Origin of the sequence: Methylocystis sp., from assembly GCF_051061285.1 — a bacterium.
GTDB lineage: Bacteria > Pseudomonadota > Alphaproteobacteria > Rhizobiales > Beijerinckiaceae > Methylocystis.
In genome coordinates, this window is record NZ_JBPFEA010000012.1 from 169,309 (window position 1) to 220,807 (window position 51,499).

Genomic DNA, 51,499 nt, shown 5'->3' on the forward strand with positions numbered 1-51,499 from the left:
GCCTTCGTCGTCACCGCCGGCGCGGAAGAAGAAAAGATCGCCGCCCGCTACGCCCGCGCCAATGACGACTATGGCTCGATCATGGTCAAGGCGCTCGCCGATCGTATCGCGGAAGCTTTCGCTGAGCGCATGCATGAGCGCGTGCGCAAGGAGTTCTGGGGCTATGCGCGTGAAGAGAATTTCGCGCCCGAAGCGCTGCACGCCGAGCCTTACGCCGGCATTCGCCCGGCGCCCGGCTATCCGGCGCAGCCCGATCACACAGAAAAGGCGACGATCTTCGATCTGCTCAATGTCGAAAAGCGCACCGGCGTGAAGCTGACCGAAAGTTACGCCATGACGCCGGCCGCTTCCGTCAGCGGGCTCTATCTGGCGCATCCGAGCGCGCATTATTTCGGCGTCGCCAAGATCGAGCGCGATCAGGTCGAGGATTACGCCCGCCGCAAGGGCCTGGAGGCGCGCGAGGTTGAACGCTGGCTCGCGCCCATTCTCAACTACGCGCCCGTCGCCGCGGAAGCGGCGGAGTGACGCGCGCGAGCGATGATCCATATGGTCTGGAGCGTTTCCTCGCGGCGCAGGAGCCTGCTTACGAAAAAATTCGGGAGGAATTGCAAGAAGGCAGCAAGCGCAGCCACTGGATGTGGTTCGTTTTTCCGCAGCTCGAAGGGCTGGGCGCGAGCGCCATGGCGCAGCGCTACGCCATCCGCTCGCTCGCCGAGGCGCACGCCTATCTCGCGCATCCTCTTTTGGGTGCGCGGCTCAGGGAGTGCGTCGAACTCGTTAACGAGGTCGAGGGACGCAGCGCGCATGAAATCTTCGGCTCTCCCGACGATTTGAAGTTCCATTCGTCGATGACCTTGTTTGCGGCGGCGGCGCCGCATGAGCCGCTCTTCGGCGAGGCACTGCACAAATATTTCGCCGATCGCCGCGATCCCTTGACCCTCGCAAAATTATAAGTTTCGTTGAAATCGATGCGCCGAGAGGGCGCTATTCGGAGTTCTAATGTCGATCATCAACATCGCCGACAGCCGTCAGACGTTGAAGCTGTTTCCCTGGGCGCTCGTGTTCGCCCTCGTGCTGTTCTCGCTTTACACGCTCGCGGTCTCGCGCGGCGAAAACGTCAACGCCATGTGGCTCGTCACGGCGGCGATCGGAACCTACGCCATTGGCTATCGCTTCTATTCGCGTTTCATCGCCGAGCGGGTGCTGGGGCTCGATGCGCGCCGCCGCACCCCCGCGCTTCGCCGCAATGACGGGCTCGATTATGTGCCGACCGACAAATGGGTGCTGTTTGGCCACCATTTCGCGGCCATCGCCGGCGCCGGTCCGCTCGTCGGCCCCGTGCTCGCGGCGCAGATGGGCTATCTGCCGGGAACATTGTGGCTCTTAACCGGCGTCATCTTCGCCGGCGCTGTGCAGGATTTTCTCGTCCTGTTCATCTCGACGCGGCGCGACGGCCGCTCACTCGGCGATCTCATCAAGACCGAGATGGGCCGCGTGCCCGGCGTCATCGCCATGGTCGGCATTCTCACGATCATGATCATCCTGCTGGCGGTGCTGGCGCTCGTCGTCGTCAAGGCGCTCGCCGACAGCCCTTGGGGCGCGTTCACAGTCTTCGCGACGCTGCCGATCGCCGTCTTCATGGGCGTCTACGGTCGCTATCTGCGCCCCGGGCGCATCGGCGAAATGTCTGCGATCGGCTTTGTGCTGCTGCTCTTGAGCATCGCCTTCGGCCGCACGGTGTCGGAGAGCGCGCTGCTCGCGCCGCTCTTCTCCTTCAAGGCCGAAACCCTCGCCTTCATGCTCATCGGCTATGGCTTCGTCGCTTCAGTTTTGCCGGTGTGGCTGTTGCTCGCGCCGCGCGACTATCTGTCGACCTTCCTGAAGATTGGCACGATCCTATCGCTCGCGATCGGCATTTTCATCGTCTGGCCGGACCTGCAGATGCCGGCGGTCAGCCGCTTCATCGACGGCACCGGACCGGTCTTCGCCGGCAGCGTCTTCCCGTTTCTGTTCATCACCATCGCCTGCGGCGCGGTGTCGGGCTTTCATGCGCTTGTGTCCTCCGGCACGACGCCGAAGATGATTGGCGACGAGACGCAGACCCGCTTCATCGGCTACGGCGCGATGCTGATGGAATCCTTCGTCGCGGTCATGGCGCTGATCGCCGCGAGCGTGCTGGAGCCCGGCGTCTATTTCGCGATGAACAGCGCGCCCGCATTGATCGGCGCGACGCCGGACTCCGCCGCGGCGGCGATCTCCTCATGGGGCTTCGCGGTCACGCCGGAGACGCTGTCAGGCGTCGCCGCCGAGGTCGGCGAGAAGACGATTCTGTCGCGCACCGGCGGCGCGCCGACGCTCGCCGTCGGCATGGCGCATATTCTCTCTTCCGCCGTCGGCGGCTCGGCGGCGAAAGCGTTCTGGTATCATTTCGCCATTCTTTTCGAAGCGCTGTTCATCCTCACCACGATCGACGCCGGCACGCGCGTCGCGCGATTCATGATCCAGGATCTCTTCGGCGCCTTCTTCCCCGCCTTCGGCAATACGCGCGCCTGGGCGCCGAACCTTGCCGCCACCGCCATCGCCGTGAGCGGATGGGGCTATTTCCTCTATCAGGGGGTGATCGATCCGCTCGGCGGCATCAACACGCTGTGGCCGTTGTTCGGCATCGCCAATCAGATGCTCGCGGCGATCGCGCTGACGCTATGCGTCGTCGTGCTCTATCGGATGAAGCGCCAGCGTTACGCCTTCGTCGCCATCGCGCCGACGGCGTGGCTCTATATCTGCACGGTGACGGCGGCCTTCGAGAAAATCTTCCATGACGATCCGCGTATCGGCTTTCTGGCGCACGCCAGAAAATTCGCAGCGGCCGCCGATAAGGATCAGCTGCTGGCGCCGGCGAAGACGCTCGCCGAGATGCAGCGCGTCATCTTCAACGACTATGTCGACGCCACGCTTTGCGCGATTTACGTGACGCTGGTTCTGGCCATGCTCGGCTTCGCCATCCGCGCCATTCGCGCCGCGCGCGCCGCTGAGCATGTCACCACGCGGGAGACCGAAGATGAATTGCACGATCTGCAGCCTGCCCAGGCTTGATCTCAATCGGCTCGCGCGCAAGCTCCGCGCCGGCGCGAAGCTGATGGTCGGCCAGGGCGATTACGACGCCTATGTCGCGCATGTCCGCGCGCGCCACGAAGACGCGCCGATCATGACGCGCGACGAATTTTTTCGGGCGCGCGAGAATGCGCGTTTCGGCGCCGGCGGCGCGCGCGCGTTTCGCTGCTGTTGAATCTCGTCGCGCCGATTCACGCCGCCGCGTCGTCGCACAATAAATCAGCGACGAGGCGGATGTCTTCCGGCGTAAAGGGTTTCTCTATGATTGGACAGCCCGAACGCGCGATGAAGCGATCTGCGCCGGGACCCAAGACGTCGCCGGTGACGAAGGCGATGCGGTTGGTCATCTGCGGATGTTCGACGCTGAGCCAGTCGTAGAAAGCCGGGCCGTCGCCATTGGGCATGCGGATGTCGCAAAGAATGAGGTCCGCCGGCCGCGCGGCGATCGCTTGTTTCGCGTGGTCGCCGCTCGTCGCGATTTCACAGTCGAAGCCTAGCCGTCGCAAAATTTCGCCGAGTAGGCTTGCGATTTCGACTTCGTCGTCAACGATCAGCGCACGCCTCTGCTTGATCGTCCGCTGCGTCCCCGTCGCCGCATTTTCGTCAACGACGGCGTTTTCGATGCCCAATGCGTCGATGGGCAGCCTGATCGCGAAAACAGCGCCCGCGCCCGGCTGCGGCGGCTCCAGAGTAAGCGAACCTGCGTGCGACTCGATGAGACCGCGCGAAACGGCAAGTCCGATTCCGGTTCCCACCCCCTGCGGCTTCGTCGTGAAGAAAGGATCGAAAATCCGGCTGCGGATAGCATCTGGAACGCCCGGCCCATTGTCGGAAATGTGGATATCGAGCTTCTGGGCCGCTTGATCGGCGCGCGCGACGATCGAAATCCGCCGTGGCGCCGGCTGCGCTTCGAGCGCCTGCTTGGCGTTCACCACAAGATTGAGCAGCACCTGATGCAACTGGTCGCTGTCGGCCAAAAGCGGCGGCAGGTCCGCAGGGACGTCTTTGGTCACCTCGATGCCGGCCGTCCGCAGTCCATACGAAAGCAGTTCGAGCACGCGCTCGACGAGATCGGGAATCTCCACCCTTCCGCGTTCCGCCTCGCGCTGACGGGCCATGGCCAGGAAAACCTTGACGATTCGCGCGCAGCGGTTGGCGGCTGTCTCGATTTTCGCGCCGCGTTCCGCAAAGTCCTCAAAATGTTTGTCGAAATTCGCATGCGACTGAGCCGCCTCGCGCAGCATGAGCGCCTGTCCGATGACGATGGAGAGCGGATTGTTGAGTTCATGCGCCACACCGGCGAGGAGCGACCCAAGGGCCGCGAGCTTTTCGTTTTGGTAGAGCGCTTCTCTTTGACCTTCGATTTGCGCCTGCGCTTCTCGCGCCGGACGGAGGTCGCGAAGATGCGCAGTGAAGAGAGCGCTTGGGCCCGAACCAACCGCCGTGATCGCTAATTCGACGGGAATGCGCGAACCGTCGGCGCGCATCGCCTCCAATTCGACGCGCCGCCCGATAACGGAGGCCGGCCCGCCCGCTCGGAAGCGCTCAAGCCCGCTGTTGTGATGATCGCGCATTTCCATGGGGACGATCAGTTCGGCGACGGTCCTGCCGATCGCGTGCTCGCGCGAATAGCCGAATGTCGTCGAAGCCGCAGGGTTGAACTCGACGACACGGCCTTGCGCGTCGATGACGACGATACAGTCCAGAGCGGAATCGACCACCGCCGCATGAATCGCCTCCCGCGTCCTGTGCGATTCAAGCAATTCCAGCCGATCGCTTTCGCACTGCTGCTCGGCGTCGGCCAGCGGACGCGCGACGCAGACGACGCCCTGCATGACCCCGCCCGGCGTGAACGGCCTGAGCTCCTCTTCGATCCAACGAGGGGCGCCGTCCGCGTCGTCAACGAAACGGCGCAGGCGTTGCGGTTCGTTCGCCGAAAGATTTTGCATCGCTGCTTTGTAAAGAGTGGCCGCCTGGGCGCCCAAAACGTCATCGACGAACTTCCCGATGACGCAATCCTCTGTCGCTCCGAGCGCCAAGAGAAACTCGCGATTGACGTAGCGATAACGTAGCTCCACATCGAGAAAGGCGGCGCGGCCTGGCATAGCGTCGAACAATGCCCGCAGCAGCGCGCCGCCGGTCACCGACGCTTGCGTCGCCCCTTGCTGGATATTCATTTGAGGCGCTCTCTCAATTTGATGCGCGCTCATTGAGCGCCGCGCTGGAGGTCTCGTGCAGCCACAACTGCATCGGCTCGGCGATGTTTTTGAGCGCGTGCCGTCGCGCCACGAAGTCCTTGCGAATATTTCCGCGCGTCATCGCGTGCGCCACATCCGAAATCATCACCGAACCGGCCGGCGCGGCTTCCTGTATGCGCGCGGCGAGCGCCACGACTTCGCCGAAGCGGTCGCCGTTCCGAACGACCACGTCGCCAACCGCCACGCCGATGCGCAACTGCAGCGTTTGCGCGTGCCCATGCGCCGTCGCATAAGCGCGCGTTTCCGTCTGGCATTCTACGGCCCATTCGATCGCGTTGTGCACGCTGGCGAAATCGATCAGCGCGCCGTCGCCGAGCATCTTGAATAAGCTTCCGGAGCGGCGAGGAAGCGATTGCGTGACGACGTCGCGAAAGAACCGGTCGATGAGCGCCAATCCGTTATGCTCGTCGTATTGAATCAAGCGCGTGTAGCCGACGATGTCGATCGACGTGATCGCCGCCAGCCTTTTGCCGGCTAGGGCGGCGCGCGCCATCTTTCTCCGCCGCAGCAGGCCGCGGATACGGGCCAGCATTTCACGCATGTGATAAGGCTTGGTGACATAGTCGTCGGCGCCCGATTCGAGCCCGACGATGCGGTCGATCGCCGAATTGACCGCTGTTGCGAAGATGATGCCCGTGGAGCCGCGCGCATTCAGCCATCTCGCGAGCGACAGCCCGTCTTCGCCCGGCATGTTGATGTCAAGAATGGCGAGATCGATCGCCTCGAATTCCACCATGGCGCGGAATTCCGCGGCGCTCGGCGCCGCGAGAACGCGATAGCCGTTCGTCGATAGGAACTCGGCGAGCAGCTCGCGCAAGTCCTGTTCGTCTTCGGCAATCGCGACGGTCTCGAGCATCGGCCGATCTGTCTCATCGAGAGAGAGCTTTGATTTGACGCAATATAGATTGCGCGTATCGCCGCCGCAAAATGTGCGGCTGCACACCGCTTCGGTTGATCTCGCGCCAGCTTCGTTTAGTCTCAATGTCATGCGCGCCGACCTTCCGGAAAATGCTAACGCCCTCATGGCCTTGCTCGACTGGTATGTTCAAAGCGGCGTCGATCTCGCGCTCGACGAAGCGCCGCACGACCGCTACGCGGAAAGCGCGCGCGCGGTCGCGGCGTCGCTGACCGAGCCAGCCGAATCGATGGCGATGCTTCGAACCTTGCCGCAGCCGACGGCCGCCGAACGCCCGCGCCGCGCCGCGGCGCCGATCGCCGCGCCGGATGAAGCCATTCGCGCCGCGGAGCAGGAGGCGTCCAGCGCGCGCGATCTCGATGATCTCGCCGCGCGTCTCGCCGATTTTCCGCACGCGCCGTTTCGCGACATGGCGCAGCATTTTCTATTCGGCGCCGGCGCGCCTGCAGCGCGACTCATCGCCTTCGACGCCGCGCCGGGCGTGACGGAAGAAACAAGCGGCGAGGCGTTCAGCGGGCTTTCGGCGAAGCTCCTCGACAATATGCTGGCGGCGATCGGCCTCGATCGCACCAGCGCTGCTCTCGCCTATGTCTCGCCCTGGCGCCCGCCTGGCGATCGCGCGCTGAGCCCGCATGAAGCGGCGATCTTCGCGCCATTCGCGCGACGCCGGGTCGAATTGGCGCGGCCTGAAGTTCTTTTGATTTTTGGCGAAGCGCCGGCGCGGATCATGCTGACGACCAACGAGCCGGTCGGAAAGCTGCGCGGCAAGGCGTTTGAAGCGCGCTGCGGCGCGCATGTCGCGCGCGCCTTCGTCCTTTCGAGTCTCGAGGCGATGCTGAAAAGCGCGGCGCTGAAGCCCGCCGCCTGGCGCGATCTGCGAAGGGCCGCGGAGGCGCTGGAATCGGCGTCAAACGGCGCGGAGCTTTGACATTTCGCGCGTCATGCCCGCGCTCGTCGCGGGCATCCACGTCGTCATCGCGCTTCTTTGCGTGGATGGCCGGGACAAGCCCGGGCATGACGCGCGCGACAGACGACGGCGGTCCCTACTCCGCCGCTTCGCCCTTCGCGCCGCCGCCAAAGCGGCGCACGATGTAATCGTCGACGATGCGGGTGAATTCCTCGGCGATGCCCTCGCCGCGCAAGGTCATCGCCTTCTTGCCGTCGATGAAGACGGGCGCGGCCGGAGTCTCCCCCGTGCCGGGCAGCGAAATGCCGATGTCGGCGTGTTTCGACTCGCCGGGACCGTTCACGATACAGCCCATCACCGCCACATTGAGCGTCTCGACGCCTGGATATTGCGCGCGCCAGGCCGCCATCCGCTCGCGGATATGCGCCTGGATGTCACGCGCGAGTTCCTGAAACACGGTCGAGGTCGTGCGCCCGCACCCGGGGCAGGCCGCGACGAGCGGCACGAAGGTGCGAAAGCCCATGGTCTGCAGAATTTCCTGGGCGACGCGCACTTCGAGCGCGCGGTCGCCGCCAGGTTCCGGCGTCAGCGACACGCGGATCGTATCGCCGATGCCGTCCTGCAGCAGCACGCCGAGCGCGGCCGAGGAGGCGACGACGCCCTTCGATCCCATGCCGGCCTCGGTGAGGCCGAGATGCAGCGCATAGTCGCTGCGCTGCGCCAGCATCCGGTAGCAGGCGATGAGATCCTGCACCGCCGAGACCTTCGCCGAAATGACGATGCGGTCCTTCGCGAGGCCGATCTCCTCGGCGCGCTTCGCCGACATCAGCGCCGAACGGGTCAGCGCCTCGCGCATCACGGCGCGCGCGTCGAGCGGCCTGTCGGAAGCGGCGTTGACGTCCATCAGATAGGTGAGCAGCTCCTGATCGAGCGAGCCCCAATTGGCGCCGATCCGCACCGCCTTGCCATGCTTGGCGGCAAGTTCGACGATTGAGGCGAACTGCTTGTCCTTCTTTTCCTTGAAGCCGACATTGCCCGGATTGATGCGGTATTTGGCGAGCGCCTCGCCGCAGGCGGGATGATCGGCGAGCAGCTTGTGGCCGATGTAGTGGAAATCGCCGACGAGCGGGACGTGGCATCCCTTCTGCGCGAGCTTCTCGAAAATATACGGCACGGCGGCCGCCGCCTCGTCGCGATCGACGGTGATGCGCACCAGCTCCGAGCCCTGCTGCGCCAGCGCGAGAACCTGCGTGACGGTCGCTTCGACGTCCGCCGTATCGGTGTTGGTCATCGACTGCACGACGACCGGCGCGCCGCCGCCGAGGATCACCGCGCCGGGGCCCGCGCCAACAGCCACCGCGCATGTGCGGTGGCGGGGCGCCGGTTCGGCGGCGACCGGGTCGGGCAGACGGGTCTCTGATGCGACTTCGTTCATGGGGGTCGTTTCGGCGGTCGTTGCGGACGCCGATAGGTCGCCCGTAACGGCCGCAAGGTCAAGCGCTCCGGAAAGAGACGACGGCGGCGATGACGACAACCAAGGCAATCGTAAAGGTCAGCGCGCCGATGGCGTAGAGCCCTTCGGCGGCGCCTTCGAAATCGCCGAGTCGGATGAAAAGTCGATCGGAAAAAGGTGACATGAGGCGCTCTTTTGCAGGACGATTCGTTTGAGAGCCCACCATAACGCCGACCGCGTTTGCGGCTTGTGACGCGTAATGACATCATCGTTACTGCGTGCTAAAAGTAAGAGAATTGCTGGAGAAAACCGTCATGGCGGCCAACCGGACCACCTCAAAACGCGAGACGCTCAATCTTCGAGTGAAGCCGGAGGACCGCGAACTCATCGCGCGCGCAGCGACGCTTCTCGGCAAGACGCGCACGGATTTTCTGCTCGACGCCGGCCGCCGCGCCGCCCAGGACGCGTTGTTGGACCGCACGCTGTTCAAGGTCAGCTCGGAAGATTATGCGCGCTTCGTCGAACGCCTCGATGCGGCGCCCGCGGCGAACGAGAAATTGCGGCGCATGATGACGACCAAAGCGCCGTGGGAGTGAAGCCCAGTCCACCCCGCCCGATATCCGACGCCGACGAACTCTCCGCTTTCGACTGCGGCGTTTCCGCTCTCGACGATTGGCTCAAACGCCGCGCCCGCGCCAATCAGGCGAGCGGCGCGTCCCGAACATACGTCGTCTGCGATGGTTCTCGCGTTGTCGCCTATTACGCGCTCGCCTCCGGAGCGGTCGCAGTTATCGCGGCGTCGCCAAGGCTTCGGCGCAATATGCCCGATCCTGTTCCGGTGGCGGTGCTTGGCCGATTGGCGATCGATCGCTCGCGCCAGAACCAGGGTCTTGGTCGCGCGCTCATCCGCGACGCCGCCCAGCGCGTTATCCACGCAGCCGAGGCGATCGGAATCCGAGGCGTATTGGTTCACGCCATATCCGCTGAGGCCGCCGCCTTCTATCTCGCGGTGGGCTTCGAGCCTTCGCCATTCGAACCCTTGACGCTCATGGCGACGCTTTCTGATCTGCGCGCGGCGAGCGTGCGGTAGCCGGCGATGAGGTTCTGTACGGCCGAGACCTTCCGCCTAGGCGCTCGGCGGCTTCGGCGTCATCCAGGCCACGAAGGCGCCCCCCGGCTGTTGCAGCACGGCCATGCGGCCGACGCCGGGGATTTCGAAGGCGTCCTTGCAGATCGTGGCGCCGGCGGCCTTGGCCTTCGCCAGGCGCGCATCCACGTCATCGACGCCGATATAGGTCAGCCAGTGTTCTGGAACGCTCGCCAGTTCCGGGCCTTTCATCTCGAACATGCCGCCGACCCGCGCGCCCTGCGAACTGATGATCCAGTATGTGACGCCGTCCATGGGCATTCCCTCGAAGCTCCAGCCGAGAGTTTGGCTGTAAAACGTCTTCGCCCGCTCGACATCGTGGACATTAAGTTCGTTCCAGCAGACCGCGCCATGTTTCGCCGGCGCGCCACTGTCATTGGCGTTTGACATAGCCTCTCCTCTTTCAGCTCAACATCGTTGCGGACGATCGGAAGGATCCGTCCCAGGACGGTCGCCTATTTCGGCAGCAGCCCGAGCCGGCGCGCCGTCAGCCAGTCGACGAGTCGCGCCGGCAATAGGCCGCGCAGCGTGTACCCCGTAAAGCGATTCCTGACGACCGGGATACGGACGGGCGGGCGCGTGGCGGTCAGCGCCCGCAACACGGCGCGCGCGACGACCTCGGGGCCGGGCGCGCGGCGGCCTGCCTCGACAAGCCATTTCAGCATCCTCCGGGCTGGCGCGGCATAGGCCGTGCCCTCGAACATCGCGAGATCGGTCTCTTCGGCCTTGTCCCAGATCGGCGTCGCGATCATCCCCGGCTCGATCAGGACGACGTCGACGCCATAGACCATCAGCTCGCGCCGCAGCGCGTCCGACATGCCCTCTAACCCGAATTTCGAGGCGGCGTAGGCGCCGAGAAAAGGCGTGGCGAAGCGACCGGCGACCGAACTCATATTGACGATGCGGCCGGGCGCGCCGCGTCGCTGCGCGCCAGCGCCGAGCAGGGGCGCAAAGGCCTGGATGACCTGAAGCTGCGCAATGAGATTGATCTCGATCTGGCGGCGAAAGTCGTCGATCGGCAGATGCAGCAGCGGTCCGGGGACGGCGACGCCGGCGTTGTTGACCAGCCCGGCGAGCGTTTCGTCGCCGAGCCGGGTTTCGACGTCGCGCGCGGTGGCCGCGATGGATTCGGCGTCGGTCACGTCGAAGAGGAGCGGAATGACGGACGCGCCATGTCGAGCCGTGAGCGCGGCCGCGTCGGAGTCCTTGCGGACCGACGCGAAAACCAGAAACCCTTTCTCAACTAACAGGTCTACGCAGGCCGCGCCGATCCCGGTCGAGGCGCCCGTCACGACCACGGCCTTCATACGCGTTCCCCGAATGTCGCGAGGAGGCTCGCGAGCGCCACGCGCGTTTCGCCGTCTGCGCGGCCGTCGATTTGGGTGCGGCGGAAGTGGCGCTGAAACGCCTCGACCGCCTGGACCGTCTGCGCGTCATAGACGCCGGTTTGCTCCACGCGATAGCCGTAAGCCGCGAGGTCGCGCTGTAGCGAGGCGACCTTGGCGCCTGCGTCGCCGAGCGAGACCGTCGTCGCGCCCAGAACCGGGTTTTGCTCGATAACCCGTCCGACGCCGCGGCGTGCGAGCTCCTCCCAGGGGAAGAATTCGCCGGGGTCCCGCTTGCGCCCAGGCGCGACGTCGGAATGCGCCAGCACGCGTTCGGGCGGTATCGCGCAGCGCCGGCAAATATCCTTGGCGAGCGCGGCCGTCGCCTCGATTTGCGCCGCCGGATAGGGACGCGGGTCGTCGTGGCCGGGATGAACGATTTCGACTCCTATTGAAGCGGAGTTCATGTCCGTCTCGCCGGCCCAGCAGCTTATCCCGGCATGCCAGGCGCGCCGCGACTCGGGCACGAGCTGCAGCACGCGCCCGTCCTCCTCGACGACATAATGCGCCGAGACCTCCGAGCGTGGATTGCAGAGCAGGGCGAGCGCCGCCTCCCCGGTTTGCATCCCCGTGTAGTGAAGCACGAGCGACGAGACCGGCCGCAGCCGGGCGCCGTGATTGGGGGAGGGGCAGACGCGCGCGCCGGCGTGGTCCGGCTCGAAAAAACCCTCGCGCTCACGCCAGGGTTGCGTCGCGGAGAGCCATTCCCGCGCGCGCGCCTCAGGTTCGGCGTTGCGCAAAATGTCGGTGACGACGCAGGCGCTGTCGGCGCCCGCGGCAAGCGCGGCGATCGCGCGCTCCGGGGTCAGTCCGCCGATCGCGACGAGAGGCGTCGCGCCGATCTGCGCCTTCCAGGCCCCGAGCCGGGCGAGGCCCCGCGGCGCAAAGGCCATTTGTTTCAGCAGCGTGGGATAGATCGGCCCCAGCGCGACATAGTCCGCGGCGACAGACAGCGCCCGGCCAAGTTCGGCTTCGTCATGCGTCGAAACGCCGATCCTGACGCCGGCGCGTCGCAATGCCGGAACATCCGCCGCGTCGAGATCGCCCTGGCCGAGGTGGACAAAGTCGCAGCCTTCATCGATCGCGAGCCGCCAGTAGTCGTTGACCACGAGCTGCGCGCCATGTCGCGCGCACATCTCCCGCGCCGTCACGATCTGCGCGTGCAGATCTGGCTCTGCGCGATCCTTCACCCGCAGCTGCACGAGCTTAACGCCCTGCGGCAGCAGTCGGGAAAGCCAATCGGCGTCGTCGACGATGAGATAGAAGGGATCGAGCCTCAGCGCCGCCACCTGCCGTTTTCCTATGCCAGTCTGTCGAAGGGACGGCCAATGAGGGGCGTCGAAGGTTCCGCCATGTCACGCGGCGTCATCGGCTGCGCGCGGAAGCCGGCGCGGCCCGCTTCAATCGCGAGGGCGAAGGCGCGCGCCATCAAAACGGGGTCGCCGGCGCGCGAAACGGCGGTGTTGAGCAACACGGCGTCATAGCCCATCTCCATAACGAGCGCCGCGTGAGACGGCGCGCCAAGCCCCGCGTCGACAATGAGGGGCGTGTCGGGAAAATGCGCGCGCAGCGCCCGCAAGGCGAAAGCGTCGTTAACGCCGCGCCCCGAACCGATCGGCGCCGCCCAGGGCATCAGCACGCGGCAGCCGGCGTCGAGCAGCTTTTCCGCCACCACCAGATCGTCGGTCGTGTAGGGAAAGACTTTGAAGCCGTCGTCCGCGAGCGCGCGCGCCGCTTCGACCAGCCCGAAGACGTCAGGCTGTAGCGTGTCCTCTTCGCCGATCACTTCCAGCTTGATCCAGTCGGTCGCGAAGACTTCCCGCGCCATTTGCGCGGTCGCGATCGCCTCCTTGGCGGTGCGACAGCCGGCGGTATTGGGGAGCACGCGCACGCCGACGTCGCGGATGAGGCTCCAGAAGGCCTCGCCCGCGCGCGCCCCGCCGGCTTCGCGCCGGAGCGAGACCGTCACGATCTCGCAGCCCGACGCGCGAATCGCGTCGGCCAGGATCGCCGGCGAGGAATAGCGGGCGGTGCCGAGCAGCAGTCGCGAGGACAGCGCGCCGTCGTAAAGCCTCACCGCGTCATTCATGCCAAACTCGCTCACCCGCCCTGTCTCGGCGTCACGATCTCGACGGCGTCGCCTTCGCGAAGCCGCGTCTCGGCGCGGTCCCTGGCGCGCACGAATTCCTGGTTCAAAGCGGTGCCGACGGTCTTTTCATCATATCCCAGCTCGTCCAGCAGCATTTGCAATGTCGTCGCGTTCACATCCTGCGGCCGCCCGTTGATTTGAATCAGCATCCATCACCTCTGGGAAATGCCCGTCGTTTACAATGACCTCGGCCGCGCGGCGCGCCAGCGCCGGCGCAAGCAGGAACCCGTGGCGGTAGAGCCCATTGATATAGAGAGTGCGACCCCGCTTCAAAAGACGTGGCAGATTGTCGGCGAAGGCGGGTCGGAGGTCCGAGCCGGTCTCGACAATTTCGGCTTCGGCGAAGGCCGGGTGGACCGCAAAGGCGGAGTTGACGAGTTCGACGACCGACCGCGCGGTGACCCGCGCGCGCTCCTCATTCTCGATCATCGTCGCGCCGACCATGAACAGCCCCTCGCCGCGCGGCACGACATAAACCGGCCGGCGCGGATGCAGCATGCGCACCGGACGCGCCAGGGAAATCTCCTCGCTGCGCAGAATCAGCATTTCGCCCTTCACGCCGCGCAGCCCGGCAAGCGCGTCGCGCGCCGCAAAGCCGCGGCAGTCGATTATCCAATCCGGGATCGTCTCCCGTCCTGCGGCGTCCTGCTGAAAATGCAGCGTCACATTCGGCGTTTGTGCGAGGCGCTCGGTCAGCGCGATGAGCGCCGCCCGGGGATCGAGGTGCGCTTCTTGTCGAAAAAACAACGCGGCGTCGAAGCGCCCGGCGAGATCTGGCTCGAGCGCTGCGATCTCCTTTGCGTCCAGCGAGTCGAAATTGCGCGTGCGCCGGGCGAAATCGGCGAGTTCGGCGCGCTCCCGAGCCGGCGTCACGACAAGACTGCCGGCGACCGTCGCGACGCCGAGCTCGCGCGACCAGAAGTCGAGCGCTTCTTCGCCGAGCGTCGCGACCAGGGGCTCGGCGCTTTCCAGTTCGCACCAGGGCGCGATCATGCCGCCGGCGAAGCGCGAGCAGCCAAGGCCCGGCGCAGACTCGCGCTCGACGATCTCCACGTCCACGCCCTTCCTGGCGAGCGCATAGGCGGCGCAGAGTCCGGCGACGCCGGCGCCAATCACGCGCGCGAGCATGAGCGCCGCCTTTCAGGAAATTTCGCTGACACCATCCCTCCGCCAGTTTCAACTGGATCAGGTTCGAAGGGTCGCCGCCCCCCGCGTTTTCGCGCGTCCTGCGGCCTCTCAGCCCCGTGGCGGCGTCGTTGGCGCGCCGCCGGGCGGGCTCCCCCGGCAGAGGCAGGCTGGCGCGAAGCGCTGAGGCAGTCAAGCGCTGCGCACGACTCCTTTAGGTCGCCGCGCCGCGCCGGCACTTGCCAGACGTCAAACGATGGCTCAGTTTGCGCAAAGAAAAGCGCGCTAAAAAAGCGCAGCATACCGGGAGAAACTCATGAGCTTCATCAGCAAAACGGCCAGCGTCCGCAGGACGTTGGCCGGCGCCGTCCTCTATGGACTGCTCGCCTGCGCGATTTCTGCGGCGCCGGCCGGGGCCGCGCAGCTTGGCGAATATTTTCCCATTCCGAATTCGCTGAGCCTCAGTGGGGTTCCGCGCGCCTCGCTCCTCAATATCCAGTCGAAATGGCTGCAGAACGGCCTCGACAATCTCAAGAAGGCGCGCGCTGAAGCCGAAACGGCGCTCGAAAAGGCCAAGGCCGACGCTCCGGACCAGGTCGCGGCGGCGGAAGAGAAGGTCAAGAAGCTCGATGCGATGATCGCCGAAACTCAGGAAGAACTCGCGCTGTCGGAGAACAGTGATTCGTCGCATGACATTCAGCAAGCGCGCAAACGCAACTTGCTGCTCGCGCTCAATCAGTGGATCAATGAACTCAATCGCCTCGCCACAGAGCAGATGAAGATCGCGATTATGAAGGACGGCGCCGAGGCCATGGCGGCGCAAAACCGAAATTACCAATTGTCGGAACAGGCGGACAATCTCGAAAAAGCCAAGCGCGACCCGAGTTTCGAAGATTGGGGCGTGACGAAGTAATCTTAAGCGGGCAATCCGGGGTCATGACTCATTGACCGAGTGCCGCCGATGAGTTGAGCAGAGTGGCGGCTGTCCGGCGAGATTTCCAATGACCCCCACCATTACCGCCTTTGAACGGTCGCCCGATGGCGGCAAGGGACTGGCGCGGGACATGCGCGTGCGCTGGGCGCTCGAAGAAGTGGGCCAACCCTACGACGTTCGTCTTCTTTCATTCAAAGCGATGAAGGAGCCCGCGCATCTCGCGCTTCATCCTTTCGGGCAGATCCCGACCTATGAAGAAGGCGATCTCGCCCTATTCGAGTCGGGGGCGATCGTGTTCCATATCGCGGAGCGCCATGCTGGCCTGCTGCCAGACGATGCGAACGCCCGGGCGCGCGCGATCACATGGATGTTTGCAGCGCTCAGCACGATGGAGCCGCCAATCGTTGATCTTGCATTCGCCAGGCTTCTGGAGCGCGACGAGGCCTGGTACGAGCAGCGTCTGCCTGTCGTCGAGGACCGCGTCCGTAACCGGCTGGGCCAACTTTCCCTTCGCCTTGGCGACGCCGACTGGCTCGATGGTCCGTTCAGCGCCGGCGACCTGATGATGGCGTCGGTGTTGCTCAGGGTGAAAGCGACGGGTCTACTGGACCAATATCCGAACCTCTCCGCCTATGTCGCGCGCGGCGAAGCGCGGCCCGCATACAAGCGTGCTTTCGAGGCTCAACTGGCGGTTTTCACCGCCGCATCCTGGGCCTAGAGACCATCGTCGGGCGACGCGGCGGGCGGCGACAGTTCGCCATTGAGCTTCACGATCCGGCGCGTCGCGTCGCCAAGCGCCTTGGCGGCGCGCGCCGACGCGGCGTCGCTCGCCCTGCGTTCGGCGTCGAGCTCGGCGCGCAGCGCAGCGATCTCGGTTTCCGTCGCCTGCGCTTTGGCGCGTGCGTCCGTCGCCTCGTCGGCGATTGCGAGCGCGGCCATCACGATGATGCGCTGCTCGCCGATCTCGCCGAAGCTCTCGCGCATCGACTGGATCTTGCTTTCCACGTCACGCGCGAGCTCTTCGATGCGCTGCTCCTCGCCCGCCTCGCAGGACATGCGATAGGTACGACCGGCGATGGCGACGACGACGGCGGCCATGTCAATCCTCTTGGGTCGAGGCGACGCCCGCCGCGCCGAGCGCCGCAGCGACGCCTTCGCTCGCGGCTTCAAGCCTTCGCAGCACCTCGTCGCGGCTCTTCTCCAGGGCGTTCTGCCGCGCCAGCGCGGCGTCGAGATCGAGGGCGAGACGCGACCGATCGTCCTGCATGATGGCGAGTTCTTCTTCGAGTTCGGCGCTGGACAGCTCGTCTTCGAGCTTTGCGGCGACAGTGCGCTCCAGCTGAGCGAGCGCCGTCTGCAGCTCGGCGACGGCGGCCTCGAGCCTCTTGGCGTTTTCGTCGTCGCGCTTATCTGAATGGGTCATCGCCGGTCGCGGAATGTGCATGGCTTTGCGGCGCGGCGAACGCGCCGAACGATTCGCTTGCCAGCCTGTTCCTAGCATGAATCGCGCAAATCGAAACCGCGCCAATTGGCGCGACCTTGGCGCGTTGACAGGGGGGCGCGAGGTGCTATCACACGCTCGCCTCCAGAGCCCACAGGCTCGATGGCGAGGGCCGCGGAGTTCCGGCGGCGCAAGGAGATTTTCCAAATGACCGTGAGAGTGGCGATCAACGGATTCGGGCGCATCGGCCGCAACATCCTGCGCTATATCATCGAGACCGGACGCACGGACCTCGAAGTCGTCGCCATCAACGATCTCGGCCCGGTCGAGACCAATGCGCATCTGTTGCGATATGATTCCGTGCACGGCCGCTTCCCGCATGAGGTGAAAGTCGCCGGAGACACGATCGACGTCGGCCGCGGCCCGATCCAGGTGACCGCCATCAAGAATCCGGCCGAGCTTCCCTACAAGGACCTCAAGATCGACATCGCGCTGGAATGCACCGGGCTTTTCACCGCGCGCGACAAGGCGAAATTGCTGCTCGACGCGGGCGCGAAGCGCGTGCTGGTTTCAGCGCCCGCCGAAGGCGCCGACATAACGGTCGTCTATGGCGTCAATCACGATAAGATCACCAAGGATCATCTCGTGGTCTCCAACGCGTCCTGCACGACGAACTGTCTCGCGCCGGTCGCCAAGGTGCTGCATGAAGCGATCGGCATCGACAAGGGGATCATGACGACGATCCACGCCTATACGGGCGATCAGCCGACGCTCGACACGATGCACAAGGATCTCTACCGCGCCCGCGCGGCGGCGCTGTCGATGATTCCGACCTCAACCGGCGCGGCGAAGGCCGTCGGACTGGTGCTGCCCGAACTCAACGGCAGGCTCGACGGCTACGCCATTCGCGTGCCGACGCCCAACGTCTCGGCGGTCGATCTGAAGTTCCTCGCCAAGCGCTCGACGACGAAGGACGAGGTGCACGCCGCGATCAAGGCCGCCGCCGACGGACCGCTCAAAGGGGTGCTCGGCTATACGAGCGAGAAGCTGGTGTCGATCGACTTCAACCACAATCCGCTCTCGTCCTGCTTCCATCTCGACCAGACCAAGGTCATGGACGGTAATCTCGTGTCGATCCTGTCCTGGTACGACAATGAATGGGGCTTCTCGGGCCGCATGACGGATGTGGCGAGCGTGATCGGCAAGCTTCTGTAAGCATTGTTCCACCACGTCGGCGCGGACTTTCGGGTCCGCGTTTGCCTTTCAAGCCGCGATTGGACGCCCGACATGACCGCTTTCCACACTCTCGACGACGTCGACGTCAAAGGAAAGCGCGTGCTGCTGCGCGTCGATCTCAATGTGCCGATGGAGGACGGCCGCGTCACCGACGCGACGCGCATCGAGCGCGCGCTGCCGACGATCAACGAGATCGTGGAAAAAGGCGGCAGGGTCATTCTGCTTTCGCATTTCGGCCGACCAAAGGGCCAACGCGTCGATGCGGATTCGCTGCGCCAGGTCATCCCGACGCTCGAACATTTGCTCAAACGCAAGATCGCCTTCGCCGACGACTGCGTCGGCGACGCTGCGGCGAAGATCGTCGACGGGCTCAAGGACGGCGACGTCGCCTTGCTCGAGAACACGCGTTTCCACAAGGGCGAAGAAAAGAACGCCGCCGACTTCGTCGATGCGCTCGCCAAGAATGGCGATCTCTTCGTCAGCGACGCTTTTTCGGCGGCGCACCGCGCGCACGCCTCGACCGAAGGAATAGCCCACAGACTGCCCGCCTATGCCGGCCGCGCCATGCAGGCGGAGCTCGAAGCGTTGCAATCCGCGCTCGCCAATCCGCAGCGGCCGGTCATGGCGATCGTCGGCGGCGCGAAAGTGTCGACGAAGCTCGAACTCCTGGGCAATATCGTCGAGAAGGTCGATTATCTCGTCATCGGCGGCGGCATGGCCAACACTTTCCTGGCGGCGCAAGGCAAGCCCGTCGGCAAGTCGCTGTGCGAACATGATCTCGCCGAGGCCGCGCGGGAAATCCTCGTCAAAGCAGAGAAAGCCGGCTGCGACGTCATTCTGCCGATCGACGCCACGGTGGCGCAAAAATTCGAGGCGCATGCGCCGTCGCAAATCGTCTCGGTCGATCATGTCGGCGAAAACGACATGATCCTCGACGTCGGGCCGAAATCGATCGCCCATATCGAGTCGCTGCTCGCTGCGTGCAAGACGCTGGTGTGGAACGGTCCCTTCGGGGCGTTCGAACTGCCGCCCTTCGACGAAGGCACCAACGCCGTCGCGCAGACCGCGGCGCGGCTCACCGTCGAGGGCAAGCTGCTCTCGATCGCCGGCGGCGGCGACACCGTGGCGGCGCTCAACCAGGCGCATGTCGCGCAGGAATTTTCCTATGTGTCGACGGCCGGCGGCGCCTTTCTCGAATGGCTCGAAGGAAAGACGCTGCCGGGCGTCGCGGCGCTGATGCAATCTTCACAGCGCTGAAATCGCGGCCGCTTGGTCCGCGTTTCTTGGGAAGGGGCGCCTAGAGATGGGCGAGCGTGGCTTCGGCGGTCGAGACCGTCGCTTCGCTCGAATTCTCCTCGACATTGATCCATTTCACGACGCCGTCGTCGACGAGCGCCGAATAGCGCTTGCCGCGCACGCCAAGCCCCGCGTCGGTCAGATCGAGTTCGACGCCGAGCGCCTTGGCGAAAGTCGCCGAACCGTCGGCGAGCGCGTCGATCTTGTCGCCGCCGCCCGACTCCTTCACCCAGGCGTCGAGCGCGAAAATGTCATTGACCGCCGTGACCGCCACCGCGTCCACGCCTTTGGATTTGATTTCATCCGCCTTGGCGATGAAGCCAGGCAAATGTTTCTTGTGGCAGGTCGGCGTATAGGCGCCGGGAACGCTGAAGAGCGCCACCCTGCGTCCCGCGAAATAGTCTTTCGTGGCGACCGGCTCAGGTCCATTCTTGCCCATGACGGTCAGCTTCACGTCGGGGAGTCGGTCTCCAGCTTTAATGGTCATGCACGATCTCGCTCTGCTTTAGGGTAAGGCCCAGACTAGATAGCGCGCTTCCTGGCGTTGTGTCGCCTGCGCGGCGCGACTTGCTTGCGGCGCACTTGTGAGCTTCGCTGAGGCGAGGCAACATGCGCAAGCGGCCGGCGCAGTCGATTCGCCTCTGGAGGACGGGCCAATGTCGGATTCTCGGAATGGAGGCGGCGGCGAGACGCCGCCTCCCGCATGGGTATGGAGCCAGTATCGCGCCGTGTCGCCTGATTCGCCCGATTCGCCTGCTCGACGCGCGCCGGTCCTCACCAAAAGGAGCGTCCAAACGCCGCCGCCGCGGCCCGCATCCGATCCGCCGCCACGACGCTCCGGCGGCGGTGGGGGCGGAGCGATCGCCTTCCTGGTGGCGCTCGCGATTCTGACTCTTGCCGCGGCGACGTGGTGGTTCGCCGCCTCGCGGTCGCAGCCGCCGGCCGCGCCCGATGCGCAGCCCGTCGAAGAGAGCGGCGCGCCGAGCGCGCCGCCGCCCGAACCCGAGGTCGCGCCGCCGGCTGAATCGGCTGCGCCGTCTTTACCGGAGGAGGCCGCCCCGCCGGCGCAGCCTTCGCCGCCGGCCGCGGCGCCGGCCGACCAGCGGGCGACGCCGGGCGCGACGACCGGCGCGAAGCGGAAAAAGCCGAAGAAAAAGCCGCGCTGAACGGCCGCGCCAACGCGCGCGGTTCAAGTGCGCCAAGGATGCTCGGGAAGATCCCAAACGCCGAGCGTCTCGACGCCCGCCTGCGCGACCGCATGGTCATTCTCCACGGCCGAACCGCTGACGCCGATGGCGCCGATCATCACGCCGTCAGCGTCGACGATGGGGAGTCCGCCGGGAAAGGTGATGAGCCCGTCATTCGAATGCTCGATGCCATAGAGCGGGCCGCCCGGTTGCGACAGCTTGCCGATCTGCCCCGTCGGCATGCCGAAGAAGACGGCGGTCTTCGCCTTTTTCATCGCAATGTCGATGCTGCCGACCCAGGCGTCGTCCATCCGCTCGAACGCCTTCAGGACGCCGCCGGAATCGACGACGGCGATGCACATCTGAGTGCCGAGTTCGATGGCCTTCCGCCGCGCCGCAGCGATCGCCTTGTCCGCCTGTTCAATCGAAACATGCATTCGCCGATCTCCCTTTAGAAAAAACAGATGCCTCCGGCCTCGATCGCAAAGCTAGAGCGCTCGCGGCCCGAGCGACCCGACTGCGCGATCAGTTCGGAGGCGTCTCGAGCGCGCGGGAGATCAGCGCCTTGGCGTCCGCGCTGTCCCAGGCGGCGGGACCATTCATCAGCCCGATCTGGCAGCCGTCAGGGCCGATCAGCAGCGTGGTGGGGAGGCCCAGCGCTTTGCCCGATTGCTTCATCTCATAGAAGAGGTTGGCCTTTGGGTCGCCGTAATAGGTCAGCGACTTGACGCCCGTCTCAGCGAGAAACGCCTTCGCTCGTTCAAGACGGGTCGTATCGACGTTGACGGCGACGACTTGAAAGTTCTGCCCGGCGAAGGCCTCCTGCAGCCTGTCGAGCGCCGGCATCTCGGCGCGGCAGGGCACGCACCAGGTCGCCCAGATATTGAGGAGCGCCGTCTTGCCTTTGAAAGAGCCGAGCGAAACCGGCGCGCCGTCGGGCCCGTCGAAGGCGTAGTCCGGCATCGGCTCCGGCTTAGTGGCGATGGTCATCGCCGCGACTTCGCCCTTGGCGAGATCTTTGAGAGTGGCGGCGATCTTGGCCGACGTCGCGCAGGCCGCAATGACGTCGGCTGCCGGAGCGGCGTTCTGATCGGCCGCGCCCGCGGGAGCGCCTTCATCCACCGCGCGTTCAGGCGGTTTCTTGCCGCCCATGCTGCCGATCACGTATAGAAACGCCACGCTTGCCGAGATTGTTATCAAGGCCGCCTTCGCGACAAATAGGAAAGATCGCTTGGGCGGCGGCGGTTTCGACATCAGGCGCAGGCTCCGGGGATAAAATGACGAGCAAGATATGGGGCGGACGCTTCAAAAGCGCAACCGACGCGGTTCTGGAGGCGATCAACGTCTCGATCGACTTCGACAAGCGCCTCGGCCTGCAGGACGTCCGCGGCTCGCTCGCCCATGTCGCCATGCTCGGCGAAACGGGGATCGTGTCGCGTGACGACGCGGCGAAGATCGCCGATGGATTGGAGCGAGTCAAAGCGGAAATCGAGAACGAGCGCTTCCATTTTTCGCGCGCGCTCGAAGACATTCACATGAACGTCGAGTCGCGCCTTGCCGAGCTGATCGGCCCGGCGGCGGGGCGCCTGCACACCGCACGCTCGCGCAACGACCAGGTGGCGACCGATTTCCGTCTCTATATCCGCGACCAGATCGACGCGCTGGATGTCGAACTCGCCGATCTGCAGCTGGCGCTGGCGACACGCGCGCGGGAAGAGGCGGCAAGCGTCATGCCCGGCTTCACGCATCTGCAATCGGCGCAGCCGGTGACGCTCGGCCATCATCTCCTCGCTTATGTCGAAATGATCGCTCGCGACCGCGGTCGTCTTCGCGACGCCCGCGCGCGGCTGAACGAATGTCCGCTCGGCGCAGCGGCGCTGGCCGGGACGAGCTTTCCAATCGACCGCGCGATGACGGCGCGCGCGCTCGGCTTCGATCGGCCGACAGCGAATTCGCTGGACAGCGTCTCCGATCGCGACTTCGTTCTGGAGACGCTGAGCGCGGCGGCGATCTGCGCCACGCATCTGTCGCGCTTCGCCGAAGAGATCGTGCTGTGGACGACGCCGCAATTCGGCTTCATCGCGCTGTCCGATAAATTCACCACCGGCTCGTCGATCATGCCGCAGAAGCGCAATCCCGACGCCGCCGAACTGGCGCGCGGCAAATCGGGCCGCGTCATCGGCGCGCTTGTCGCGCTGCTCATCGTCATGAAGGGCCTGCCGCTCGCCTATTCGAAGGACATGCAGGAGGATAAAGAAGGCGCCTTCGACGCGCTCGACACCTTATCGCTCTGCATCGCCGCCATCGCCGGCATGGTCCGCGACATGCGCGTCGACCGCGCGCGAATGAAGGCGGCGGCGGGCGCGGGCTATGCGACCGCGACCGACCTTGCCGACTGGCTGGTGCGGGCGCTGTCGCTTCCGTTTCGTGAGGCGCACCACGTCACCGGCCGTATCGTCGCGCTCGCCGAAGCGCGCGGCGTTGGTCTTGAGGATTTGACGCTCGAGGAGATGCGGAGCGTCGAACCGCGCATCGACGCCGATGTGTGCGACGTGCTCGGCGTCGAGAAGTCGGTGCAAAGCCGCAGGAGCTTCGGTGGAACGGCGCCCGACAATGTGCGCGCCGCCGCGCAAGTCTGGCTCGACGGATTGAAGGACAAATGAACGACATTTCACCGCGACTCTACCTCGCGACCCCGCCGCTTGCCGACGCGGCGGCTTTTGCGCCCGCGCTTAACGAGGCGCTCGCGGCGGGCGACGTCGCGAGCCTGCTCATTCGTTTCGCCGATGCCGACGAGCGCGGCCAGGAAGCGATCGTGCGCGCACTGGCGCCCGCCGCGCAGGATAAAGGCGTCGCGGTCCTTGTCGCGGCGGCGCCCAATGTCGCGCTGCGCGCCGGCGCCGATGGCGTCCATGTCGCCGGCAGCGGCGAAGCGCTTGCCGAGGCCATCAAGAAACTCTCGCCGCGCTACATCGTCGGCGCCGGAGATATCGAGACGCGTGACGACGCCATGCGCGCGGGCGAGTTGAGCGCCGACTATGTGATGTTTTCGGATCTTGACCGCGAAGCGCTCATCGAGCGCGTCGCCTGGTGGGCGGAGCTTTTCAACACGCCCTGCGTCGCTCGCGCGGAATCGCTCGACGATGTCGCGTCGCTCGTTCAGGCGGGCGCCGACTTCGTGCGGCTCGACGACGCCGTCTGGAGCGACGCGCGCGGTCCGGCGGCGGCGGTGGCGGAGGCGCAGGCGAGGCTTAAGGGAGCAGGCGCATGACTCAAAGCCGTCCCCATCATCCGGAAAGGGACGCGTCATTGCGAGGCGCGCCGCGCCGAAGCAATCCAGGAGCCGAACGACGCCTGCTGGATGGCTTCGCTTCGCTCGCAATGACGGCGTTTATCGCAAGTTGCATGCTCTTTCTCGCGCCTGCCGCCCGCGCCGCCAAAGATGCGCCGCCCGCGCCAGACTTCGCCTTCGGCGCCTATCAGCGCGGGGATTATCTGGTCGCGATGAAGGAGGCGAAAAAGCGCATCGCCGCCAATCCGAAGGACGCGGCCGCGCTCACCCTTATCGGTCAGCTTTACCTCGAAGGCGCGGGCGTGGGCCGCGACCTCTCGACCGCGATGGAGTGGTTCAAACGGGGCGCCGACGCCGGCGATAAAGAAGCGGCCTATCTCTACGGCGCTGCGGCGCTCAATGGCGCCGGCGCGCCGAAGAACCGCGCCGTCGCCCGCGCCTATCTCGAAAAGGCCGCGGCGCAGGATCATCCCGCCGCTCTCCATCTGATCGGGGAGCTCGCCCTCGAAAATGAGGGCGCGCCGTCGGACTTCGGCAGAGCGGCGGACTATTTCCGTCGCGCGGCGGCGAAGGGCGACGCCGACTCGCTCTACGCGCTTGGCCTTCTTTACAAAACCGGCAGAGGCGTCCCGAAGGACGAGCGCGAAGCCGCGGAGTGGTTCAGGCGCGCGGCCGAGCTGGACTTCGCGCCGGCGATGGTCGAGTTCGCCGTACTCCAGTTCAATGGCGTCGGCGCGCCACGCGACCGCGCCGCAGCGGCGCAATGGTTTCGCAAAGCGGCGGCGAAGGGCAACGCCGTCGCGCAAAACCGCCTCGCCCATATCCTCGCCGAAGGCCTCGGGGTCGAGGCCAATCTCGCCGAGGCGCGCGAGTGGCGCGACAAGTCGCGCGAAGCCGGGTTGAACGATCCCTCGCTCGATTATCTCTCGAGCGCGTCCGCGCCGGCGAAGCCGACTGCCGGTAAATGAGCGCCGGCGGCGCGAGCGCGGCGACGCGGCGGACCGTCGCGTTCCTTCGCCGTTTCGTTAAGCCGCGCATCTTGGCGTTGACGGCGCCTTTGCGCGGCCTCCAGCGACTCGTCGAAATGCTGTCTCCCGAACGGCGCGCGCCTTTCGCGACACAGATCCCGGGCGATTGGACTCCTGCTTCAGGCAGCGCGATTGCGACGCTGTTCTATCTTCACGGCGGCGCCTTCCTCATCGGGTCGCCGCGGCTTTTTCGCTATGCTTCGCGTGCGTTGGCGCGTGCGGGCTTCGATGTCTTTACGCCGGCCTATCGGCTCGCCCCCGAGCATGTCTTTCCCGCCGCACTCGAAGATGTCTTGCGCGCCTATCGGACCCTCATTGAAGCGCGGCCGGGTCCCTTCGTCATCGTCGGAGATTCGGCCGGCGGCGGACTTGCGGTCTCGCTGATGCTGCGCATACGCGAGGAAGGCTTGCGGCCGCCCGTCGCCGCGGCGCTGTCCTCGCCCTGGGTCGATCTCGCCGCGACCGGCGCCTCGATGCGCGAGAACGAAAATCGTGACCCCCTGTTCACGCGCAAGGACATTCTGCTCGGCGCCCGCGCCGTGCTGGGACGCCAAAGCGCCAGAAATCCGCTTGCGTCGCCGATCTACGCCGATCTCTCCCGCCTGCCGCCGATGCTCGTTCACGTCGGCGCGGACGAAGTGCTGAGAGATGATTCGACGCGGCTCGTCGCGCGCGCACGGCAGGCGGGGGTCGACGCGCAGCTCGAGATCTGGCCTTGCGTGCCGCACGCCTGGCAGCTGATGAGCTTTCTCCCAGAAGCGCGAGACTCGCGGGCGAAAGCGATCGAATTTTTGAAGGCGTGGGTCGCTCAGGCGCCCTCCAACGCGGCCGGCTGATCAGGCCTGGCGCCGGACCAATCCCATCATTCGGCCGCCAGAGGCAGCTCCTCCGGCATGCCCCGGCCCGAACGCGTGAGAAAGCGGCGACACTGCTGCTCGCGATCATAGCCGAGCAACGTGCCAAGCATGAAGTCTTCCTCCGGCGTGAGCGCGTTGAGCGGCCGCGTGACGATCGAGCGCGCCACGGCGACGAAGGCGGGACGGCCAAAGAAGAGGTTCACTTTGAACTGATTGAGCTCCTGGACGAAGTGATGGATGCCTTGCCGTTCTAACTTGCCGAGCGTCAATTCCAGTTCCTGACGGCTAAGGGTCATCAGAAACAAGCCGCGAACGCCCCGCCCATATTCGTAGATGTTGTGATGAAAGAGCCGCAGCACCGGCGCTGGATCGGCGCAGCGACAGCGCGTCGACGACAGAGGCGGAACGCCCTCGTCGATCAAAGTAACTGGCTCAGCCATGCGGTCACTCTTTTTTCGGTCTTGCCGGACTGGGTGTCCTGGTCGAGGGCAAGGCCCACGAACTTGCCATCCCGCTCGGCGGTGGAGCCAACATAGTCATAGCCGGAGGTCTCGGTGAAGCCGATCACCTGGGCGCCGAGCGCCGAGACCTCGTCATAGAGGATGCCCATCGCGTCCACGAAGGAGAGCGGATAGGTCTGCTGGTCGCCCGTGCCGAAGAGGGCGACTTTCTTGCCCTTCAAATTGGCGCCGCGCAGCTTGTCGATGTTCTCTTCCCAGTCCGTTTGCAGGGCGCCGTCGCCATAGGTCGGCGAACCCAGAATCAACAGATGGCAATTTTCGAAATCGTCGGTCGTGGCGTCCTTGATGTCCACGGACCGCCCCTGGCACTTCTTCGAAATTTTTGAAGCAACCCCTTTCGTCGCGCCGCCGTCGGAACCGAAGATGACCGTGATGCTCATGCCCGCGCCTCTTCCGCGAATTGGACGATGAAGTCAGCGGTTAAGCTAAGAGAAAGCCGAAAAAGCCGCTCTAACGAAGCAGACGCTGCTGATGACCGGTGTATAGCGAAAATCTATTGATCATAAAATTCCTATATTTTGGAATGTATGTAATTATAGATATTGTTACTTTGTATTTATTGTAATTTCGAAGCACAGTCTCTCTCCGAAGAGACGAGCGATGCGGCAGCGTCGAATTTCCCGGCAAGACGCTAAGGCTCTCCGGGGAGTCGGCACATAGACGGGCGACATTGGCCGCTGGATTGGATGGCTGACATCGAAGATCGGCGTCGCCGAAAAGACGGCGCTCTTGAATTTTCTCTTCGATCCGCGAGGCGGCGCGCTGATCAGCGCCTGGCGCTGCCCCAGGGACCGCGCGGCGGCCAGAGCGGATGGCGCCCGTCCTTGGGCAGGAAGGCGGCCTCATCGTCGCGCGGCGCATCGATCGCCTCGCGTTCTTCTCCTAAAGCGGCGACCGACACGTCTCGGCCGCCGCCGAATTCAACGAGAGCCGCGACACGCGCGTCGACGCTCGGATGGGTCGCAAACCAGCCGAACTCCGGATGCAGCGCCGGCGTTTCGATGAAGAAATACTGCATGCGCGAGGGCATGTTCGGAATCGCCGCATGCGCTTCGATCTTGCGTAGCGCCGAGATCATCGCGTCGGGGTTCTTCGTCAGTTCGACGCTGCCGGCGTCGGCGAGGAACTCGCGCGAGCGCGACAGCGCGAAGCGGATCAGCACGGAGGCGCCCCAGCTCAGCGCGATGATGAACAGCGCGATGAGAATGGCGAGCGCCGCGCCGCCATTGCCTCTTCGGCCATTGTCGCTCTCGGGGCGATGCGGCGAGAAGCCGAAAGGAAAATCCCAGCGGCGGATCGTCAGATCGGCGACGAAGGCGAAAATGCCGGCGAAAATCACGGCGATCACGAGAAGCTGAACGTCGCGGTTGCGAATATGGGTCAGCTCATGCGCGAGAACCGCCTCGAGCTCGGCGTCGGTCAGATAGCGCGTCAGACCGCGGGTCACCGCGATCTTGTACTGTCCCTCTTTGAGCCCGGAAGCGTAGGCGTTGAGCGCGTCGCTCTCAATGAGCTGCAGGGCGGGAATCGGCACGCCGCGGGAGATGCAGAGATTTTCGAGCAGATTGTAAACGCGCGGCGATTCGGCGCGCGACAGGTTCGCGGCCCCGGTGGCGAAGTCGATCATCTTCTGATGGAAGAGATAGGCGATGACGAACCAGACGCCCGCCGCGACGACGCCGATCGGCCAGCCGCGTTTCAGATCATCCACCGCGAGCGTCAGGATGTAGTCGAAAGGCGCGCCAGGCCGCGCGCTCATCGCCTCGATCAGCAGCGCGAAGGAGAACATCAGCGCGAGAAGCAGAACGACGAAGCCGGCGAGCAGGAATGCCGAGCGCAGTTCGTTGGCGCGAATGTGGGAATAAAGGCCGTAGGCTTTGAACATCGTGTTCCTGATCGCCGGTGAGGCGCTACTCCAAAAGATGGCCGCGATTCTTTGGAAGGAGCGGCGCTTTCGCTCGCGCGCCTAGAACTCCACCTTCGGCGGGGTTTCGATCGCCTTCTGCTGCGCTTCGTCCAACTCGAAATAATCTAGCGGCTCGAAGCCGAAGCGCTGCGCAATCAGGAAACCGGGAAAGCCCTCCCGCGTGGCGTTGTATTCGGCGACGGTATTGTTCAGGAAGCGCCGCGCCGCGGAAATCTTGTTTTCGATGTCCGACAGCTCGCTCTGCAGCTGCTGGAAATTCTGGTTCGCCTTCAGATCCGGATAGGCTTCCGACAGCGCGATCAGCCGCGAGAGCGCGCCGGTCAGCACGCCCTCGGCCGCCCCTATCTGCGCCGGGCCCTGCGCGGTCACCGCGGCGTTGCGCGCCTTGACCACGTCATCCAGCGTGCTTTTCTCATGGGTGGCGTAGCCCTTCACCGTCTCGACCAGATTGGGCACGAGATCGTGGCGCTGCTTGAGCTGCACATTAACGTCGGAAAAGGCCTGCTTGCTGCGCTGGCGCAACGACACGAGGCCGTTGTAAACGCTGACCAGCCAGAAGGCGACGGCGGCGACGAGGCCCAGAAAAATCAGCAAAGACATGGCGCGCGCTCTCCAGCGTGGCGCGCCGCTCCGCGCGGCGGCGATCATTTTTTGCCCTTGCATGTTAGCCGCCTTTGCCGCCGAGGCAAAGACGCGCCGCTCCCTTTCGATTTGACGGACGCGCCGGTCGCGCCTATCTCATGGAAACGCAAAAGTGCCACGGCGAAACACAATGGCCATTCTGCCGATCATCACTCTTCCGGATCCGCTGCTGCGAAAGATTTCCGAACCTGTCGACCGTGTCGACGCGGAGGTGCGGCGTCTGCTCGACGACATGCTGGAGACGATGTACGAGGCGCCCGGCGTCGGCCTCGCGGCGATCCAGGTCGCAGTGGCCAAGCGCATCGTCGTCGTCGACACTGGCAAGACCGAGGAGACGCGTTCGCCGCTCTTCCTCATCAACCCGGAAATCATCTGGGCGTCGGAGGAATTAAGCTTCTATCAGGAAGGCTGCCTGTCCGTGCCCGACTATTTCGAGGACGTGAAGCGGCCGGCGCGGGTGCGCCTGCGTCATCTCAACCGGGACGGCGCGATCCAGGAATTCGACGCCGAAGGGCTGCTCGCGACCGTGGTGCAGCATGAGCTGGATCATCTCGAAGGCGGGCTCTTCATCGACCATCTGTCGCGCTTAAAGCGCGAGCGCGTCGTCAAGAAGTTCAACAAGGCGGCGCGCCACGACGAGATAGCCGCCCAGCATCGCGCCGCCACGGAGCGTCAGTCGGAACAAGCCGGAGCCTGACGATTGCGCGACAAAATGCGCGTCGTCTTCATGGGCACGCCGGACTTCGCAGCCCGCCTGCTCAAGGAAATCATTTCTCGCGGCCATGAGATCGCGGCGGTCTACACGCAGCCGCCGCGACCCGCTGGACGCGGCATGGCGGAGAAACAGTCCGCCGTCCACCTCTTGGCGGCGAGCCTCGGCTTTCCCGTTCGCGCGCCCAAAAGCCTGAAAAGCGCCGACGCGCAGGCGGACTTCGCCGCGCTTGACGCCGATGTCGCCGTCGTCGCCGCCTATGGGCTGCTACTGCCTCAGCCGATCCTCGACGCGCCGCGATATGGCTGCCTCAACCTGCATGGATCGCTGCTGCCGCGTTGGCGCGGCGCGGCGCCGATTCAGCGCGCGATCATGGCGGGCGACGCCGAGAGCGGCGTCATGGTGATGAAGATGGAGGCCGGTCTCGACACTGGTCCCGTCGCCTTGACGGCGAAAACGCCGATCGGCGCCGAGATGACGGCGGGCGAGTTGCACGACCGTCTCGCCGAGCTCGGCGCGCCGCTGATGGCGCAGGCCCTCGATCTGCTGGCGAAAGGCGAACTGCGCTTTACGCCGCAGGCCGAGGACGGCGCCTGCTATGCGCGAAAGATCGAGAAGGCTGAAGCGCGGCTCGATTGGCGCCGATCGGCGCAAGACCTCCATGATCTCGTGCGCGGCCTCTCCCCCTTTCCGGGCGCTTTTTTCGAAGCCGATCTCGGCCATGGCTTCGAGCGCGTGAAGGTTTTGCGCGCGCGGGTCGAGGAGGGCGCGGGAGCGCCAGGCGCCGCGCTCGACGACGCCGGGCTCATCGCCTGCGGCGCGGGCGCGCTGCGGCTGCTGCGCGTGCAACGCGCCGGCAAGGGCGAAATGGGCATTGAGGAGTTTTTGCGCGGAAGAAAACTCGGGCTTGGCTCTGTGCTGGTCGCTCGCGCTCAGGGCGCAGGGGAAGTTCCATAGTGGGCCTGCATGCTCATCGATCGACTGCTGCTGAAATCCGGTGTGAAATTCAGTGTGGTTATGGCAGGCTTCACGCATGACGAAGCCGGCGCCTGCCGATCCCATTCTCGCACGATTCCGCGCCGCGCTCGCCCGGACCTATGGCGAGCGGTTGGAGCGCGCCGTTCTGTTCGGCTCGCGGGCGCGCGGCGACGCGCGGCCTGATTCTGACTACGACGTCGCGGTTTTTCTGAGAGAGCAGGAGAGCTTCTGGCAAGAAAGCGGGCGCCTCGCCGAGATCGAGACCGACATTCTTTATGACACCGGCGCAGTCATCAACGCGCTGCCCTTTTCCGCCGGAGCCTATGGCGCTCGCACGCCGCTCATGCAGGAGCTTCGGCGCGATGGCGTCGATCTGTGACGCAGCCCGAAACTTTTGCATATCTCGCCAAAGCGCAACAGGCCTTGAAGGAGGCCCGGATCGTCCTCGCTAACGATCTTGCCGAGGCGGCAGGTCGAGCTGCTTATCATGCCGCCTATCACGCTGCGCAGGCATTCATTTTCGAACGCACGGGCAAGGCCGCGAAAAGTCATAATGGCGTTCGCAGCGAATTCGCGCGCCTCGCCAAGGACGACCCGCGCATCGAGAGAGCTTCGCCGCTTTTTTGGCGCGCGCATACAATCTCAAGGCCATGGCTGACTATGCAATTGGCGACGACGTGGGCGTCAGCCTATCTGAGGCCGGTCAAGCGATCGAGAGCGCTGCGCAATATGTCGCGTGCGTTTCGCGTTTGCTAGAGCCGCACGGGTGAAGTGACTTCGTGTTCCGTTCATGAAAAACCCCAAATTCAAAACAGGCTCCGACATCTCGCCGTGCCCCGCTTCGCATTGACGATCGAATATGACGGCGGGCCTTTCGTCGGCTGGCAGCGGCAGGCGAATGGCGTCTCCGTGCAGCAGCGCCTCGAAGAGGCCGTGGCCGCACTCAATGGCGGCGCGCGCGCCGTCGTTCATGGCGCGGGCCGCACCGACGCCGGCGTGCATGCGCTGGGGCAGATGGCGCATGTCGATCTTGCGCGCGACTGGCGCGTCGATCGGCTGCGCGACGCGATCAATGCGCATCTGAAGCCGGATCCGATCGCGGTGCTCGCCGCGCGCGCGGTTGGCGAGGATTTCGAAGCGCGCTTTTCCGCGATCCGCCGCCATTATCTTTATGTCATCGACAATCGCCGCGCGCCTTTGGCGCTGAACCTCGGCCGCGCCTGGCACGTCAAGCGGCCGCTCGACGCGCAAGCCATGCATGAAGCGGCGCAGTCGCTCGTCGGCCGTCACGACTTCACGACCTTTCGCGCTTCGGAATGCCAGGCGAATTCGCCGATGCGCACGCTGGAGCGTCTCGACGTGCGCCGCGATGGCGAGCGAATCGAGATCGTCGCTTCGGCGCGCTCCTTTCTGCACAATCAGGTGCGCTCGATGGCCGGCTCGCTGGAGCATGTCGGCAGCGGCAAGTGGCGCGTCGAGGATCTGGCGCTGGCGCTCTTGGCGAAAGACCGTGCGCGCTGCGGACAGGTCGCGCCGCCGCACGGTCTTTACCTTGTTGCTGTCGATTATTAGCGATTTGCGCGAGGACGCCCGCTACGGCTTATCGCCCGCGCCTCCCTGGTCGTCCGGCGTCGGTTGGCTCGCGTCCTGCTTCGGCGCCGGCGGCTTCGCCGGCTTCTTTGCTGCATGTTTCGCGGCGCCGGGCGCGTGCGCGGATCTGTCTTCCTTGGCAAGCGCGCCTTGAATGGGAAGGAAGCTCGCCGATAGCACGGCAGCCAATATGCCGTTCACGCAGGGTCGCTGGTTCATCACTGGTTGGTCCCCTCAGAGTGAGAGCCCCCGCCGAATCAACCGGCCCGCCCCGCAGGCATCAGGCCGGTCAACGGTGATGAAGTTGGGTCGCCGCCACGCCTACGCTGCGGTGATTTCATGACGGAATTCGCATAGTTAGCAGCAGTTTGACGAATTGGTTAATGAAGTCTTAAAAAAATTGCGGCGTCATTCGCCGTCGGCTGCTTCCGTTTCCTCCGGTTTGACCGCCTCTCCCACAGAGACTTCGTTCTTGACCGGCAAAGAGGCGGGAAGTCCGACGGCCGGCCGCTGTGCGGTCGGAGTTTTCTCCTGCGCGAGCGCGCCGTGAAGGGGGATAACGCTGGCGGACAGGACCGCCGCGAGAATGCCGTTAACACAGGGTCGACGATTGGTCATGTGTCCTCGCTGTCAGGGCGCCGACTCAGCTGCCGCCGCGACTATAGAGCGTCAAAAAAGTGGCGAGAAAGCGTCGAGCTTAGGTATGCGGGCCTGGGCGCAGGTCAAGAGCCGCTGAACCAATTGTAGCCCTTGTCCTCCCAGTAGCCCCCAGGATCGTCGTTCGTCACGAAGATCTCGCCGATGAATTTCGGATTCTTAAATCCGAGTTTGGTCGGAAGCCGTAGGCGCAGCGGGTAGCCGTATTTGGCGTCGGTGAAGTCAAGCGCCAGCAGCGTTTGCGGATGCAGCGCGCCCGGCATGTCGATGCTCGAATAATATTTGTCGACGCATTTGAAACCGACGTAACGCGCCGTGAGGTCGGCGCCGATCCGTTCGAGAAAATGCCGAAAGGCGACGCCGCGCCATTTGCCGATCGCGCTCCAGCCCTCGACGCAGACGAGGCGGGTGATCTGGCTCGACTGCGGCAGCGCGCGCAAGTCGCTTAAGCTCCAGGGGCGCCTGTCGGCGATGAGGCCCGAGAGCTGCAGTCGATAGCTCTGGCCGTCAACGAACGGAACGTCCTTTTCCTCGTAATAGGCATTGAAGGGGAAAGGCGTCGTGACCTCCGCGTCCGAATAGGTCGGCGCGAGCTTCGCGGGATCGAAAAGCGCCGCCTGAACGCGGTCGTTGAAGCGCGACATCGCGATCAGCAGCCGATCGACGGCGTCGTCGTCCTTCAAGGTGCAGCCAGAGAGGAGCGACAGCGCGCCAAGCGACAGGCCTTGCTTGAGAAGGAGCCGGCGCTCGAGCCGCGCGATCTGCGGCCGAAAGGCGGAAAGACGCTCGCTGCGGGGGGGCGGCTTCATCGCGGCGCCTCGGCGCGGCCGGTGAACATCGGCGCCAGAACGCCTTTGACGCTCACGGCGAGTCCGATGTGAACGACGAGGAAAGCGACGATCGCGGCCATGGCGAAGAAGTGCACGCGGCGCGCCGCCTCATAGCCGCCTATCGCCGCCGTCAGCGTTTGAAGCTGCACAGGCTTCCAGATGGCGAGGCCCGAAAGAATGGCGACGATCACGGCAAGAATGACGCCGATATAGAGCAGGCGCTGAACCGCATTGTAACGGCCGGGCGCATGATCGAGCCGGCCTCGACTCGCCAAAAGGACGTCATTGAACGCGCCTTGCAACGAAATCGGCAGAAAGCTGGTCCGGAAATGACCTGAAATAAGGCCGTAAGCGATATAGGCCACGCCATTAAGCGCCAAAAGCCACATCGCCGCGAAATGCCAGGCGAGCGCGCCGGCGAGCCAGCCGCCGAGCGTGAAACCCGTCGGAAATTCGAAGCCAAACAGCGGCGAGGCGTTGTAGATGCGCCAGCCGCTCAGCACCATGACGAAGATCGCGAAAGCGTTCACCCAATGCGTCACCCGGACAAACAGCGGGTGGATCGTCTTTCGCGCGTCGGCTCCTGAGGCGGCGACCATGACGATTTCTCCTGTTCAAGTGCAAAACATATAGCTTGCGGGACTGGAAGCGAAGGCCGCTCGCGGCTGCGTTGACAGCCGCGTCGCCTTCGCCCATGACGGCGAAGCTTTCATCACGCGGGAATATGGCGGCTCATGCGCGTCTTCGTGACCGGCACGGCGGGCTTCATCGGCTTTCACTTGGCGAAGCGCCTGTTAGAGGCCGGGCATCTGGTGGACGGCTACGACGGCATGACGCCCTATTACGATCCTCGTCTCAAGGAGGCGCGGCGCGCCATTCTGCTGCGCACCAACGGCTATCGCGACACGATCGCCATGCTGGAGGACATGGAAGCGCTGACCCGCGCCGCCGAACAGGCCGCGCCGGACGTCATCATTCATCTCGCCGCGCAGGCGGGGGTGCGCTACTCGCTGCAAAATCCCCGCGCCTATGTCGACGCCAATCTCGTCGGCGCCTTCAACGTCATGGAGATCGCGCGACTGCTGAAGCCGCGCCATTTCCTGGTCGCCTCGACGAGCTCGGTCTATGGCGCAAGCCCCAGCGTGCCCTTCTATGAGAGCGACCGTGCGGATTTCCCTTTGACCGTTTACGCCGCGACGAAGAAAGCCGGCGAAGCCATGGCGCATTCCTATGCGCATCTGTGGTCGATCCCGACGACGATGTTTCGCTTCTTCACCGTATACGGTCCGTGGGGCCGACCGGACATGGCCCCGTTAAAATTCGTCGACGCGATCGAGAACGATCGTGTCATCGACATCTATAATCATGGCGACATGTCGCGCGACTTCACCTATGTCGCAGACCTCGTCGAAGGCGTCGTGCGGCTGATCGATTGCGTTCCCGAGCGCGATTGCGGCGACGACAGCGTGTCGCCCGTGGCGCCGTATCGCGTCGTGAACATTGGGCGGGGCGCGCCGGTGAGGCTTCTTGATTTTATTGAGACGATCGAACGGGCTCTCGGAAAAAAGGCGAAGCGCAACTATCTCGACATGCAGCCGGGCGACGTGCCGCGCACTTTCGCGAGCGCCGATCTCTTAGAGCGCCTCACGGGCTATCGGCCGCAGACGTCGATCGACGACGGCGTCGCGGCGCTCGTCGAATGGTATCGCGACTATCGCCGCGCTCATGGAGAACTGGCCTATTGAGAGGCGGCCGCTCGACGCCCTGCGTCGCGGCCTTCCAGGCGTAGCCCTCGGCGAGCGGGTGCCCTCCGCAGCGTGTCTGTTACTTCTTGGCTGAGAGGAATCTGTGCGCGGCGTCTTCGTCGAAGACCGGCGTGATGTGATTGACGTTGAGGTCTGTCCAGGATTGGAAGAGCTTGCCGAGATCGGCGATGTCATTGGCTTCGACGATGCTCCAGCCCTCGAGCAGCGTGACGGAAAGCCAGTTTCCGACGACTTTCATACCCTTCGGGGCGGCGTCGCCGAATTTCTGAAAGCGCTTGAGAACCTCGTCGCGACGTTCGGGCGTCATCTCATAATAGATCGCAAACAACATCGGCGTTTCTCCCTGCGGACTGGAAAGCGAAAGTGATTCGGCGCGTTTTTCAAGATTTGCGGCTGGCCCGCGCTCAAGGCTGCCCCGATTCGGAATTCCATACAAGGGCTTGGTCATTGTCCTGAGCGGAGCTTTCGTGCGCCGCCGCAGTGTCCGGGGGATGACGTCAGGAAAATTGCCCAAGCCCCTTCAGGCCAGCGTCCTTCTCGGGCCGCTGCGGCGCCTGTCATATTGGCGCGCCTTCACCGATGAGAGAGAGCGCATCATGTCGCAGTTTACCTTCAACGACGGCAATATCGCATGGAAGCGCCTCGATGGAATCGATCATCTGCTTTTTTCGGTCCTCGATATCGACGATCGAAACGTCCTCCATGTGCTGTTCAAGCTTTCGGCCAATCAGCGGATCGTGCTTCACCGACACTGCGCGCTCAACAAGACATTCGTCATTCAGGGAGAACATCGGCTCTATCACGCGAACGGCGAACTTAAAGACGTCAGGCCGGCGGGCAGTTACACCGTGAGCCCTGCCGCGGACGAGCCTCATCGAGAAGGCGGCGGCGATCAGGACGTCGTCGTGTTGTTCACCATCTATGATCGTGAAGGCCCGCTCTATGAAATTCTCGACGACGATTCGAATATTGTCGCGACGCTCTCGACGAATGATTTCGTAAGCTTTTACGATCGCAAACACTAGAGCGCTTCCCGATCACATGGATCATGTGATCGATAAGGAATCGCTCAAAATCAAAATTGGAGCAGGTTCTCATCGAAAAAGTCTGTCAACTTTTTCGAAACCTGCTCCAGGCGCGTTCAGCGCGCTACGAGAGCCACGCCGGCACATGATCCTGCGCAATGAGCGCGGCGACGCTTGGGCGGGGACGGATCACCGCGAAGCGATCGCCGTCAACCAAGACTTCCGGGACAAGAGGCCTTGTATTGTAGGCGCCTGACTGCACGGCGCCATAGGCGCCGGCGGTCAGCACGCAGAGCAATTCGCCGGCGCGCGGCTCGACGATCTCGCGACCATGCGCAAGATAGTCGCCCGTCTCGCAGACAGGTCCGACGACGTCGGCGACGATCTTTGGCCGATCGGCGCTCTGGCGCACCGGGATGATGTCGTGCCAGGCGTCGTAGAGCGTCGGACGGATAAGATCGTTCATGCCGGCGTCGACGATCACGAAGGTCTTGGCGTCGCCATGCTTCACATAGATGACGCGCGTCACGAGTATGCCGGCGTTGCCGACGATGAGCCGTCCCGGCTCCAGCACCAGCCTGCAGCCGAGCCCGCCGAAATGCCGGCGCACGATCTCGGCGTATTTGTCGGGATGGTAGGACTGCGGATCGTCGCCGTCGTGATAGGGAATCCCCAGTCCGCCGCCGAGATCGACATGCGAGATATCGTGCCCGTCGGCGCGCAGGTCGCGCACGAGTTCGGCGAGCAGCGAAAAGGCCTCGTCGAAGGGCGCGAGGTCGGTGAGCTGGGAGCCGATATGCATGTCGGCGCCGGCGATTTCGATTCCCTTGAGCTTGGCGGCGAAGGCATAGACCTCCCGCGCGCGCGACAGCGGCACGCCGAATTTGTTTTCGGCGAGGCCGGTGGAGATCTTCTTATGGGTGCGGGCGTCGACGTCCGGATTGACGCGGAGCGACACGCGCGCCGCACGCCCGAGAGCGATCGCCGCTTGCGACAGGGCTTCGAGCTCGGGCTCGGACTCGACGTTGAAACAGAAGATTCCGGCGCCAAGCGCCGCCGCGATCTCTTCACCCGTCTTGCCGACGCCGGAAAAGGTGATTTTTTCAGGCGCGACGCCGGCGGCGAGCGCCCGCGCCAGCTCTCCGCCGGAGACCACATCCATTCCTGCGCCCTCGCGCGCGAGGAGACGCAGCACGGCCTGATTGGAGTTGGCCTTCACGGCGTAGCAGACAAGCGCGTCAAGACCGGCGAAGGCCTGCGAAAAAACCTGATAGTGGCGTCGGATCGTCGCCGCCGAATAGCAATAAAAGGGCGTGCCCACCTCATCGGCGAGCGTCGCCACGGCGACCTCCTCGGCGTGGAGCGCGCCGTTCCGATAGTCGAAAAGATGCATCGGCTTACAGCAGCGGGTCGAGCGGGAAGGGATATTGCTCCGGCGGTCGATTGCCGATGGTGCCCGGAATAGGCGGCGGCGGGAGAGAGGTTTCAGGAGCGCCGGCCTCCGGCCGGGGCGCCCCGCGCGCCGCTCTCGCTTCCGCCTCCGCCCGCAGGATCGCCCCGCGCGCCTGAGTTTCGGGCGGCAGCTCCACAGGTCCGCGCCGGCCGCAAGCGCCGAGGCTCGCGGCGACGAGCGCCAGCGCAAGAACCGCCAAGGGGCGGCGGGTGAGGAGCGGCATTGGAGGCGTCACGGCGATTCGTCCCAGGGGAGAGCCCGCGCACTATAGCGATGCAGCAAAAAAAGGCGAGGGCGCGGGCGTGACGAAGATCGGCTTCTTTGCGGGCTAGGGAAAGTCCGGCGTCCCGCGCACGCACTTTGACCCGCTGAGGCGCGTCGCGCGCGCGAGTCCGAGCTCTGCTGTTCCAAAATGGAACGCGGCGCGGAGCTAATGATTGCCGTCGCCGTGACCACACCTCATCTGCGCTGGACGCGGCGCTCGAAGGAGCCCAATTAACCGAAAAGCGCCAAAAGCCGCGCCTTCCATCGGCGCGCCTTTACGATTTGGCGTCTGCGTGTTTAGGTCAAGCATGGTCAGCGTTCCGCGTTTATTCGCAGCTCTTGCCGCGGCTGTTTTGTTCACGGCGGCCCCTGCCGGCGCCGCGGTGCGCGTCCGCATCGACCTTGCGGCGCAAAGGCTCGAGGCGGTCACGCCGCAGGGCGAGACCGTCAACTGGAAAATCTCCAGCGGCCGCCGAGGATATGAAACGCCGATCGGAACCTACAGCGTCATGCGCATGGAGGCCGATCATCATTCCGACGAATATGATCAGGCGCCGATGCCCTACGCCATCTTCTTTTCGCCCCGCGGCCTCGCCATTCACGGGAGCTATGAGCGCGGTTTGGGCCGTCCGCTCTCCCACGGCTGCGTGCGGCTTGCGGTTCCGAACGCGCGGCAACTCTTCGATTGGGTGGAAAAGCACGGGGCGACGATCGAAATCACCGGCGGCGCCCGCCGCGCGGCCGGTCGCCAGGAGGCGGAGCGCCAGGAGGCCGAGCGCCCACGCATGACGCGGCGACCGCGCCCTGTTTACGAGGAGCCGTCCTTCGGCTTCGGCATGGAGAGCTACTCCCCTTACTAAGTCTGCCGGGTTCCGCGGCGTCCGGCGTTGCATCTCGGCAACACTCTCGAACTGAATCGACATGGAGGCTGCGGCGCGTTTGCCGGGCTTCTTATTAACGGGTAATGCTCGGATTTCTGGCGCTTGTTGTTGACGAGCAGAGTAGAGACATTGACGACATCCAAAACCCCCCTTCTCGATCGCATCGCCTCCCCCGAAGATCTGCGCAAGCTCCGTCCCAACGAGCTCAAGCAGGTCGCGGAGGATTTGCGGCGCGAGACGATCGACGCCGTGTCCGTGACCGGCGGCCATCTTGGCGCGGGCCTGGGCGTCGTCGAGCTGACGGTCGCCCTGCATTATGTTTTCGACACGCCGCGGGACAAGGTGATCTGGGACGTCGGCCACCAGACCTATCCCCACAAGATCCTAACCGGTAGGCGCGACCGCATCCGCACGCTGCGCATGGGCGGCGGCCTGTCCGGCTTCACCAAGCGCGCCGAAAGCGAATATGACGCCTTCGGCGCCGGCCATTCGTCGACCTCCATTTCGGCCGGCCTCGGCATGGCCGTCGCGCGCGATCTCGCCGATGGCGACAATCACGTCGTGGCGGTGATCGGCGACAGCTCGATGTCGGCCGGCATGGCCTATGAGGCGCTGAACAACGCCGGGGCGCTGCACTCTCGCCTGATCGTCATTCTGAATGACAATGACATGTCGATCGCCCCGCCCACGGGCGCCATGTCCGCCTATCTCGCCCGCCTGGTTTCGGGCGGCGCCTACCGCTCGATCCGCGAGGCCGCCAAACAGCTCGCCAGCCATTTGCCGCGTTTCATCTACGACAAAGCCCGCAAGGCCGAGGAGTTCTCGCGCAGCTTCATCACCGGCGGCACGATGTTCGAGGAGCTCGGCTTCTATTATGTCGGGCCGATCGACGGCCACAACCTCGACCATTTGCTGCCCGTGCTCAAGAACGTCCGCGACAAGGACGACGGGCCTGTCCTGGTTCACGTCGTCACGCAGAAGGGCAAGGGATTTGGGCCGGCGGAGGAATCGGCCGACAAATGCCACGCCGTCAATAAATTCGACGTCGCGACCGGCATCCAGATCAAGCCTAAGGCCAATGCGCCGACCTATACGAATATTTTCGCCAAGGCGCTGGTCGCCGAAGCCGAACATGACGACAAGATCGTCGCCATCACGGCGGCGATGCCATCGGGCACCGGCCTCGATATTTTCGGCAAGGCGTTCCCGCATCGCACCTTCGACGTGGCCATCGCCGAGCAGCACGCCGTCACTTTCGCGGCCGGCCTCGCCTGCGAGGGCTATAAGCCCTTCTGCGCGCTCTACTCGACCTTCCTGCAGCGCGGCTACGATCAGGTCGTTCACGACGTGGCGATCCAGAACCTGCCGGTGCGCTTCGCCATCGACCGCGCCGGCCTCGTCGGCGCCGACGGTCCGACGCATGCCGGCGCTTTCGATCTCGCCTATCTCGGCTGCCTGCCGGGTTTCGTTCTCATGGCGCCCTCCGACGAGGGCGAGTTGATGCATATGGTGGCGACGGCGGCGGCCTATGATGACGGCCCGAGCGCCTTCCGCTATCCGCGCGGCGAGGGGCTCGGCGTCGACCTGCCGGAACGTGGCGACATTCTCGAGATCGGCAAGGGCCGTATCCTGCGCGAGGGTTCGAAGGTCGCGATCCTCTCGCTCGGCACGCGGCTCGCGGACTCGCTGAAGGCGGCGGCGGAGCTGGAAAATTACGGCGTCTCGACCACCGTCGCGGACGCCCGCTTCGCCAAGCCCATCGACCGTGACCTGCTGCGCCGGCTCGCCGCCAACCACGAGGCGCTTATCGTCGTCGAAGAGGGATCCATCGGCGGTTTTGGCTCCCAGGTCTTTCAGGCGCTCTCCGAAGATGGGATGCTGGACGGCGTGCGCGGCGCGTTCAAATTCCGCAGCATGACTCTGCCAGACGCCTATATCGACCATGACAAGCATGAGTTGATGATCGCCAAGGCGATGCTCGACAGCAAGGCGATCGTCGGCAAGGCGCTGGAGCTGTTGGGCGACGAAAAGGCCGCGGCGCGAGTGATGATCGCCTAAGTCTAAATCGGCTTGATTGCCGGTGTGCCGGCGACTACCGGCCGTGACATCACGGGATAACCGCCCTGGGACGTTGCGCCAACTAGGCGGCATGCACGGCGGCGCGAGTTTCCGCCGCATTCTGTTGCTGTATTTGCAACGAAAAAGATTTTTTGTGGCTAGTGGAACGTGATCATAGTAAACGGTTGCCAATCAAGATTCTATGAACAAGAAGTGTCGCTCCCCCGAAGCCAGGGCGCTTGACAGCCGTTTCAGCGTTTTTTCCAAATTGTCGGAGTACGTGCGGCGAACGGCAAAAGAACCCCAAAAACAGATAGTACCCGAGTTATAGAGCTGATTCGAAATAGGCGGTTCCCGAGAGAACAAACTAAGAGCGCAGGCTCAATGTTGACTTAGCTTGCGCGAACGCCAGAATTAAAAAGCTCCCCAAAAGAAATGCCTTCAAACAGTTTTTTGCTGATTGCAGGCTTCCATGATCGATTCAGAAACTCTGTTGCGATTCGCGGCGATAATCGTCGCCGCTACCGCAGTTGTGCGTGCGGCTGTGAAACTCATAAACGAGCTCGGGCGCTTGTATCTTGGGATCGCGAACCTCCTGAGGGTGCGGCATCGTCGGACGGACTGAGCCATGATCCGCTTCATAGCAGCCGGGATAAAAGCCCCAGCGACGCCTGGGGCCTATGCGCTGGCCTTGCGTCTGGGCGCGCCACTCGACGTTCGTATCGGGAAAAACTCGGCGACCCTTCCCGCCGGCGATTATCTTTATTGCGGCTCGGCGCGCGGCTCCGGCGGATTGCGGGCGCGATTGGCGCGACACATGCGGCCGCATAAGCGGGCGCACTGGCATATCGACCAGCTCACCGCAGCTGCGAGCCTGCTCGGCGCCTTTGTCGAGGAACAGGGCGACGAATGCGCCCTCAACGCCGCGCTCACCGATCTGCCAATCCCCATCGCCGGCTTCGGCAGTTCGGATTGCCGCCGCTGCGCGGCGCATTTGCGGTTCTGGCCGGAAGGCGCGGCCCTTCCTTCCCGGTGGGAAAATGCTAGGAAGGCGGCACGTTTTACCTAAGAGCGAGTCGCAGAGAGCGGCCGAACTCTCGCTAGAGGCGCGGGCCACCGATCCCGCGGCCAATCAGGCTTATGTCCAAAGAAGAAACCAAAACCAAAGTTGAAGCGCGAACGCCGCGCGGGCTCGCTGACCGCGAGGCCGGCGAACTCGTCGCCACCGCCCGGATGCTCGACGTCATCCGCGAGGTCTACGAGCTTTACGGATTCGAGGCGCTCGAGACGCCGGCGATCGAATACACGGACGCGCTCGGCAAGTTCCTGCCCGACCAGGATCGGCCCAATGAGGGCGTCTTCTCCTTTCAGGACGACGACGAGCAGTGGCTGTCGCTGCGCTACGACCTGACCGCGCCGCTGGCGCGTTTCGTCGCGCAGAACTTCGACCGGCTGCCAAAGCCCTATCGGTCCTATCGCGTTGGCCACGTCTACCGGAACGAGAAGCCGGGGCCGGGGCGGTTTCGGCAGTTCATGCAGTTCGACGCCGATACGGTCGGCTCCGCCTCGCCGGTCGCCGACGCCGAGATCTGCATGATGGCGGCGGACGCTATGGAGCGGCTGGGGATCGCGCGCGGCGACTACGTCATCAAAATCAACAGCCGCAAGGTGCTCGACGGCGTGATGCAGTCGATCGGCCTTGCCGGCGAGGAGAACGCGGGCCGCCGCCTCGTCGTGCTGCGCGCCATCGATAAGCTCGACCGGCTGGGCCCCGACGGCGTTCGGCAGTTGCTGGGCGAGGGCCGCAAGGACGAAAGCGGGGATTTCACCAAGGGCGCGGGGCTCCCTCTGCCGGTGATCGACACGATCCTGTCCTTCAGCCTCGGGGGACAATATCGGGACGGCGCGCCGGCCTTCGATCTCTTCGGCCTGCTCGGCAAGAGCGAGGTCGGCGCCCAGGGCGCGGAGGAGCTGCTGGAAATCGAGGATCTTGCGCGCGACGCGGGCTTTGGGCCGGATCGCATCCGCGTCGATCCTTCCGTCGTGCGCGGCCTCGAATATTACACCGGCCCCGTTTTCGAGGCTGATCTGACCTTCGAGACCCGCGACGAGAAGGGAAATCCCGTGCGCTTCGGCTCCGTCGGGGGCGGGGGCCGTTACGACGGGCTCGTCGGGCGTTTCAGATCGGAAAATACGCCGGCGACCGGCTTCTCGATCGGCGTCTCGAGGCTCTTCGCGGCCCTAAAGCTCATCGGCAGCCCGATCGTCTCGGCGCGTCCGCATGTCGGCCCCGTGGTGGTGCTGGTCCTCGATCGCGAGAGGCTCGCCGACTATCAGCGAATGGCCGCGCAGCTCCGCAACGCCGGGATCGCCGCCGAAATCTATCTGGGCGGCGCGGGCATGAAGGCGCAGATGAAATACGCCGACCGGCGCAACAGCCCGCTTGCGATCATCCAGGGCTCCGACGAAAAAGCGCGCGGCGAGGTGACCATCAAGGATCTCGTCGCCGGCGCGAAGGCCGCCGCCAATATCGCCACCAACGAGCAATGGAAGGCGCTTCGTCCCGCCCAATTCGCGGTGCCGGAAGCCGAATTGGTCGAAGAGGTCCAAAAGGCGCTGAAGGAACAAATTTAACCTGCGGCGAAGCAGATCATTGCCACGCGCGCCGGCGCGTATAATTTTGCGAGGGGATAGAGGAGCAAACGCAGATGAATGGCGACACGCCCAAATCAATCGTTCATCCCACCGATCTCTCCTTCGCGAGCCAGGACGCCTTCGCGCATGCGCTGCGGATCGCCGTGGCCTGCAAGAGCATGTTGCACATTCTGCATATCGAAGCGCCCGAGACCGAGGAGGACGATTGGGATCGCTTTCCGCAGGTGCGCGAAATGCTGGCGCGCTGGAAGATGATCTCGCCGACCGCGACGCGCGCCGAGGCGGCCGAACAGCTCGGCGTCAAAATCGTCAAGGCGTCGGTCGAATCGGAATCGCCCGTCGCCGGCGTCACCGCCTATGTCGAGCGGCATCTGTGCGATCTTCTTGTGATGATGACCCGGCCGCGCACCGCTCTGGAGCGTCTGCTCGCCAGCTCGGTCGCCGAGGAAACGGCGCGCGAGACGCATGTGCCGGCGCTGTTCCTGCGCGAGGACCAGAAAGGTTTCGTCGACCGGGAGACGGGCGCCGTCTCGCTCAATACGGTGCTGATGCCGGTCGAGGCGACGGTCTCGCCGCTCGACGCCTTCCGCCACGTCACCGCAGTCGCGCATTGCCTCAACCCGGCCGCCGACGTCATGATGCTGCATGTCGGCGAAGATCTGCCGCTTTTTGAAGGGCTGCTGCCGCATATCGAGTTGCGCCGCGGCCCCGTCGTCGAAACCATTCTCGCCTATGCGCAGGAGATCAAGGCCGACATGATCGCCATGCCGACGCGTGGCCGAAAGGGCCTGCTGGAGGCGCTGCGCGGCTCGACGACGCAGCGTGTGCTGCACGAGGCGCCCTGTCCGCTGCTCGCGTCGCCGGTGAAATAATCGTCGGCGCATCGTCGCTCATTCCCGACAGGCCGAAGGCCTGTCGGGACGCCAGCGTCGCGGTCCAAATCTTGAGAGCCGATTCGGGAAATCTCACTCAACGCGCGAACGTTGGGCCGCCGTCGCGCCAGTTTTAGAGCGAGCGCTGGAAATGCAGCACGCCGCCCTGCGCGCCCTTCAGGAAGAGGTCGTCGCCCTTCGTGTCCCAATAGGGGCCCGAGAGCAGGACCGCCCAATAGTCGCGCTCGAAGGCGGCGAGCGGGCCTTCACATTTGCGTTCGTTGACCGCCGGCATGGTGCGCGGTCCGAGCCGGTTGGGGCCGATGATGAAGATGCCCGACCAGTTCTTGCAGCCCGAAAAACCGTTGGCGCGGCCGGTTGAGTCGATCGAGATCCACATCTCCACCGGCGGCGCTTTGCCGTTGATCTCCTTGAGCACGAAGTTCTGGTTGTGCGGGAACGGCTGATAGCGCGGAATGCCGCCCGTCTCCTTGTTTTCGTCTTCCGGCTGCTTCTGCTCCGCGCCCTGAGGCGGTTTTGCGCGGCTCTTGGCGTCGGCTGGCGCGGCGGCGAGCGCAATAGCGCAGAGCGAGGCGGCTAAGGCGAGCAAAATCCTGTTCATCGCGTCAATCATCCTCCCCATAAGGCAACCCGCGCCAGTCGGTCCCGGGCCCGCGGCGCAGCGCCTTATAGCATGCTCGGCAGGACGCGGTCAGGCGGCCGGTGGCCGTCCATGAAGGTTTTGATGTTGATGATCACTTTCTCGCCCATATCGATGCGGCTTTCGATGGTCGCCGAGCCCATATGCGGGAGCAGTGTGACTTTCCCGGCCTTGGCGAGTTTCAATAATTTGGGCGAGACGGCGGGTTCATGCTCGAAGACGTCGAGGCCGGCGCCGGCCATCTCATCCGCTTCAAGCATGCGCACCAATGCGTTCTCGTCGACGATTTCGCCGCGCGCTGTATTGATCAGAATGGCGTGGGAACGCAGATGCGCCAGTCTGCGGGCGGAGAGAAGATGATAGGTCGCCGGCGTATGCGGACAGTGGATCGACACGACGTCGACTCGCGCCAGCATCTGATCGAGCGACTCCCAATAGGTCGCCTCCAACTGCTCTTCGAGATCGGCCGAGACCCGCCGACGATTATGGTAATGAATTGAAAGTCCGAAACTTTTCGCCCGCCGCGCCAAGGCTTGGCCGATCCGGCCCATGCCGACGATGCCGAGCCTCTTGCCGGTGATCCGGTGGCCGAGCATCCAGGTCGGCGACCAGCCCGCCCAAGCGCCGTCGGGAATGGCGCTCGCGCCTTCGACGAGACGACGCGCCACCGAAAGGATCAGCGCCATCGTCATGTCGGCCGTGTCTTCGGTCAGAACGCCGGGCGTGTTGGTGACGGTGATGGAGCGATCGAGCGCCGAGGCGACGTCGATATTGTCGACGCCATTGCCAAAATTGGCGATCAGCTTCATTTGCTCGCCGGCCTGGGCGATCAGATGGGAATCGATACGGTCGGTGATGGTCGGCACCAGCACGTCGGCCGTGCGCATGGCCTCGACGAGTTCGTCATGCGTGAGCGGCTTGTCGCTTTCATTGAGGCGCGTGTCGAACAGCTCGCACATGCGGGTTTCGATGACCTCGGGCAGCCGGCGCGACACGACAACGAGCGGCTTCTTTTTCGGCATATCCCTGGTCGTGCCTCCGCGTTCATGTTGTGTTGCAGCAGCGTTTCTGCGATTGCGCTATGATCGTCGCCGCGTCGCCGCGGCGGATGAAAAGACGCCGGCGAGTTTCGCCGGCTTCAACCGGGTCTTAACGACGGTCAGCGACAAAACCAATACGCCTCCTCGGCGGACGCATTCGACTTCCTAGCAGATGACGGGCCAAAGACAAGCGAGCGATCAGTCCACCATGTCGCGAATAAATACAGAATCTGCGCCAATTTCGGCAGCCTTCTCAAACGCTCAGGAATTTTTCCAAAAGCGTCGCCGCGCGGTTTTCGCCGCGCTCCTATGCGCGCTTTTTTGCGCAGCGCACGCCGACGCTCAGGAGCCGCAGAAGGGCCCGGTGAGCGGCCTGCCCTTGCCCCGCTACGTCAGCCTCAAATCGGATCGGGTCAATGTTCGCGAGGGGCCGAGCAAGGAACATCCGACTCTGTGGATCTTCGAACGCGCTGCGCTCCCCGTCGAGATCACCGCCGAATTCGAAACCTGGCGCAAGATCCGCGATTCCGAAGGCGCCGAAGGCTGGGTGCTGCACTCGCTGCTCTCTGGACGGCGCACCGCCTTAGTTGCGCCGTGGAAAAAGGAGCCGCAACTACTCGTCGCCGCCGATCATTCGACGCCCGCGGCCAAGCTCGGCCCCGGCGTCATCGGCAATTTGCGCAGCTGCGACGGCAAATGGTGCCGCATCGCCGGCAAGGGCTTTGACGGCTATATGGAGCAGGAAAATCTCTGGGGCGTCTATCCGGGCGAGAAATTTGAATAGTCAGCCGGATGGACCGCCCGGCAGGCGGCTCTTGAGTTTCTCCAACGCCGTCGAAACGGCGTCCCGACTGAAGGGCTTGGCGACGACCGGCGCATCGGCATGCGCCTCGAGCACGCCCTGTTCGCCGTAACCGGTCACGAAGGCGAAGGGCTTATGCCGGCGCTCCAGAACGCCGGGAAGAACATGAGCCTTCTGGCCATTGAGGTTGACGTCGAGAAAGGCGATATCGAAATCTTCGCTCGTCGCCTTTTGCAGCGCCTCCTGCACATTGCCCGCGGTGGCGACGACTCGCGCGCCAAGCTCCTCGAGAAACATTTCGAGCGCCATGGCGATCACGGCCTCGTCTTCGACGATCAGGACGCGAGGCGCGTTCATTTGAGCACTTCCACGCCAAGAGGAATGTCCATCTCGCAGCAAAATCCTTCGGAGGGGAATTCGACCGCGATTCGCGCGCCCGCTTCGGACGCCAGCGTTTTCTCGATCAGGCGCATGCCAAATCCTTTGACCGATGGGGGCGAGATCGGCTGTCCGCCATATTCGCGCCAGACGAGATGGAGCTTAGGCGTGCGTCCTTTGGCGTCAATGCTCCACTCGACGGCGACTCGTCCGCTCGGCGCCGAGAGCGATCCGTGTCTGACGGCGTTCGTGCACAATTCATGCAGCGTCATCGCCAGGGCCGCCGCGATGCGCGGGCAGACGTCGACAGGCGGTCCTAAAACGTCGAAATTCTCCTGGCCCGCCGGGGCGATCGCAGTACGCACGAGTTCGTCGACCTGCGCCTTCGTCCAGTTTTCGCGGGTCAGCACGTCATGCACGGCGGCGAGCGCCAGCAGACGATTCTCAAAGAGCTCCACCGAATTCTGCTTCAACTCGCGCAACGAATGCAAAGCGATCGAGTGAACCGTCGCAAGCGTATTCTTGACGCGATGGTTGAGCTCGTGGATCAGAAGCTGCAGGCGTTCGCGGTCGCGTTCCTGTTCGGTGACGTCGGTGTTCGTGCCGAACCAGCCGACGACGGCGCCGTTCTCGCGCAGCGGTTCGATGCGCGTCAGAAATGGCCGGTAGAGCCCGTCGGCGCCTCTGAGCGGAAAGATCATTTGGAAAAATTCGCCGTACTGGATCGCATGCGTCCAGCGCTCCAGCATGTTGGGCAGCACATCCGGATGATGTACCGATTGCCAACCCCATCCCGCCATCTCCTCGGGAGTCGTGCCGGTATATTCGTACCACCGGTCATTGTACCAAAACACCCAACCATCCGGTCGCGCCATCCAGGCGAGATTCGGTATGGAATTGGCGAGCGCCTTGAACTGCGCGTAGGTAATCTCGGATTCGTGTTGGGTCGCCCGCTGCGACATTGCTCTCGCCCCGCCCTGGTTTTCGAAGAAGTCTCGACGGCCCGGCGGCGACGTCGAGCCGCTTCGAAATGTGTCGTCTCCAGAATATAGGGCGGGCTTAGGCGCGGCGAAGACGCACCACGACATCTACGCGTGCGACGCGCAAACCGTCGGGCGGCTGGGGAAGATCGGAGACCGAGACATTCGCGCCGGCGATGTCGTAAAGCTCTCCATCGTCTTCGAGAAGAAAATGGTGGTGGTCGGCGGTATTGGTGTCGAAATACACCCGGGCGCCGTCGACGGCGATCTCCCGCAGCAGGCCTGCCTGGGTGAACTGGTGGAGCGCGTTGTACACAGTCGCGAGGGACACGGAGAGATTGGCGGCGAGCGCCTCTTCATAGAGCCGCTCCGCCGTCACATGACGATCGCCGCTCTGCCCAAACAGCAACTCGCCGAGCGACAGCCGCTGACGGGTCGGCCGCAGCCCGGCGTCGGCCAGCAACTCTGCGACGCGCTTGCGCGGCGCACAGTCTGGCGGAACGGTCGAATTCGGCTCGGCGTCCATTGCAGCGGCTCGCGGTTTTCCACTCTCGCGGTTTTCTACTTGGCATCATAGGGGGAATGGCGGGAAATTCAACGCCGCCCGGCTGTTGCGAACCCGCTTGCGACGGCGCTTCCGGCCCGGGCGAGGCTATGTTACGGATCGCTTCGCCCGGGAGCGGCCAAGAGCTGCTAAGAGCGGCGGCGCCGCCGGCGCTAATAAAGATAAGGGCGCGCCTTTCAGGGGCGCTTGGGAGGACGGGCCTATAGGCTCTAACGCGAGGAACAAAGGACGATGGGCGAAAGGCGCTCCTCATTCGGCTACGAGGATTTACTGGCATGCGGCGAGGAGAAGCTGTTCGGCCCGGGCAATGCCCAGCTGCCGCTGCCGCCAATGCTGATGTTCGACCGGATCACCGAGATCTTCGAAGACGGCGGCGAGCACGGCAAAGGCTACATGCGCGCCGAACTCGACATCAAGCCGAGCCTTTGGTTCTTCGACTGCCATTTCAAGGGCAATCCCGTAATGCCGGGCTGCCTTGGCCTCGACGCGCTGTGGCAGATGGTCGGCTTCTATCTCGCCTGGCTCGACAATCCGGGACGCGGCATGGCGCTGGGCGTCGGCGAGGTGAAATTTTCCGGCCAGGTTCGCCCGACCGTCAAAAAGGTGACCTACGGCATCGACTTTAAGCGCGTCTTCAAGGGCAAGCTTGTGCTCGGCATCGCCGACGGCTGGGTCGCGGCGGACGGAGAGCGCATCTATGAGGCGAAGGATCTGAAGGTTGGGCTCGCCAAGGCCGAGGCGCCGGCAGCCGCCTGAAGCGCACACCAAGGCGCGGGAAAGCGCCGCCAAGGAGTTGGACCAATGAGACGAGTCGTCGTCACCGGCATGGGGATTGTGTCGTCGATCGGCAACACCACCCAGGAAGTGATCGCTTCGCTGCGCGAGGCGAAGTCTGGCATCGCCCGCGCGGAGAAATACGCCGAACTCGGCTTCCGTTCGCAGGTGTACGGAATGCCGTCGCTCGACCCCTCGACGCTCGTCGACCGCCGCGCCATGCGCTTCCATGCGACAGGCACGGCGTGGAACCACGTCGCCATGGATCAGGCGATCGCCGACGCCGGCCTGACCGAAGCGGAAATCTCCAACGCGCGCACCGGAATCATCATGGGGTCCGGCGGCCCCTCGACCCACACGCTTGTCGAGTCCGCCGACATCACCCGCACCAAGGGACCCAAGCGCGTCGGTCCCTTCGCCGTGCCCAAATGCATGTCGTCGACCGCCTCGGCGACGCTTGCGGTCTGGTTCAAGATCAAGGGCGTCAACTATTCGATCTCGTCGGCCTGCGCTACTTCCAATCACTGCATCGGCAACGCCTACGAACTGATTCAGTATGGCAAGCAGGACATGATGTTCGCGGGCGGCTGCGAGGAGCTGGAGTGGGAGCTGTCGGTCCTCTTCGACGCGATGGGCGCCATGTCCTCCTCCTATAATGATCGTCCGGCGACGGCCTCGCGCGCCTACGACAAGAATCGCGACGGATTCGTCATCGCCGGCGGCGCCGGCGTGCTGGTGCTCGAAGAACTCGAACACGCCAAGGCGCGCGGCGCGAAGATCTACGCCGAAGTCGCCGGCTATGGGGCGACCTCCGACGGCCATGACATGGTGGCGCCCTCGGGCGAGGGCGCGGTGCGCTGCATGCAGCAGGCGCTCGCGACGGTGAAATGCCCGATCGACTACATCAACCCTCACGCCACGGCGACCCCGGTCGGCGACGCCAAGGAGATCGAGGCGCTGCGCGAAGTGTTCGGCGTCGGCGACAAATGCCCGCCGATCGCCGCGACCAAATCCTTGACCGGCCATTCGCTCGGCGCGACGGGCGTGCAGGAGGCGATCTATTCCCTGTTGATGATGCAGAACGGCTTCATCTGCGAAAGCGCCAATATCGAAGAGCTCGATCCGGATTTCGCCGACATGCCCATCATGCGGGCGCGCCGCGACAATGTGAAGCTTGGCGCGGTGCTGTCCAACTCATTCGGCTTCGGCGGCACCAATGCGACATTGGTGTTCAAGCATCCAGACGCCTGACGCCGATCCCTCGCGCTACGTCATGGCCGGGCTTGTCCCGGCCATGGACGTCGAGACAATCCAGCCGGCGTTTAGGAGAAGTCGATTCTTCCAGTCGATGGATTTGCGGACGACGTCAGCGTCGCTCGTGGATAGAGGTATCGCCGACACGCGGACCCTAGCGTCGGTTCTTCTTTGCTTGTCTGCTTCTCCGATAGGGCTTAGGCCCAACCTTTCCATCTCTCCTACGACGACAATCGCCATATGACAGTTTCAACCGGTCTCCTGCAGGGTAAGCGCGGCCTCATCATGGGCGTCGCCAATGATCATTCAATCGCCTATGGCATCGCGCGCGTTCTTGCGCGCCACGGCGCGACGCTCGCATTCACCTATCAGGGCGAGGCGCTCGGCAAGCGCGTCAAGCCGCTCGCGCAGGAACTCGGGTCGAACCTTGTGCTGCCCTGCGACGCCGAGGATATTTCAACGGTGGATCAGGTGTTCGCGCGTCTCGAACAC

At 64.3% G+C, this 51,499-nt stretch carries 63 protein-coding genes (2 of these 63 running past the window's edge); 32 read left to right on the forward strand and 31 right to left on the reverse strand.

The genetic code is table 11. From position 1 onward, the window contains the following. The 4 genes in view from metH to ACR65T_RS04655 are tightly spaced (at most 46 nt apart) and all read left to right on the forward strand, a layout consistent with a single transcriptional unit that may run on beyond the window. Positions 1-525 carry the final stretch of a methionine synthase gene (gene metH / locus ACR65T_RS04640; RefSeq protein WP_434495379.1) on the forward strand. 3,198 nt of this gene lie to the left of the window's left edge, so 525 of the gene's 3,723 nt are visible here — the last part of the coding sequence; the start codon falls outside the window, past its left edge; it ends in the stop codon at positions 523-525. Further along, positions 522-953: a DUF1810 domain-containing protein gene (locus ACR65T_RS04645; RefSeq protein ID WP_434495380.1), complete on the forward strand. Its 432-nt coding sequence runs from the start codon at positions 522-524 to the stop codon at positions 951-953. Before metH ends, ACR65T_RS04645 begins: the two co-directional genes overlap by 4 nt. Positions 954-999: 46 nt before the next feature. After that, positions 1,000-3,093: a carbon starvation CstA family protein gene (locus tag ACR65T_RS04650; RefSeq protein WP_434495381.1), complete on the forward strand. Its 2,094-nt coding sequence runs from the start codon at positions 1,000-1,002 to the stop codon at positions 3,091-3,093. Further along, positions 3,059-3,286: a YbdD/YjiX family protein gene (locus tag ACR65T_RS04655; RefSeq protein WP_434495382.1), complete on the forward strand. Its 228-nt coding sequence runs from the start codon at positions 3,059-3,061 to the stop codon at positions 3,284-3,286. Before ACR65T_RS04650 ends, ACR65T_RS04655 begins: the two co-directional genes overlap by 35 nt. 16 nt (positions 3,287-3,302) lie before the next feature. On the opposite strand, the gene ACR65T_RS04660 is transcribed toward ACR65T_RS04655, so the two are convergent. Both ACR65T_RS04660 and ACR65T_RS04665 read right to left on the reverse strand, forming a co-directional pair. After that, positions 3,303-5,288 (reverse strand): PAS domain S-box protein, encoded by a 1,986-nt coding sequence (locus tag ACR65T_RS04660; RefSeq protein ID WP_434495383.1) that lies wholly within the window; start codon positions 5,286-5,288, stop codon positions 3,303-3,305. A gap of 13 nt (positions 5,289-5,301) precedes the next feature. Beyond that, entirely contained in the window at positions 5,302-6,225 is a 924-nt protein-coding gene (locus tag ACR65T_RS04665) for a response regulator (RefSeq protein WP_434495384.1), read from the reverse strand. 34 nt (positions 6,226-6,259) lie between these two features. On the opposite strand from ACR65T_RS04665, the gene ACR65T_RS04670 reads away from it, so the two are divergent. Beyond that, the gene (locus ACR65T_RS04670; protein ID WP_434495385.1) at positions 6,260-7,213 is read left to right on the forward strand and encodes a uracil-DNA glycosylase; all 954 of its coding nucleotides are present in this window, start codon (positions 6,260-6,262) and stop codon (positions 7,211-7,213) included. Positions 7,214-7,328: 115 nt separating this feature from the next. Here ACR65T_RS04670 and ispG read toward each other — a convergent pair whose 3' ends face one another. Further along, positions 7,329-8,627: a flavodoxin-dependent (E)-4-hydroxy-3-methylbut-2-enyl-diphosphate synthase gene (gene ispG, locus ACR65T_RS04675; RefSeq protein WP_434495386.1), complete on the reverse strand. Its 1,299-nt coding sequence runs from the start codon at positions 8,625-8,627 to the stop codon at positions 7,329-7,331. A gap of 58 nt (positions 8,628-8,685) precedes the next feature. After that, positions 8,686-8,829 (reverse strand): hypothetical protein, encoded by a 144-nt coding sequence (locus ACR65T_RS04680; RefSeq protein WP_434495387.1) that lies wholly within the window; start codon positions 8,827-8,829, stop codon positions 8,686-8,688. Between the two features lie 130 nt (positions 8,830-8,959). Here ACR65T_RS04680 and ACR65T_RS04685 point away from each other — a divergent pair, with 130 nt between their 5' ends. Together ACR65T_RS04685 and ACR65T_RS04690 are read left to right on the forward strand one after the other, a co-directional pair. Then, entirely contained in the window at positions 8,960-9,241 is a 282-nt protein-coding gene (locus ACR65T_RS04685) for a DUF1778 domain-containing protein (RefSeq protein ID WP_434495388.1), read from the forward strand. Further along, positions 9,238-9,735 carry a GNAT family N-acetyltransferase gene (locus tag ACR65T_RS04690; protein ID WP_434495389.1) on the forward strand — a complete coding sequence of 166 codons (498 nt, stop codon included), beginning with the start codon at positions 9,238-9,240 and terminating at the stop codon, positions 9,733-9,735. The genes ACR65T_RS04685 and ACR65T_RS04690 overlap by 4 nt, the downstream gene beginning before the upstream one ends. 36 nt (positions 9,736-9,771) lie before the next feature. Here ACR65T_RS04690 and ACR65T_RS04695 read toward each other — a convergent pair whose 3' ends face one another. The 6 genes from ACR65T_RS04695 to ACR65T_RS04720 form a co-directional block, all read right to left on the reverse strand. After that, on the reverse strand, positions 9,772-10,182 hold the full coding sequence (locus tag ACR65T_RS04695) for a VOC family protein (RefSeq protein ID WP_434495390.1): 411 nt from the start codon (positions 10,180-10,182) through the stop codon (positions 9,772-9,774). Between the two features lie 65 nt (positions 10,183-10,247). Continuing rightward, positions 10,248-11,099 carry an SDR family oxidoreductase gene (locus ACR65T_RS04700; protein ID WP_434495391.1) on the reverse strand — a complete coding sequence of 284 codons (852 nt, stop codon included), beginning with the start codon at positions 11,097-11,099 and terminating at the stop codon, positions 10,248-10,250. Further along, complete coding sequence (locus ACR65T_RS04705) at positions 11,096-12,466, reverse strand: thiamine phosphate synthase (protein WP_434495392.1); 1,371 nt, start codon at positions 12,464-12,466, stop codon at positions 11,096-11,098. Before ACR65T_RS04705 ends, ACR65T_RS04700 begins: the two co-directional genes overlap by 4 nt. An 11-nt stretch (positions 12,467-12,477) precedes the next feature. Then, positions 12,478-13,266 (reverse strand): thiazole synthase, encoded by a 789-nt coding sequence (locus ACR65T_RS04710; protein ID WP_434495393.1) that lies wholly within the window; start codon positions 13,264-13,266, stop codon positions 12,478-12,480. Positions 13,267-13,277: 11 nt separating this feature from the next. Next, positions 13,278-13,421, reverse strand: a complete 144-nt coding sequence (thiS, locus tag ACR65T_RS04715) for a sulfur carrier protein ThiS (protein ID WP_332310760.1) — start codon at positions 13,419-13,421, stop codon at positions 13,278-13,280. Continuing rightward, positions 13,396-14,454, reverse strand: a complete 1,059-nt coding sequence (locus ACR65T_RS04720) for an FAD-dependent oxidoreductase (RefSeq protein WP_434495394.1) — start codon at positions 14,452-14,454, stop codon at positions 13,396-13,398. Before ACR65T_RS04720 ends, thiS begins: the two co-directional genes overlap by 26 nt. Positions 14,455-14,767: 313 nt before the next feature. On the opposite strand from ACR65T_RS04720, the gene ACR65T_RS04725 reads away from it, so the two are divergent. Together ACR65T_RS04725 and ACR65T_RS04730 are read left to right on the forward strand one after the other, a co-directional pair. Further along, positions 14,768-15,364, forward strand: coding sequence for a hypothetical protein (locus tag ACR65T_RS04725; RefSeq protein ID WP_434495395.1), 597 nt, complete (start codon positions 14,768-14,770; stop codon positions 15,362-15,364). Between the two features lie 88 nt (positions 15,365-15,452). After that, positions 15,453-16,103 carry a glutathione S-transferase family protein gene (locus ACR65T_RS04730; RefSeq protein ID WP_434495396.1) on the forward strand — a complete coding sequence of 217 codons (651 nt, stop codon included), beginning with the start codon at positions 15,453-15,455 and terminating at the stop codon, positions 16,101-16,103. On the opposite strand, the gene ACR65T_RS04735 is transcribed toward ACR65T_RS04730, so the two are convergent. Further along, complete coding sequence (locus ACR65T_RS04735) at positions 16,100-16,483, reverse strand: cell division protein ZapA (RefSeq protein WP_434495397.1); 384 nt, start codon at positions 16,481-16,483, stop codon at positions 16,100-16,102. The two genes, ACR65T_RS04730 and ACR65T_RS04735, sit on opposite strands and share 4 nt — an antisense overlap. Position 16,484: 1 nt before the next feature. Next, the gene (locus tag ACR65T_RS04740; protein ID WP_123177319.1) at positions 16,485-16,808 is read right to left on the reverse strand and encodes a DUF4164 family protein; all 324 of its coding nucleotides are present in this window, start codon (positions 16,806-16,808) and stop codon (positions 16,485-16,487) included. A gap of 225 nt (positions 16,809-17,033) precedes the next feature. Between ACR65T_RS04740 and gap the strand changes: the two genes are divergently transcribed. Both gap and ACR65T_RS04750 read left to right on the forward strand, forming a co-directional pair. Then, on the forward strand, positions 17,034-18,041 hold the full coding sequence (gene gap / locus ACR65T_RS04745; protein WP_434495398.1) for a type I glyceraldehyde-3-phosphate dehydrogenase: 1,008 nt from the start codon (positions 17,034-17,036) through the stop codon (positions 18,039-18,041). A 72-nt stretch (positions 18,042-18,113) separates the two neighbouring features. Next, positions 18,114-19,319, forward strand: a complete 1,206-nt coding sequence (locus tag ACR65T_RS04750; RefSeq protein ID WP_434495399.1) for a phosphoglycerate kinase — start codon at positions 18,114-18,116, stop codon at positions 19,317-19,319. A 40-nt stretch (positions 19,320-19,359) separates the two neighbouring features. Here the strand turns inward: ACR65T_RS04750 and ACR65T_RS04755 are convergent, their stop codons facing one another. Further along, entirely contained in the window at positions 19,360-19,845 is a 486-nt protein-coding gene (locus ACR65T_RS04755; protein ID WP_196394207.1) for a peroxiredoxin, read from the reverse strand. Between the two features lie 169 nt (positions 19,846-20,014). Here ACR65T_RS04755 and ACR65T_RS04760 point away from each other — a divergent pair, with 169 nt between their 5' ends. Continuing rightward, positions 20,015-20,524 carry a hypothetical protein gene (locus ACR65T_RS04760; protein WP_434495400.1) on the forward strand — a complete coding sequence of 170 codons (510 nt, stop codon included), beginning with the start codon at positions 20,015-20,017 and terminating at the stop codon, positions 20,522-20,524. A 23-nt stretch (positions 20,525-20,547) separates the two neighbouring features. Here ACR65T_RS04760 and ACR65T_RS04765 read toward each other — a convergent pair whose 3' ends face one another. Then, positions 20,548-20,982: a GlcG/HbpS family heme-binding protein gene (locus tag ACR65T_RS04765; RefSeq protein ID WP_175095031.1), complete on the reverse strand. Its 435-nt coding sequence runs from the start codon at positions 20,980-20,982 to the stop codon at positions 20,548-20,550. 88 nt (positions 20,983-21,070) lie between these two features. Next, positions 21,071-21,799, reverse strand: a complete 729-nt coding sequence (tlpA, locus tag ACR65T_RS04770; RefSeq protein WP_434495401.1) for a thiol:disulfide interchange protein TlpA — start codon at positions 21,797-21,799, stop codon at positions 21,071-21,073. A 23-nt stretch (positions 21,800-21,822) separates the two neighbouring features. Between tlpA and argH the strand changes: the two genes are divergently transcribed. From argH to ACR65T_RS04790, 4 genes are all read left to right on the forward strand, one after another. Next, the gene (gene argH / locus ACR65T_RS04775) at positions 21,823-23,208 is read left to right on the forward strand and encodes an argininosuccinate lyase (protein ID WP_434495402.1); all 1,386 of its coding nucleotides are present in this window, start codon (positions 21,823-21,825) and stop codon (positions 23,206-23,208) included. Next, positions 23,205-23,816, forward strand: a complete 612-nt coding sequence (locus ACR65T_RS04780; RefSeq protein ID WP_434495403.1) for a thiamine phosphate synthase — start codon at positions 23,205-23,207, stop codon at positions 23,814-23,816. The genes argH and ACR65T_RS04780 overlap by 4 nt, the downstream gene beginning before the upstream one ends. 134 nt (positions 23,817-23,950) lie before the next feature. Further along, positions 23,951-24,805, forward strand: coding sequence for a tetratricopeptide repeat protein (locus tag ACR65T_RS04785; protein ID WP_434495404.1), 855 nt, complete (start codon positions 23,951-23,953; stop codon positions 24,803-24,805). Further along, a complete protein-coding gene (locus tag ACR65T_RS04790; protein ID WP_434495405.1) occupies positions 24,802-25,701 on the forward strand; it encodes an alpha/beta hydrolase in 900 nt (299 codons plus the stop codon). Before ACR65T_RS04785 ends, ACR65T_RS04790 begins: the two co-directional genes overlap by 4 nt. Before the next feature lie 26 nt (positions 25,702-25,727). Here the strand turns inward: ACR65T_RS04790 and ACR65T_RS04795 are convergent, their stop codons facing one another. From ACR65T_RS04795 to ACR65T_RS04810, 4 genes are all read right to left on the reverse strand, one after another. Then, positions 25,728-26,162 (reverse strand): DUF2023 family protein, encoded by a 435-nt coding sequence (locus ACR65T_RS04795; RefSeq protein WP_434495406.1) that lies wholly within the window; start codon positions 26,160-26,162, stop codon positions 25,728-25,730. Further along, complete coding sequence (gene fldA, locus ACR65T_RS04800; protein WP_434495407.1) at positions 26,141-26,623, reverse strand: flavodoxin FldA; 483 nt, start codon at positions 26,621-26,623, stop codon at positions 26,141-26,143. The genes ACR65T_RS04795 and fldA overlap by 22 nt, the downstream gene beginning before the upstream one ends. A gap of 386 nt (positions 26,624-27,009) precedes the next feature. Then, positions 27,010-28,128: a M48 family metallopeptidase gene (locus ACR65T_RS04805; protein WP_434495408.1), complete on the reverse strand. Its 1,119-nt coding sequence runs from the start codon at positions 28,126-28,128 to the stop codon at positions 27,010-27,012. A gap of 81 nt (positions 28,129-28,209) precedes the next feature. Then, positions 28,210-28,770 (reverse strand): LemA family protein, encoded by a 561-nt coding sequence (locus tag ACR65T_RS04810; RefSeq protein WP_434495409.1) that lies wholly within the window; start codon positions 28,768-28,770, stop codon positions 28,210-28,212. 172 nt (positions 28,771-28,942) lie between these two features. Between ACR65T_RS04810 and def the strand changes: the two genes are divergently transcribed. From def to truA, 5 genes are all read left to right on the forward strand, one after another. Further along, positions 28,943-29,509 (forward strand): peptide deformylase, encoded by a 567-nt coding sequence (gene def, locus ACR65T_RS04815; protein WP_434495410.1) that lies wholly within the window; start codon positions 28,943-28,945, stop codon positions 29,507-29,509. 15 nt (positions 29,510-29,524) lie between these two features. After that, the gene (fmt, locus tag ACR65T_RS04820) at positions 29,525-30,481 is read left to right on the forward strand and encodes a methionyl-tRNA formyltransferase (protein WP_434495458.1); all 957 of its coding nucleotides are present in this window, start codon (positions 29,525-29,527) and stop codon (positions 30,479-30,481) included. Between the two features lie 76 nt (positions 30,482-30,557). Next, complete coding sequence (locus ACR65T_RS04825) at positions 30,558-30,881, forward strand: nucleotidyltransferase domain-containing protein (protein ID WP_123174589.1); 324 nt, start codon at positions 30,558-30,560, stop codon at positions 30,879-30,881. Continuing rightward, the gene (locus ACR65T_RS04830; RefSeq protein ID WP_434495411.1) at positions 30,878-31,258 is read left to right on the forward strand and encodes a HEPN domain-containing protein; all 381 of its coding nucleotides are present in this window, start codon (positions 30,878-30,880) and stop codon (positions 31,256-31,258) included. The genes ACR65T_RS04825 and ACR65T_RS04830 overlap by 4 nt, the downstream gene beginning before the upstream one ends. A 75-nt stretch (positions 31,259-31,333) precedes the next feature. Continuing rightward, entirely contained in the window at positions 31,334-32,074 is a 741-nt protein-coding gene (gene truA, locus ACR65T_RS04835; protein WP_434495412.1) for a tRNA pseudouridine(38-40) synthase TruA, read from the forward strand. Positions 32,075-32,095: 21 nt separating this feature from the next. Here the strand turns inward: truA and ACR65T_RS04840 are convergent, their stop codons facing one another. The 4 genes from ACR65T_RS04840 to ACR65T_RS04855 all read right to left on the reverse strand — a co-directional run bounded on the left by ACR65T_RS04840 (position 32,096) and on the right by ACR65T_RS04855 (position 34,178). Then, on the reverse strand, positions 32,096-32,311 hold the full coding sequence (locus ACR65T_RS04840) for a hypothetical protein (protein ID WP_434495413.1): 216 nt from the start codon (positions 32,309-32,311) through the stop codon (positions 32,096-32,098). 189 nt (positions 32,312-32,500) lie between these two features. After that, positions 32,501-32,710 carry a hypothetical protein gene (locus ACR65T_RS04845; protein WP_434495414.1) on the reverse strand — a complete coding sequence of 70 codons (210 nt, stop codon included), beginning with the start codon at positions 32,708-32,710 and terminating at the stop codon, positions 32,501-32,503. 104 nt (positions 32,711-32,814) lie between these two features. After that, the gene (locus ACR65T_RS04850) at positions 32,815-33,558 is read right to left on the reverse strand and encodes a molybdopterin-dependent oxidoreductase (protein WP_434495415.1); all 744 of its coding nucleotides are present in this window, start codon (positions 33,556-33,558) and stop codon (positions 32,815-32,817) included. Further along, positions 33,555-34,178 (reverse strand): cytochrome b/b6 domain-containing protein, encoded by a 624-nt coding sequence (locus tag ACR65T_RS04855; protein WP_434495416.1) that lies wholly within the window; start codon positions 34,176-34,178, stop codon positions 33,555-33,557. Before ACR65T_RS04855 ends, ACR65T_RS04850 begins: the two co-directional genes overlap by 4 nt. Positions 34,179-34,313: 135 nt before the next feature. Between ACR65T_RS04855 and ACR65T_RS04860 the strand changes: the two genes are divergently transcribed. Further along, positions 34,314-35,324, forward strand: coding sequence for an NAD-dependent epimerase/dehydratase family protein (locus ACR65T_RS04860; RefSeq protein WP_434495417.1), 1,011 nt, complete (start codon positions 34,314-34,316; stop codon positions 35,322-35,324). Between the two features lie 79 nt (positions 35,325-35,403). Here ACR65T_RS04860 and ACR65T_RS04865 read toward each other — a convergent pair whose 3' ends face one another. Then, on the reverse strand, positions 35,404-35,676 hold the full coding sequence (locus ACR65T_RS04865; RefSeq protein WP_434495418.1) for a DUF3303 domain-containing protein: 273 nt from the start codon (positions 35,674-35,676) through the stop codon (positions 35,404-35,406). Positions 35,677-35,941: 265 nt separating this feature from the next. On the opposite strand from ACR65T_RS04865, the gene ACR65T_RS04870 reads away from it, so the two are divergent. After that, positions 35,942-36,370, forward strand: a complete 429-nt coding sequence (locus tag ACR65T_RS04870; RefSeq protein WP_434495419.1) for a regulator — start codon at positions 35,942-35,944, stop codon at positions 36,368-36,370. 124 nt (positions 36,371-36,494) lie between these two features. On the opposite strand, the gene lysA is transcribed toward ACR65T_RS04870, so the two are convergent. Continuing rightward, a complete protein-coding gene (gene lysA, locus ACR65T_RS04875) occupies positions 36,495-37,763 on the reverse strand; it encodes a diaminopimelate decarboxylase (RefSeq protein WP_434495420.1) in 1,269 nt (422 codons plus the stop codon). Positions 37,764-37,767: 4 nt separating this feature from the next. Then, positions 37,768-38,058, reverse strand: a complete 291-nt coding sequence (lptM, locus tag ACR65T_RS04880) for an LPS translocon maturation chaperone LptM (protein ID WP_434495421.1) — start codon at positions 38,056-38,058, stop codon at positions 37,768-37,770. Between the two features lie 382 nt (positions 38,059-38,440). Here lptM and ACR65T_RS04885 point away from each other — a divergent pair, with 382 nt between their 5' ends. From ACR65T_RS04885 to ACR65T_RS04905, 5 genes are all read left to right on the forward strand, one after another. After that, the gene (locus ACR65T_RS04885) at positions 38,441-38,947 is read left to right on the forward strand and encodes a L,D-transpeptidase (RefSeq protein ID WP_434495422.1); all 507 of its coding nucleotides are present in this window, start codon (positions 38,441-38,443) and stop codon (positions 38,945-38,947) included. 150 nt (positions 38,948-39,097) lie between these two features. Next, the gene (gene dxs / locus ACR65T_RS04890) at positions 39,098-41,026 is read left to right on the forward strand and encodes a 1-deoxy-D-xylulose-5-phosphate synthase (RefSeq protein ID WP_434495423.1); all 1,929 of its coding nucleotides are present in this window, start codon (positions 39,098-39,100) and stop codon (positions 41,024-41,026) included. Positions 41,027-41,654: 628 nt separating this feature from the next. Beyond that, a complete protein-coding gene (locus ACR65T_RS04895) occupies positions 41,655-42,095 on the forward strand; it encodes a GIY-YIG nuclease family protein (RefSeq protein ID WP_434495424.1) in 441 nt (146 codons plus the stop codon). Positions 42,096-42,166: 71 nt separating this feature from the next. Further along, a complete protein-coding gene (gene hisS, locus ACR65T_RS04900; protein ID WP_434495425.1) occupies positions 42,167-43,660 on the forward strand; it encodes a histidine--tRNA ligase in 1,494 nt (497 codons plus the stop codon). 74 nt (positions 43,661-43,734) lie between these two features. Further along, positions 43,735-44,553 carry a universal stress protein gene (locus ACR65T_RS04905; protein WP_434495426.1) on the forward strand — a complete coding sequence of 273 codons (819 nt, stop codon included), beginning with the start codon at positions 43,735-43,737 and terminating at the stop codon, positions 44,551-44,553. Positions 44,554-44,686: 133 nt separating this feature from the next. Here the strand turns inward: ACR65T_RS04905 and ACR65T_RS04910 are convergent, their stop codons facing one another. Beyond that, positions 44,687-45,175 carry an META domain-containing protein gene (locus ACR65T_RS04910; protein ID WP_434495427.1) on the reverse strand — a complete coding sequence of 163 codons (489 nt, stop codon included), beginning with the start codon at positions 45,173-45,175 and terminating at the stop codon, positions 44,687-44,689. A gap of 65 nt (positions 45,176-45,240) precedes the next feature. Continuing rightward, positions 45,241-46,236: a 2-hydroxyacid dehydrogenase gene (locus ACR65T_RS04915; RefSeq protein WP_434495428.1), complete on the reverse strand. Its 996-nt coding sequence runs from the start codon at positions 46,234-46,236 to the stop codon at positions 45,241-45,243. 190 nt (positions 46,237-46,426) lie between these two features. On the opposite strand from ACR65T_RS04915, the gene ACR65T_RS04920 reads away from it, so the two are divergent. Next, the gene (locus tag ACR65T_RS04920; RefSeq protein WP_434495429.1) at positions 46,427-47,038 is read left to right on the forward strand and encodes an SH3 domain-containing protein; all 612 of its coding nucleotides are present in this window, start codon (positions 46,427-46,429) and stop codon (positions 47,036-47,038) included. Here ACR65T_RS04920 and ACR65T_RS04925 read toward each other — a convergent pair whose 3' ends face one another. From ACR65T_RS04925 to irrA, 3 genes are all read right to left on the reverse strand, one after another. Then, a complete protein-coding gene (locus tag ACR65T_RS04925; RefSeq protein WP_434495430.1) occupies positions 47,039-47,413 on the reverse strand; it encodes a response regulator in 375 nt (124 codons plus the stop codon). Next, positions 47,410-48,396 carry a sensor histidine kinase gene (locus tag ACR65T_RS04930; RefSeq protein ID WP_434495431.1) on the reverse strand — a complete coding sequence of 329 codons (987 nt, stop codon included), beginning with the start codon at positions 48,394-48,396 and terminating at the stop codon, positions 47,410-47,412. The genes ACR65T_RS04925 and ACR65T_RS04930 overlap by 4 nt, the downstream gene beginning before the upstream one ends. A gap of 97 nt (positions 48,397-48,493) precedes the next feature. After that, positions 48,494-48,940, reverse strand: a complete 447-nt coding sequence (gene irrA / locus ACR65T_RS04935; RefSeq protein ID WP_014891798.1) for an iron response transcriptional regulator IrrA — start codon at positions 48,938-48,940, stop codon at positions 48,494-48,496. Between the two features lie 270 nt (positions 48,941-49,210). Between irrA and fabA the strand changes: the two genes are divergently transcribed. From fabA to fabI, 3 genes are all read left to right on the forward strand, one after another. Continuing rightward, positions 49,211-49,735 carry a 3-hydroxyacyl-[acyl-carrier-protein] dehydratase FabA gene (gene fabA, locus ACR65T_RS04940; RefSeq protein WP_014891799.1) on the forward strand — a complete coding sequence of 175 codons (525 nt, stop codon included), beginning with the start codon at positions 49,211-49,213 and terminating at the stop codon, positions 49,733-49,735. Positions 49,736-49,780: 45 nt separating this feature from the next. After that, positions 49,781-51,004, forward strand: coding sequence for a beta-ketoacyl-ACP synthase I (fabB, locus tag ACR65T_RS04945; RefSeq protein WP_434495432.1), 1,224 nt, complete (start codon positions 49,781-49,783; stop codon positions 51,002-51,004). Positions 51,005-51,247: 243 nt separating this feature from the next. Continuing rightward, on the forward strand, positions 51,248-51,499 hold the beginning of the coding sequence (gene fabI, locus ACR65T_RS04950; protein WP_434495433.1) for an enoyl-ACP reductase FabI. 558 nt of this gene lie beyond the right edge of the window; only the first 252 of its 810 coding nucleotides appear in the window; the start codon lies at positions 51,248-51,250; the stop codon falls past the right edge of the window.

Excerpts from the sequence above, each read along its gene's own strand:
- ACR65T_RS04790 (WP_434495405.1), top strand. The coding sequence starts at position 24,802 with ATGAGCGCCGGCGGCGCGAGCGCGGCGACGCGGCGGACCGTCGCGTTC.
- ACR65T_RS04865 (WP_434495418.1), bottom strand. The coding sequence starts at position 35,676 with ATGTTGTTTGCGATCTATTATGAGATGACGCCCGAACGTCGCGACGAG.
- ACR65T_RS04685 (WP_434495388.1), top strand. The coding sequence starts at position 8,960 with ATGGCGGCCAACCGGACCACCTCAAAACGCGAGACGCTCAATCTTCGA.
- irrA (WP_014891798.1), bottom strand. The coding sequence starts at position 48,940 with ATGGACGCCGAGCCGAATTCGACCGTTCCGCCAGACTGTGCGCCGCGC.
- ACR65T_RS04850 (WP_434495415.1), bottom strand. The coding sequence starts at position 33,558 with ATGAAGCCGCCCCCCCGCAGCGAGCGTCTTTCCGCCTTTCGGCCGCAG.
- ACR65T_RS04695 (WP_434495390.1), bottom strand. The coding sequence starts at position 10,182 with ATGTCAAACGCCAATGACAGTGGCGCGCCGGCGAAACATGGCGCGGTC.
- ACR65T_RS04735 (WP_434495397.1), bottom strand. The coding sequence starts at position 16,483 with ATGGCCGCCGTCGTCGTCGCCATCGCCGGTCGTACCTATCGCATGTCC.
- hisS (WP_434495425.1), top strand. The coding sequence starts at position 42,167 with ATGTCCAAAGAAGAAACCAAAACCAAAGTTGAAGCGCGAACGCCGCGC.
- ACR65T_RS04910 (WP_434495427.1), bottom strand. The coding sequence starts at position 45,175 with ATGAACAGGATTTTGCTCGCCTTAGCCGCCTCGCTCTGCGCTATTGCG.
- ACR65T_RS04730 (WP_434495396.1), top strand. The coding sequence starts at position 15,453 with ATGACCCCCACCATTACCGCCTTTGAACGGTCGCCCGATGGCGGCAAG.
- ACR65T_RS04650 (WP_434495381.1), top strand. The coding sequence starts at position 1,000 with ATGTCGATCATCAACATCGCCGACAGCCGTCAGACGTTGAAGCTGTTT.
- argH (WP_434495402.1), top strand. The coding sequence starts at position 21,823 with ATGACGAGCAAGATATGGGGCGGACGCTTCAAAAGCGCAACCGACGCG.
- ACR65T_RS04860 (WP_434495417.1), top strand. The coding sequence starts at position 34,314 with ATGCGCGTCTTCGTGACCGGCACGGCGGGCTTCATCGGCTTTCACTTG.
- ACR65T_RS04780 (WP_434495403.1), top strand. The coding sequence starts at position 23,205 with ATGAACGACATTTCACCGCGACTCTACCTCGCGACCCCGCCGCTTGCC.
- gap (WP_434495398.1), top strand. The coding sequence starts at position 17,034 with ATGACCGTGAGAGTGGCGATCAACGGATTCGGGCGCATCGGCCGCAAC.
- ACR65T_RS04915 (WP_434495428.1), bottom strand. The coding sequence starts at position 46,236 with ATGCCGAAAAAGAAGCCGCTCGTTGTCGTGTCGCGCCGGCTGCCCGAG.
- ACR65T_RS04755 (WP_196394207.1), bottom strand. The coding sequence starts at position 19,845 with ATGACCATTAAAGCTGGAGACCGACTCCCCGACGTGAAGCTGACCGTC.
- ACR65T_RS04655 (WP_434495382.1), top strand. The coding sequence starts at position 3,059 with ATGAATTGCACGATCTGCAGCCTGCCCAGGCTTGATCTCAATCGGCTC.
- ACR65T_RS04750 (WP_434495399.1), top strand. The coding sequence starts at position 18,114 with ATGACCGCTTTCCACACTCTCGACGACGTCGACGTCAAAGGAAAGCGC.
- ACR65T_RS04725 (WP_434495395.1), top strand. The coding sequence starts at position 14,768 with ATGAGCTTCATCAGCAAAACGGCCAGCGTCCGCAGGACGTTGGCCGGC.
- ispG (WP_434495386.1), bottom strand. The coding sequence starts at position 8,627 with ATGAACGAAGTCGCATCAGAGACCCGTCTGCCCGACCCGGTCGCCGCC.
- fmt (WP_434495458.1), top strand. The coding sequence starts at position 29,525 with ATGCGCGTCGTCTTCATGGGCACGCCGGACTTCGCAGCCCGCCTGCTC.
- ACR65T_RS04785 (WP_434495404.1), top strand. The coding sequence starts at position 23,951 with ATGCTCTTTCTCGCGCCTGCCGCCCGCGCCGCCAAAGATGCGCCGCCC.
- tlpA (WP_434495401.1), bottom strand. The coding sequence starts at position 21,799 with ATGTCGAAACCGCCGCCGCCCAAGCGATCTTTCCTATTTGTCGCGAAG.
- ACR65T_RS04920 (WP_434495429.1), top strand. The coding sequence starts at position 46,427 with ATGACGGGCCAAAGACAAGCGAGCGATCAGTCCACCATGTCGCGAATA.
- lysA (WP_434495420.1), bottom strand. The coding sequence starts at position 37,763 with ATGCATCTTTTCGACTATCGGAACGGCGCGCTCCACGCCGAGGAGGTC.
- ACR65T_RS04660 (WP_434495383.1), bottom strand. The coding sequence starts at position 5,288 with ATGAATATCCAGCAAGGGGCGACGCAAGCGTCGGTGACCGGCGGCGCG.
- ACR65T_RS04925 (WP_434495430.1), bottom strand. The coding sequence starts at position 47,413 with ATGAACGCGCCTCGCGTCCTGATCGTCGAAGACGAGGCCGTGATCGCC.
- ACR65T_RS04760 (WP_434495400.1), top strand. The coding sequence starts at position 20,015 with ATGTCGGATTCTCGGAATGGAGGCGGCGGCGAGACGCCGCCTCCCGCA.
- ACR65T_RS04710 (WP_434495393.1), bottom strand. The coding sequence starts at position 13,266 with ATGAATGACGCGGTGAGGCTTTACGACGGCGCGCTGTCCTCGCGACTG.
- fabA (WP_014891799.1), top strand. The coding sequence starts at position 49,211 with ATGGGCGAAAGGCGCTCCTCATTCGGCTACGAGGATTTACTGGCATGC.
- ACR65T_RS04905 (WP_434495426.1), top strand. The coding sequence starts at position 43,735 with ATGAATGGCGACACGCCCAAATCAATCGTTCATCCCACCGATCTCTCC.
- ACR65T_RS04795 (WP_434495406.1), bottom strand. The coding sequence starts at position 26,162 with ATGGCTGAGCCAGTTACTTTGATCGACGAGGGCGTTCCGCCTCTGTCG.
- def (WP_434495410.1), top strand. The coding sequence starts at position 28,943 with ATGGCCATTCTGCCGATCATCACTCTTCCGGATCCGCTGCTGCGAAAG.
- ACR65T_RS04825 (WP_123174589.1), top strand. The coding sequence starts at position 30,558 with ATGACGAAGCCGGCGCCTGCCGATCCCATTCTCGCACGATTCCGCGCC.
- ACR65T_RS04680 (WP_434495387.1), bottom strand. The coding sequence starts at position 8,829 with ATGTCACCTTTTTCCGATCGACTTTTCATCCGACTCGGCGATTTCGAA.
- ACR65T_RS04805 (WP_434495408.1), bottom strand. The coding sequence starts at position 28,128 with ATGTTCAAAGCCTACGGCCTTTATTCCCACATTCGCGCCAACGAACTG.
- ACR65T_RS04840 (WP_434495413.1), bottom strand. The coding sequence starts at position 32,311 with ATGAACCAGCGACCCTGCGTGAACGGCATATTGGCTGCCGTGCTATCG.
- ACR65T_RS04845 (WP_434495414.1), bottom strand. The coding sequence starts at position 32,710 with ATGACCAATCGTCGACCCTGTGTTAACGGCATTCTCGCGGCGGTCCTG.
- ACR65T_RS04740 (WP_123177319.1), bottom strand. The coding sequence starts at position 16,808 with ATGACCCATTCAGATAAGCGCGACGACGAAAACGCCAAGAGGCTCGAG.
- ACR65T_RS04895 (WP_434495424.1), top strand. The coding sequence starts at position 41,655 with ATGATCCGCTTCATAGCAGCCGGGATAAAAGCCCCAGCGACGCCTGGG.
- ACR65T_RS04930 (WP_434495431.1), bottom strand. The coding sequence starts at position 48,396 with ATGTCGCAGCGGGCGACCCAACACGAATCCGAGATTACCTACGCGCAG.
- ACR65T_RS04665 (WP_434495384.1), bottom strand. The coding sequence starts at position 6,225 with ATGCTCGAGACCGTCGCGATTGCCGAAGACGAACAGGACTTGCGCGAG.
- ACR65T_RS04720 (WP_434495394.1), bottom strand. The coding sequence starts at position 14,454 with ATGCTCGCGCGCGTGATTGGCGCCGGCGTCGCCGGACTCTGCGCCGCC.
- ACR65T_RS04765 (WP_175095031.1), bottom strand. The coding sequence starts at position 20,982 with ATGCATGTTTCGATTGAACAGGCGGACAAGGCGATCGCTGCGGCGCGG.
- fldA (WP_434495407.1), bottom strand. The coding sequence starts at position 26,623 with ATGAGCATCACGGTCATCTTCGGTTCCGACGGCGGCGCGACGAAAGGG.
- ACR65T_RS04810 (WP_434495409.1), bottom strand. The coding sequence starts at position 28,770 with ATGTCTTTGCTGATTTTTCTGGGCCTCGTCGCCGCCGTCGCCTTCTGG.
- ACR65T_RS04870 (WP_434495419.1), top strand. The coding sequence starts at position 35,942 with ATGTCGCAGTTTACCTTCAACGACGGCAATATCGCATGGAAGCGCCTC.
- fabB (WP_434495432.1), top strand. The coding sequence starts at position 49,781 with ATGAGACGAGTCGTCGTCACCGGCATGGGGATTGTGTCGTCGATCGGC.
- thiS (WP_332310760.1), bottom strand. The coding sequence starts at position 13,421 with ATGCTGCTGGACGAGCTGGGATATGATGAAAAGACCGTCGGCACCGCT.
- ACR65T_RS04700 (WP_434495391.1), bottom strand. The coding sequence starts at position 11,099 with ATGAAGGCCGTGGTCGTGACGGGCGCCTCGACCGGGATCGGCGCGGCC.
- ACR65T_RS04855 (WP_434495416.1), bottom strand. The coding sequence starts at position 34,178 with ATGGTCGCCGCCTCAGGAGCCGACGCGCGAAAGACGATCCACCCGCTG.